Source organism: Haladaptatus halobius (assembly GCF_020618475.1).
Lineage (GTDB): Archaea > Halobacteriota > Halobacteria > Halobacteriales > Haladaptataceae > Haladaptatus > Haladaptatus halobius.
In genome coordinates this window covers 623,001-680,671 of the sequence record NZ_CP085336.1, presented here as the reverse complement: position 1 = coordinate 680,671, position 57,671 = coordinate 623,001, and the positions used below count along the sequence as shown (strand labels likewise).

The following is a 57,671-nucleotide window of genomic DNA, read 5'->3' as shown; positions in this document are numbered from 1 at the left end:
GAAGTATCGCTCGAGCGATTTCGGTGTCCGTGACGGTCACCACGTCGTCAACGTTTTGCTGGATGATACGCAACGTCGTTTCGGAGATGCCCCCGGTCGCGATACCGTCCGCGATGGTATCCACCTCGTCGAGCGTCACTGGCATTCCTTTATCCAAGCTTTTGTGAACCGTCTCGGCCCCGGTGGCCTGGACGCCGACCACGCGCGTCTCCGGCGAGAGATGCTTGATTGCCGTTGAGACGCCGCTGATGAGTCCACCGCCACCGATTGGCACAACGACCGTGTCGACATTGGGATTATCGTGGTACATCTCGATACCGAGCGTTCCCTGGCCAGCGATGATGTCCGTATCGTCGTAGGCGTGAACGAACTCGGCGTCGGTCTCCTTTACCACCGATTTGGCGTGAGTCATGGTCTCCTGAAAGTCCCTGCCGACGAGTTCGACGGTTGAGCCGTATTCCCGTGTCGCATCCACTTTCGCCTGTGGCGCATTCTCTGGCATGTAGATGGTCGAATTCGCCCCGCACTTCGTGGCGGCGAGCGCGACTCCCTGGGCGTGATTCCCCGCGCTCGCGGCGACGAACTCGTCGACGCCGCGCTCGACATCCTGTCGTATCTTATTGTACGCGCCTCTGGTTTTGAACGATCCGGTCCACTGAAGATGTTCCATCTTCAGATACACTTCCCCGCCGACGAATTCGTCCAAGGACGAACTTCGCTCGATCGGTGTTCGCTTGACGACGGTGTCGTCGCCGAGGCGTTCGCGGGCGCATTCGATATCCGCATACTGCACGGGAAGTTCGTCGGGTTCGCTTGTTGTCATTGGTTCGTAGTGAATTTAATTCGTGGTGGATCAGGGGTCATCCCTACGACGGTCATTGTGTGATACTTATACCGGGTTACTTACCTTAGTATCTTCCCCCGGCCGGGATCGAACAGTGGCTCGTCGCGAACTGTTGCGTCGTACAATCTTCCCTCACATTGTATCCGAACCGACGTTCCGGCCTTGGCGTATTCGCTCGGGACGTACGTGTAGACAATTGACTCATCGATTGAGTACCCGTAGTCGCCCGCTTGCACGTAGCCGATACTCTCTCCGTCTTTGAGTACGGGGCGGCCGCTCAGCATGATGTCCGTCGAGTCGTCGAGTGTAAGCGGAGCAATGCGTGCGTCGATTCCCTCCGCTTTTGCCTCTTCCAGTGCCTCCTTCCCGATGAAATCGGTATCCATGTCGACGGCGAACGGCAGGCCTGCCTCGAATGGATTCGCGTCGGTGTCGATATCCGTACCCCAGAGTCGGAAACCTTTCTCCAAGCGCATCGACTCGAGGGTGCCGCCACCCATCGGTCGAACGTCGAGATCGCGCCCGATCTCCCACAGTGTCTTCCAGAGCCGCTGGCCGTACTCGCTCGGGGCCCACAGCTCCCAGCCGAGCTCGCCGACGTAAGAGACACGCAGTGCGATGACGGGCACTTCTCCGACGTAGATTTGCTTGGCGCTGAAGTACGGGAAGCCGTTGTTGGTGACGTCGGAGTCGGTACACCGTTGAAGTAGGAGTCGGGAGTCTGGCCCCCACAACCCGATGGTGGACTTCGCACCCTCTTCGATGGTAACCGAAACCGTCGACGGGGCGTGATCCTCGAGCCAGTTACCATGGATTCCCGGCGAATTACCGCCGCCGGTGGTGACCATGTATTGGTTCTCGTCGAGACGGACGACGGTGACGTCCGCAAGGATGCCGCCCCCTTCGTTCAAGAGCAGAGAGTAGCGAATCTGGCCGATATCGATGTCAACATCGTTGCTGCAGACGCGCTGGAGGAACTCGCTGCTGCCCTCGCCTTCGACCATGATGGAACTGAACGTTGTCATGTCGAACATCGACACTTTATCACGAGTGTGGAGATGTTCGGCGCCCTCGATCGGCGAGCGGTTTACCGACTGCCAGCCGTTCTGTACAGGGATCTGATCCTGGTATCGCTCTACCAAATCCGCATTGTATTCATACCATTGCGGCGTTTCCCAGCCGCCGGCTTGATAGAACTCCGCGCCCAGTTCCTTCTGCTGATGGTAGAAGGGACTGGTGCGTAGGCCGCGATGGTTGTCTGGCTGCCAGCGTGGTTCGACAATACTGTAGACCTGTTCGTATCGCTTTGCCCCGCGGTCGACAAAGTAGTCTTTCTCACCGGTGTGGGGTGCGAACCGGCGGACGTGGATGCCGCCGGTGTCGACCGGCCCTGACGGGAGCCGCGGGACGCCGTTCTCCATCCACTCGGCGAGAATACGACCGTAGCCTCCGGAGTGAGTCCACCAGATGGCGAGCGCGGTCCAGAGTCCGTCGACCGCTGCCGTCTCACCGACGGCCGGCATCCCGTCCGGCGTAAAGACGAAAATGCCGTTTTCGGTGACGGCGTACTCTTTATCCCGGGTTGCCGGGAGGAGTTCGTCAAACGCCTGCTTGGCGGATTTATCGCGATTAGGATGGGTCGGGCGCTCCCAGTGTTTCCTCGAAAAGTCCCTGACCGATGCTTGGCGGCTCTCGCTATTCTTCCCCATCGTCTCGGGATCGACGGATAACGATTCGTGGTTGTACGATCCCATGCCGAGTGCGTCTCCGTGGGTTCGGAAGTACAGCGAGTAATCCTGGTCGCGGCCGACTGGACGATGTGGATCCTCGCTCATATACTCCTGAATGTCACGGTTACCCGGCACCTCGAGGCCGGTTGTATTGTCGCCGATGGTGGTTTCGGCGTCGGTTAGCTCGTCCATCGGTTCGGTGACGATGTATTGATGTTCGACAGGCGCAATCGGGAGATCGATTCCAGCGAACTGTCCAGTCTGGTACCCCCAGTTGTTCGTCGCGATGACACAGCGGTCGCATTCGATACGGCCTTTGTTGGTGATGACTGCCTGTATATCACCACCTGTCGTCTCTAAATCCGTCACCACTGTATCGCCGAAGAAGTCCGCCTGAGTATTCTCGATGTACCACCGAAGGGCCGCGATACCGTCGACGCGGCCGTCAGTTGGCGAGTAGTAGCCTCCAAGGATTTCATCCTCATTCACCAGCGGGAGGTACTCGGTCACTTCCTTAGGCGAGAGTAACTGCGGATTCGGTAGTCCGTAGGAGGTCGCCCACTCGACGCGTCGTCGGAGGAAGTCCATGCGCTCCTCGCTTCGGGCCACCTCGATGCCGCCCACTTCGTCGTATACCCCGGCGTCGGAGAACAACCGGCTCGTGTAGTAAGCCGCCTTCGCCTGGATCTTCGACGGGGACGTCTGAAACATGATGCCCGGTGCATGAACCGATGAACCGCCAGTCACCGGCAGTGGGCCTTGGTCGATAACGGTGACGTCGTCGCTGCCGAGTTCCGTCAGGTGGTACGCGACGCTACACCCGACGGCACCGGCTCCGATGATGACGGTAGCCGAGCGGGCTGGGAGATCCGTTGTACTCATACTTTCATGCTGGAGTGTAACTGTCACTATCTTAAATACACCGGTGAAGGTTCATCTGATGCGCCGATATCTGCTGCCATAAGGTTTCTATCCCTGGATGTCGTTCGTTTCGGTGTCTAACGGTTCGAACGACAAATCCGCGACTACTTGTTGACGCGAACCACAGTGTGACAAAAGAAGAATACGAATTGGTCTGCTCTCCGAGAGTCGATGACCGTCACTCGTGACCGTTAGGATACCAGTGGCTCTTCCCGGACGGTTGCGCCGTACCGGTCACCCTCGTAAAGTATCTCCACCTCAGTTCCGGGTTCAGCGTACTCGGGGGGAAGGTACGTGTACGCGACACAGGCTCCGACGGTGTAACCGTACTCGGCACTGTGGACGTAACCGATGGTCTCGTCGCCGTCGAGCACTGGTCTGTCGGTCAGTATCACTGCTTCCTCGTCGTCCATAGTCAGGCAGGCGATTTTGTGGTCGATATTGTCGCCTTCGCCAGCCGCGGCGACGGCCTCTTTGCCGATGAACTCGGTATCGAGGTCGACCGCCCAGTCGAGACTCGCCTCGGAGGGATTGTGCTCAGTGTGGAGATCCTCGCCCCACAGCCGGAATCCCTTTTCGATGCGCAGCGCGTTCAGAGCACCGTTTCCGTACGGTCGGATGTCGTACTCTTCGCCGGCGCCCAGAATGTGGTTCCAGAGCGTCTCGCCGTACTCAGAGGGCGTGTACAACTCCCAGCCGAGTTCTCCGGCGTAGGAGACACGCAATGCAGTTACGGGCACGTTCTTGATGAAGAACTGTTGGCTCGTGAAGAACGGGAAGGCGTCGTCCGAGAGGTCGACGGTGGCGACTTTCGAGAGAACACTGCGGGCGTTCGGCCCAGTACAGACCATCGCGGCCAGGCTGGAGGTGACATCGTTGACGACTACGTTCTCCGGAGCCTGATCGCGAACCCATGCGACGTGGTTGTTTCCGACCTCACGGCCGGTCGTGAGCAGGAGGTAGCGATTATCGTCCGTACGCGTGACGGTGATGTCCGCGCGGACGCCACCGCCCTCGTTGCACATCAGCGTGTACTTGACATCGCCGACATCGATGTTCATATTGTTCGTACAGAGACGCTGGATGAACTGGCCGGCATCGCTCCCGACGACCTCCATTTTGTTGAACGAGGTCATATCGTGGAGACCGACCTTATTGCGGACATGCAGTGCTTCTGCCCCCTCGATGGGCGACCAGTAAATGCTTTCCCAACCGTCACGCTCGGGGATTTGGTCACCGTATTCTGCTAGCAGGTCGGCGTTCGACTCGAACCACTGCGGTTCCTCCCAGCCGGCCTCGGCCCACAGTTCGGCATCGTACTTCTTGTGAGTGTGGTACATCGGCGTCCGGCGAATGTCCCGCTGTTTATCAGTCCACACCCACTTTGGGTGCATGATGTTGTAGACGATGCGATATTCCTCCCCGCCGATGTCGTGAGTGTAGTCCCAGCTTCCCTCGTGGGCATCGAACCGATTGACATCGGCGTGTGCGAGATCGATTGAACCGTCGGGCAGGCGTGGGATACCGTTCTCCATCCACTCGGCGAGGGCTTTCCCGGCACCGCCGGCGTGAGTGACCCAGATGGCCGCCGCAGCCCAGAGTCCATCGTACTCTTGGATTGGTCCCATCACAGGCAGGCCGTTCGGCGATTCGGCGAACATCCCATTGTACTTGAATTCGAGATCCTTGCCGGTCGTGGCGGGTATGAATTCGTCACTGGCTTGCCGTGGGGGTTTGTCCGGGCGATCTGGGTGAGTTGCGTTGTTCATGTGGTAGTCAGTGAATTCGTGAACCGACCCCTGCTCGCCATCCGAGTCGTTACCTCCCAACTCCTGAGGGTTCGGAACGATCGGCTCGTGATTGTATGAGCCGATGCCGTAGGTGTCACCGTGTGTCCGATAGTACATCGCGTTGTCTTGATCCCGCAGGATAGGCCGGTCGGGCCCGATAAGTAGGCGCTTTGCTTTCTCGCCGGAGACGTTGTGATAGTTCTCGAATAACGGGTGGTTGCTGACGTCAACCGCGCTGTCCGTCATTTCGTCAAGTGGTTCGGTTATTGTGTACTGGTGCTCGACGGGAGCGACCGGCAGGTGAACGCCGAGTTTCTCACCGAGCTGTCGGGCCCAGATGTTCGTTGCGATGACGACTTCATTGCACTCGATAGTGCCGTTCTCTGTGACGACTGCCTGCACCGAGTCGTTCTCGACCGTGACATCCTCAGTCCGGGTGTGCGGAACGAACTCTGCACCCCGATTCATCGCCGCCCGAGCTAGCGCATCACAGGCGATGACGCCGGAGACCTGACCGTCGGTGGGTGAGTAGTAGCCCCCGAGAATCACATCCTCGTTTACTAACGGGAGGTACTCGGTCACTTCCTCGGGCGAGAGGAGTTGCGGATCTTCGATACCCCAAGCTCTTCCCCATTCGACGCGACGTTGGAGGAAGTCCATGCGCTCCTCGCTTCGGGCCACCTCGATTCCACCGACCTCGTTGTAGGCCTGCTCACCGTCTTTTCCCTTGAGTGTGGAGTACAGCTTTCGGCTATAATTCGCGAATTTGGTGAGAATCTTCGAATCGGCGGTTTGGAACATGATGCCGGGTGCGTGAGACGAGGATCCACCGGTAGTCGGCATCGGTCCTTGGTCGACGACGACTACATCGTCTCGGCCGAGTTCTGTAAGCTGATACGCGATATTGCAGCCGACGATACCAGCACCGACGATGACGGTGTCGGCCTGGGTCGGCAAGCTGTCAGTCGTATTCATAAGTCTGATTCAAAAGTGGCTGTGGTGTGCAAATATAGTTACCGTCCAGTGTTGCTACGTCTCTTAAACAATTAGAAATTTAATAGTTTGAGTTTCTGGGGATTTCGGTGCGAGGCCGTCGTCTTAGCGAATCGAATATGGGTCTGATAGCACTCAAAGAATGATGGAACCATCACCTTGATTCTGTAGCGAATGGGTCGCTGGACGGCTGCTACCGCCTACGACTTAAACATGTTTTCAGTGACACCCACAGACAAAAGTACCTTCATCATCATCATCTGTGCGTAAGATATGTCCTTAGGACTGCGTGCCGATATGGAACAGAAGGGCGTTAAGGAACTCCTGACCGGCGCACGGTACGAATTGATGCCATTCGATAGTTTCCATGACGAAATGACCCACCTGCCCGACGACGCGACCATTGCTATCACCACGTCACCGCAACTCGGCATTGAACGGACGGTCGAACGCGCCGAGCAAGCGGCTAAACAGGGGTACGACATCGTTCCTCACATCGCTGCGCGCTACGTCAACAATCGGGAACACCTCGAAAATATCGCCCGACGGCTCACCTCCGCTGGTGTCACGGACATTTTCGTTCCAGGTGGCGACCGTGAAGAACCTGCCGGGGAGTTCGAGTCGGCCTACGACTTGCTCTCGACGCTCGATGACACGGAATATTCCTTCGACGAGGTCGGTATCACCGGCTATCCGGAGGGTCACGCTTTCCTCGACGAAAAGACGCTGACGGATTCGATGGCCAAAAAAGAGGCATACGCGACCTACATCGTCACACAACTCTGTTACGACCCGGAGACCGTGCTCGGGTGGATCGAAACTATCCGTGATCGGGATGTCGACCTCCCCGTCGAGATCGGCATCCCGGGCGTGATGAAGTATCAGCGATTGATTAATATTTCCCAGAAGGTCGGCGTCGGCGACTCGATAAAGTTCCTCAGCAAAACGACCGGCATCCTTGGGTTCATCCGCCAGCTCGTCAGTTCGCGAGGGAAGTACAAGCCAAACGAACTCGTCGACAGCCTCGCACCGTATGTTGACGACGAGATGTACAGAATCCGCGGTATTCACATCTACACCTTCAACCAGACGTCCGACACTGAATCGTGGCGTCGCGCTCGAATCCAGAAATAGTCAGAAGAAACGCGCGAAATGTGCGAGCAATAATTACGGTTCGCTGTCTCATCGATCGCTTTCACGAACAGTGGTGGGCCTGTCATACTGTGATACCGTGGAACACAGATGGTCGGTGACCTATCATCTTCTGTCGAAGGATAAATTATTCCGTATCCAAGCCGGTATGCTAATCATGACGTACGACACTATCCGCGAGACGGACTCGACCGTCGCCGAGTTCCTTGAAGCCGAACGGGCTCGACAGGACGAGACTCTGGCGATGATCGCGAGCGAGAACCATGTCTCGGAATCCGTCATGGAGGCTCAGAGTTCGGAACTGACCAACAACTACGCTGAAGGGTATCCAGGCGAGCGATACTATGGCGGCTGTGAATACGCTGACGCAATCGAACAGTTAGCCATCGACCGCGCCAAAGAACTGTGGGGAGCGGATCACGTCAACGTCCAACCGCACTCGGGCTCCCAGGCGAACATGGGGGTGTATCTGGCGATTCTCGAGCCAGGTGACAAGATTCTGTCCTTGGATCTGACCCACGGCGGCCACCTCTCACACGGCCACCCTGCGAACTTCGCAGGCCAGGTCTACGACATAGAGCAATACGAGGTAGATTCCGAGACGGGGTATGTCGACTACGAGGGTTTGGATGAGACGGCCAAGAAATTTGAGCCGGACGTTATCGTCTCCGGATACTCCGCGTATCCTCGGGAGGTCAACTTTGAGCGCATTCAGGCGACCGCAGACGCCGTCGATGCCTATCACGTAGCTGACATCGCCCACATCACCGGACTGGTCGCCGCGGGCGTTCACGAGTCGCCCGTCGGTGTGGCTGACTTCGTCACCGGGTCGACGCACAAGACCATTCGCGCCGGTCGCGGAGGTCTCATCATGTGCGGCGAAGAACACGCTGACGATGTTGATAGCGCAGTGTTCCCCGGTACCCAGGGTGGACCGGCAATGCACAACATCGCCGGGAAAGCGGTCGGGTTCGGCGAAGCTCTCGACCCCTCGTTCGACGAGTACGCCGAGCAGACCGTTGCCAACGCGAAGGCGCTCGGCCACCGCCTACGGGAACACGGCCTTGACCTCGTTTCGGGTGGCACGGACAACCACCTCGTGCTGGTGGATCTCAGGCCGTCCCATCCTAACACCACGGGAAAGGAAGTCGAATCGGCACTGGAGGATGCAGGTATCGTCTTGAATGCAAATACGGTTCCGGGTGAAACACGATCTCCATTTAATCCCTCGGGGATTCGCATTGGTACGCCTGCACTCACGACCCGTGGCTTCGGTGAGGGAGCATGCGGCGAAGTCGCTGACCTCATATACGAGGTCGTCGACGCCCCCCACGACGAAGCGGTCATTGCCGACGTTAGCGCCCGCGTCGACGAACTCACGGACGAGTACACGCTTTACGACTAACGGTTCCGTCCGGTGGCAACTCTGTTGTCACGCAAAATTCATCTTCGGCTTATCGCTGATCTATGTGTCGGATATCGATTCCATTTCTCACATAACGGTGAGGCGATACCTGTGATATCCTACTCGACATCGTCCCTAGTGGACAACGCTATTTAAAAATCTGCGAGGCGATTGTACGGCCCTGAGCGACCCGGGTCGATTAGTCGTCGTTGGCTTTTGCTTCCTTCTTGGCGCTCAGCTTGGCCTGTTCGCGAGCACTTGGATTGACCGACTCCTTGAACGGGACTCTAGCCACTGTGGCGTACACCGGCTCGTCCTCCTCTTCAGCGTATTCATCTGGTAGATGCACCTCAAACTCGATGTCGAGGTCGGCCTCATAGATTTCGTCGTTGAGCAGTACTTCGGCCTCCGACTGAAGTTTATCCGCCGGTACGAAGCCGAGTCCGATGTTCGTCTCCAAGTCGGGGTTCCACCATGGTGACGTCATATAACCGCACTCTTCGCCCGATTCAGGGTCGGAGATGAGCCAGAAGTCGGGGGCGTAGTCCCGAATTGGTTCGCCGGCCATCTTCAGACCGACAAGCTTGTGGTTGAACGGGAACTCACCGTCATCTACCAGTTCTTTCTGCCGTTCGAGTTCTTCTTTGCCGATGTAGTCGGCTTCCTTGTCGTCCGGCACCTGATATCCCAAGTTGACTTGGAACGGGGAGGTCTCGTGATCCATGTCCTGCCCCCACGAGAGGATGCCCGCCGCGATTCGACGGTGGTGTCCGGGTGCGATTTGCATCCCACCGTGATCCTTGACGGTTTGCATGACCGGTTCCCAGACCCGCTCGGCGTTTTCCATCGCGTCTTTCACGTAGATTTCGAAACCCTTCTCGCCGGAGAAGCCAGTTTGGCTCACCAACACCGGGCAGCCGTTGATTTCGGCATCCATGAGCCCGTAATACGGGATTTCGCTGACTTCCTCGCCGACGACATCGATCAGCACATCCTCGGACAGCGGACCCTGTATCTGCATCGGTGCGACGTCGATTTCGTCGATCTCGACGTCGAAATCTTTCCCGACGTTGACACCCTGTAACCACTGCATAAGCGTGGAGTCGGAGAGAGAGAACCAGAATTCATCCTCCGATACGCGTAATAGGACGGGATCGTTCAGGATGCCGCCATTCTCGTTACAGAGGATGACGTACTTCCCGCGCATTGGTTCGGTCTCGGTCGCGTCCCGAGTGATGACGTAGTTGGTGAGTGCCTCGGCGTCCGATCCCTTTACGCGAATCTGACGTTCGACGGCGACGTCCCACAACGTCACCTTCTCGGTCAGTGCCTCGTATTCGGCCATCGCGCCGCCGTCCTCCGGCTCGACGAGACCACGAGGGTGGTAGATTCGGTTGTACACCGTACATCGCCAGGCACCTTCCTCGTTGAAGGACTTGTCGAAGAAGGGGGATTTACGAACGCGCGTGGAGACCAACATCTCGATACCGGGGTCACCAGTCTGACGCAGGTTTCTCGGTAGTACGCGATCTGACTGATCGACACCAGGATGATTTGGATGGTCGTTGCTCTCTGGCATACCTGTAGATTAGGTTTACAGAAAGTAATAAAAGACAGTGTTAAAAACTCCTGCTATTTATATGCTATCACCCTCGTGGTCGTAGTAACAGAGCGCTGGTACGTCGGCGTCATCGTCGACGCCGTCCGCGCCCGACGCGGTCGTCACAGTCTCGTCGCTGACGGATTTCATCGCATCGATGATGGTCGACCCTGCTGGGACGGTCACCGGTTCACCGTTGACTGTTACCGTCGTCGATGTATCGCCATCGGTGCCGACGTCTGGGTCGTTCGCAGTGCCTGTCTCGAACTCAGCCGTAACCGGCGTGTTCGGACGCGGGTCAGCAATATCTGGTACGCTTGGGAGTGGGTCTTCGGTACTCATAGTTTCTCCATACAGGTGCCGCTATCACAGCGGCCGTCGGTGTGTGCGCGGAACTCCGGTTCGAACTCGTCGATAGCAGTCGTCACGGGCCGAGGGGCGTGAGCCCCAATCTGGCAGTTGCTCGACCGGCTCATCACTCGGCCTAGTTCCCGAATCTCGTCGGTTTCGAACGACCCTCGGTAGACGTCGCGTAGTAGTTCGACGAGTTGTTTCGTGCCTTCGCGGCCAGGAACACAGCGACCGCTGTTCTCCGTTGCGGCGAATTTAGCGCGTTCGCCGGCAGTCGCGACCGCACACCGCTTTTCATTTAGGAGTTCGACGACTCCATCGGTGCCGAGGTCGGCGGCACGCAGGGATTGTGCGGTCGGAGCGATGTCGAGATCACGGGTGATGCCACCGAGGATGCCGCCGACACAGGCCAATTTGAACGTGCCCGTCATCTCGACGGCGTCCAGCGTCGCCTCGAGACTGCCGCCCGACGCCAGTTCGATAGTCGCGGGACTTGCTACGTCGCCGGCGACGGTGACCAGTCGGGTTCCGGGGTCGGCACATTCCGCATCGAACGCGTCCGGCTCCCGGATAGCACGCTGAACCTGGGCAAACGTCCGGGGCGTGTGAACCACCGTCGGGCGGCCGTAGAGTCCGTATTCGGCGGGGGGTGGCGGCTGAAGCCGCGGTTCGATGCGGTCTGCGCCCTCGAGCGCTTCGAGTGCGGCCGTCGGCGCACCAGCGCGGTACACGTCGGGTGCAGCCACCAACTGTGGAACGACCGGTAGCTCCTCAGCGGCCGCGTTGACGGCCTTTTGAAGGAATCGATGCAATTCGACGTCCGTCTCGTTTAGGTAGAGAACGGCGTCATCGGCGCCGACGTACTCTGCGACGGCTGCCATCCCGTCGAGGACTGCCATGGGCGCACCGGCGAGCAACGTCCTGTCGGCCCGTGGCGTATCGCTGGACTCGTTCGCGTTGACGACGATAACCGGATCTCCGTCCGTCCTCCGAGCCGTCTCCCAGACGTCGGCGACTGGCTCGTCCACTGCGGAGTCACCCCGCCCGCGGCCGAGGAGTCCAATGTCGGTTACCGCTTCGGCTGACTGCTCGGTTGCAACGAACGCCCACTCAGTCGGGTTGAGCGGGTCGAGCCATCCGCATGGGCCGAGTACCAACCGCTGGCCAACCGAGAGCGGTCCCGTGTCCGGAACCGGGAGCAACGTGGTCTCCGGGTCATGGTCAATGATCGCGGCCGCACCGTCCATGGGAACCACACCACTCTCGAGCATGTCGACGAGGTTCCCGATTACGGTTGGCTTTGGATCCGGGAAGAACGCCGTCTGTCCCGCTCTAGTCGCCATGACGAGCGGCTCGATTTCCGCGATACCGGTCGGCCCTGTCCGAACCACCGGAACCGAGTCAGCCGCATCCCGGGCTACGCTGATGATCCGCTTGTAGTCGTTCGTCGCTGTGTCGGCCGCGACCCGAATAGCAGACGAGGGACCGACGACACCCGTACTTCGTATCATTGCTTCGTCTATGGAGCCGAGGGGATAAAAAATTCCGTCCTCACTCCGATGTCGACGGTGTACGTATCCCATACGACCACGCGGTCGTCACGGCGACCACAATCAGACGGTTTACGAACACGTTGAAGAGTGATATCATCGACGAGTTACCGACCTGGTCGCAGAGCCCACCAAAGAGGTTAGGATCCTCTAGCTCGGTGTCTGATGTGATGGCGAACTCACGATTCGAGGAAGTCAAGGCTGAGGCGGCGTCGGCAATCACCGACGAGAACCTCCGCTCAGCATACACTGGTCTCGTTCACGAAGACGGCCGTCACGAGTACTACTTCGGCAACGACACCGAAGAGGCTGCCAAACTCCGCGAGGCCGCAGCGATCCAACTCGGCATGCTGTTGCGGGTGCTCGCTGACCGCTCCGACAGCGACATCGAGGAGATAACCGAACTCGCCGTCGAGCGAGCCGAACGAATGGAATTGCAGTGATCCCATCCCCGGCGAGAATGGACGGTTCGGTTGTTACTCGGTCGTCGCGACGGCCTCGATCTCCACCGCTGCGCTCTTCGGCACCGCACCGACGCCGACGGCGCTCCGTGCCGGGGGATCGTCCCGGAAGAACTCGCTGTAAGCCTCGTTGAACTCGTCGAAGTCGTCGATGTCGTCGAGAAAGACGGTCGTCTTGAGAACGTCATCGAGCGCGAGCCCTTCCGATTCGAGAATCACTTCGACGTTTCTGAGACACTGCCGCGTCTGCTCGCCGACGGGTTCGTCGGCCAGTAGTTCCCCGTCGGTCGTCAGTGGCAGTTGTCCGGCCGTAATGAGGATGTCGTCGTTCGTCGTCGCCTGACTATACGCGCCGACCGCAGCTGGTGCATCATCAGTACTGATGGTGCGCTTTATGTCCACCCCTTTTTGCCCACGTTTCTTAAATCTCGGCCATCTCGATGCTTCTTCCACATTATGGCAGATCGATTACTGATTGAGGGCCATCCCTGTAACTCGCCCTCGTGAGGGCCAACCACGGCTTTAGTCGTGGGCTTTCTCACCTAAACTATATAATCCTGGAAAGAACGACACACCGAGACTCAACTCACTGGAGGAGACGAGAGCGGCGGTCGGTTGCCGGGTTCGCGTCGTAATCAGACGCTGGCGATGGACGTACAGAAGTTCTTCACGATGCGCTTTCCGGCATCGGTGAGGATGCTCTCGGGGTGGAACTGGACGCCGACGTGGGGGCGGTCGGCGTGCCGGACGCCCATCACGACGCCCTGCTCGTCGTTGGTGTGAGCTGTCTGTGTGAGTTCTGTCGGTAAATCGTCGTCGTCGATGGCGAGCGAGTGGTAGCGGCCGACTTCAAACGGATCGTCTACGCCGTCGTACAAACCGACTCCGTCGTGCCGGATCTCGGACGGCTTGCCGTGAACCACCTCGGGGGCGTGCCCGACCGATGCTCCGTGCGCTTCACACAGCGCTTGGTGACCGAGACAGACGCCGAGAGCTGGATATTCCGTTTCGGCGAAGACGTCGATCGAGACGCCGGCTGACGCCGGCGTCCCTGGTCCGGGAGAGACCACGATACCAGCGGGATTCAGGTCCTGAATCCCTGCTACGTCGATCTCGTCGTTGCGCCGCACGATGACATCGTCGAACTCCCCGACGTACTGGACGAGGTTGTACGCAAACGAGTCGTAGTTGTCGATGATGAGTATCATCGGGCTCCCTCCATCGCGTCGGTGCTCTGTTTGACGGCGAACGACCCCTGCTCGCCGAGCGCCTCGTCGACGGCCGTCACGAGTGCCCGTGCCTTATCCAGCGTCTCTTGATACTCTTTCTCAGGCACCGAATCGTGGACCACACCGCTTCCGACGCGCAGCCGATACTCACCCTCGTGGTGAATCAGTGTCCGGATGGTGATGTTCAACGTTGCTCGGTCGTCGAAGCCGAACACACCGATGCTCCCCGTATAGGGTCCGCGACGGGTCGTCTCGACCTCGTCGATGATCTCCATAGTTCGGGGCTTTGGTGCGCCGGTTATCGTCCCTCCCGGAAACATCGCGGCGACTGCGTCGGCCACACTCATACCGTCACGCAACTGCCCTTCGACCAGCGAGACGAGGTGCATCACCTCCGAATAGCGATCGACGCGGCGGTACTCCGCGACGTCGACGCTCCCGTACTCGCTTACCTTTCCGAGGTCGTTGCGCTCTAAATCGACGAGCATCGCATGTTCCGCGCGTTCTTTTTCGTCGGTGGTGAGATCACGTTCCAATTCTGCATCCTCGTCGGGCGTGTCTCCACGGGGCCGGGTCCCGGCGATGGGTTCGGTGAGCAGTCGATTCCCCTCGACATCCAGTAGTAGTTCCGGACTGGCGCTGACGAGGTCGATGTCTGGGAACTCTAGTAGTCCGGAATACGGCGCGGGATTCACTCGTCGTACCGCATCGAAGGTTTCGACCGGATTGACCGCCGCAGGTGCTACCAGCCTGTGCGAGACGTTCGTCTGGAACGTGTCGCCGTCCCGGATGTACCGCTTGATCGTCCGAACGCGGTCGGCGAACGCCGCCTCACCGCACTCGCTCTCGAACGTTGCCTGCCGGTTCGGAGTCAGGGATGACTGAACGTGCCGCTCCCCGTGCAGCGCTGCCTCGGCGAGTGCTGTTGCTTTCTCGCGGCCTTCTTCGTAGGCCGCCACTGGCGACTCTCCGACGGTGGGACACGCAGTGACGTGGATCTGGACGTCGCCGTCGTGTGGCTCCTCCCAGGCAGCAACACAGTCGAACATCCCGAGCTGGAGTCGCGGGAGTCCATCACAAACCGTCGTCGCCGGCAGATCTTCCAGTTCTCGCGCAATATCGTAGGACAACCACCCGAACGCACCACAAGGGTACGGAACGTCACAATCCCCGCGAACGAGCTGTTCACGCTCGAGCAACGAGTCGATGGCTTCAATACTGGAACTAGTATCGTCGAGAGATGTTGCGTTCGCGTTCACTTGTAGGCGCTCGACCGGCGCGACGCCAAAGTAGCCCCACCCCGACTGTCCGCCGGTGGTTTCGAGATAGAATCCGTCGGTGTCGGGGTCGCGGGCGCGGCGATACGCGTCGAATGGATCCGAGACGGTGATGCGAACTTCGAACGGTACCCGAGCATCGGGTGGTGCCGACGCTGCGGTCTCCACGAACGATTCTTCCTTCGTAATGACGTTGATCTCATTCATGCGATGGTCTTTGCGAGAACCGAAGTGCGGCCCTCGATACCGTTGTTTAGACCTTGTAGTAGTTCCGACAAAAGCTTTGCGAGGGTCGTCGATTCGGATGCAGTCGTGTTGGGTTTAACCACGAACAAACGACTACCTGGTGATGGCCATTCGTTCCACTTCAAGGGGTTAACTATTCCGCGTCCTGAACTATATCATTCGAATCCGAGATTGAAACCGAGAATGCGCTTGGTAGTTTACTGCCCGTAAAAAGGACATTGGCCCCTGATCTCACTCGAACAATGTCGAGGACAAACCCGGACAGCGCCACTCACAACAGCAATCACACCAACAATGACTACGATAATCGATGGTAACGAGATCGCAGATCAAATCAGAGCCGACGTGCGGGAATGTACACACCGATTGGACGATGAGGGTGTGACGCCAGGGCTGGCAACAGTGCTGATGAGTGACGACGGGGGGAGCGAGACGTATGTCTCGATGAAACAGCAGGCCTGCAAGGAGATCGGTATCGAGGGTATCCACCACGAGATTGATCCAGACGAGCCAGCGGACGTTCTGTTCGACCGAATCGACCAATTGAACGAGGATCCAGCAGTCCACGGTATTCTCGTCCAGATGCCCGTTCCCGACCATGTCGATAAACGAACCGTTCTAGAGCGCATCGACCCGATGAAGGATGTCGACGGCTTTCATCCAGAGAACGTCGGACGACTAGTTGCAGGGAATGCTCGTTATAAACCCTGTACTCCCCACGGTATACAGAAGATACTGGCGGCCTACGACATCGATACTGAGGGCAAAGATGCCATCGTTGTCGGTCGGTCTGACATCGTTGGCAAACCGATGGCGAACCTATTCATCCAGCGGGACGAGAGTGGCAATGCGACGACGACAGTCTGTCATTCCCGGACAGACGATCTCGCTGCAAAGACTCGCAGTGCCGACATCGTCGTCGCCGCCGCTGGAGTCCCCGAGATGATAGATGGCTCGATGCTCTCCGAAGATGTGACCATCATTGACGTCGGCATCACTCGCGTCGACGCTGACACGGAGAAAGGCTACGAACTCGTCGGTGACGTCGATTTCGAAAGTGCCAAGGAGAAGGCAAGTGCCATCACGCCCGTCCCAGGCGGCGTTGGACCACTCACTATTGCGATGCTCATGTACAATACGACCAAAGCGGCGAGTCTGCAGTCGGGGGTGCCCGTCGATCTCCCATAGAAACGGAACCACACTTCTACGACGCGCTGTAGCCGCGGTAACTGTAGTTCGCGGTACCGACAACAACGGGATACTCCACGGCCACATTGCCAGGGCGGATGTACTCGTACAGCAGGACAAACTCGAATACCACTGACGGACGGTGATTGTCAGCGCGTTTCGACGGCACCACATTCCGGACAAATTATCTCGACAGCATCCGTCGATCCAGTCCGTTCCTTGATGACGTTGTGACTCTTACCACACTGCTTGTGCATGTACACCGCGCGGTGCGAACGCGGGTCCGCAAGTGTGATCATCCAGTAAGCTCGCGGACGGGGACCTAGCCGATCGGGCCGACCCGACGAGGGCGCAAACCAAAACACATCCAGAACGTGATAATTTTTGTTTCATGGCTGCCCGAGATACGTCGCCGCGACAACCTCTGGAGAACCCCCGAACGACACCGCGGGACGACACCCCCGTGACAGCCGCGACTGGTGGCAATGAGGCCCCCGCAGTCGTGCAGTTATACCGGCGTCAGAAGCCGCCAGCAATCGCGTTTGTGACCGCTCGTGGTGGCCCGCTCACCCACTCTATGGAAATCGTTATATCTGCGCACTCGCACAGTCCCGGGTGTGTAACGATGAAGGTATCCAGACACGACGACTGCCCGAAAATCAAGTGCAGCCGTGCCGCCACTCCTGGCGCCACCACCCCACCGAGGACCGGAGGTGAGCGGTGATGGAGTTCGCTAAACGGGTGAACGCCGTCGAACCGGCGGCGCCGTTCGTCATCTCGAACTTGGTCTCCGAGCTGACCGAGGAAGGCCATGACATCATCGACCTGAGCGTCGGCCAGCCGGACGTCGAGACGCCCGAGTCCATCATCGAGGCCACCAAGGAGGCCCTCGACAAGGGGCACACGACATACACCCCCTCCGACGGCATCCCGAAGCTGCGTCGGGCCGCGGCGAGCTACCTGAACGAGCGCCACGGGCTGGACTACGAGCCCGAGCACATCATCGCTACCCCGGGTGGCAAGCACGCGCTGTACGAAACCGTCCAGGCACTGGTGAACGCCGGCGACGAGGTCGTCATCTTCGAACCGAAGTGGTCGTCCTACGAGCCGATGGTGGAGCTCGCCGGCGGCGAGACGGTGACCGTTGACCTCGCCCCCTACGACTTCCACCTCGAACCTGCGCTGGACGACCTTCAGGACGCCATTTCCAAGGATACCGCCCTCGTGATGTTGAACTCCCCGGTGAACCCGAGCGGCATGGTGTTCTCCGAGGAGGCATTTCGAGGGGTCCGGGACCTCGTGGTCGAGCACGACGTCCCCGTCGTGTCCGACGAGATCTACAAGGAGTTCATCTTCGAGGGCGACCAGCCCAGCCTCGCGAACTATGACGGCATGTTCGAGCGCACGGTCACCATCAACGGCGTCTCGAAGACGTTCTCGATGACCGGCTACCGGCTTGGGTTCATGGCCGCGCCTACGGACCACACCGACCAGGCCGGGAAGGTCCACAGCCACTCGGTCTCCTGTGCGTCGAACTTTGTCCAGCACGCCGCCGCCTACGCGCTGTCCAGTACCGACATCGACGCCATCGCAGGCGAGATGCGGAATACCTTCGAGCGCCGCCGTGACACCCTCGTCGAGCTGTTCGCCGAACGCGGGGTCGACATGCCCGAGCCGGAGGGCGCCTTCTACGCGATGGTGCCCATCGAAGCCGACGACGACATGCAGTGGTGCAAGGACGCAGTCCGGAAGGCTGGCGTCGGGCTGGTTCCGGGGCGCGCGTTCGGCACCCCGGGCTACGTCCGTGCTTCGCTGGTCGACACGGAGGAGTGCATCGAGGAAGCCATCGACCGGCTCGCGACGGAAGGGTTCATCTGAGATGAGCGCGCCACACCGGGGGACCACGGATCAATGACCGACCGACCGGTCGTCTATGTCACGCGCCCAATCCCGGAAGCCGGGCTCGAACTACTGGAGGAGGCGGAGGTCGAGTTCCACGTCCGGGACGAGAAGCTCCCACCGGGGAAAAACGAACTCGTCGACCGTCTCGTGGAGCTAGACCCGGAGGGGCTGCTGTGCCTGCTGACCGACCATATCGACGGCGAAGTGATGGACGCCGCCCGGAGCCTCGATGTCGTCAGTACGTTCTCTGTCGGTTACGACCACATCGACATGGACTCCGCCGAGGCTCGCGGGCTCGCTGTCGGGCACACGCCGGGCGTCCTCTCGGAGACCACCGCCGACTTCGCGTGGGCGCTCCTCATGACCGCGGCCCGTCGCACAGTTGAGGGCTCCGAGTACGTGATGGCCGACGAGTGGGAGACCTGGGGCCCGAAGCTGTTGACCGGCCCAGACGTCCACGGCGCGACGCTGGGCGTGGTCGGCTTCGGTAACATCGGCTCGGCGGTGGCCCGCCGGGCCGCCGGCTTCGACATGGAGGTGTTATACACCGACACTGGACGGCAGCCTGACGTCGAGGAGGAGCTTGCCGAGTACGGCGTCGACGCCCAGTTCGTCGCTGAGGACGAACTCCTCGAGCGCAGTGACTTCGTCACGCTGCACGTGCCGTTGACCCCCGAGACGGAGGGGTTCGTCGGCGAGCCGGAGGTCAGGGCGATGAAGGACAGTGCCGTCCTCGTCAACACGAGCCGGGGTCCAGTCGTCGACACGGACGCGCTGAACACCGCGCTCGAGGAGGACTGGATAGAGCGCGCCGCCTTGGACGTTACTGATCCTGAGCCGCTGCCGGCCGACCACGAGATAACCCGTCACGTCCCCGAGAAGCTCGTGCTCGCACCGCACATCGCGAGCGCCAGCATCGGGACCCGGGACAGGATGGCTCGCATGGCCGCGAAGAACCTGCTGGCCGGCCTCGCCGGCGAGGAGCTCCCGAATTCGGCGATCGAGGACCGGCGGTAGCACCCGTCGGCGCCGCCGCGCTCACTTCTACTCCAACACCAGCACCCGGAGGTCGGCCAGTCCGACGTCCTCCGTGGGGCGGCCATCAGCTCGCTGCCGCCGCCGGTGATAGGCGCGAGCACGGGCGATAACACGCTCGTGCTCGCGCCAATTCGAGAACCCGTCGTGCGCCCTCTACCCGGCGGGCGCGAAGGTCAAAATTGACGAGAATATCCCTAATTTGGGGAGATCAAACGACAATCATGTTGGGGAAGCAGCGGAACAAAGTACTGGCCATGAAACGAAGTCGTATCTCGGTGATGGGTCGGAGTCGCGGTAGAACGGTTTGGGGTGCCGACGACGAAACCCTTCACGATTGCTTCGCTCGACCAGCTGTACTCCTCCATCGGGAAAACTCGGATCCACTTCCGGGCGGTGATCATTGGCGTGTTTCGACGGCACCACACTCCGGACAAATTATCTCGACTGCGGCCGTCGAGCCCGTTCGTTCCTTGATGACATCGTGACTCTTTCCGCACTGTTTGTGCATGTACACGGAGTGATCCGCGTGATCATCCAGCAGGATGTCGTCGGCCTCGTTTGCGAGCACTATCCCTCGACAATAGTAACATTCGGTTTCCATAGGTTTGGTATCGCAACCTACCGTGAAATATGTGTCCCCGATCAAACGCGAACAACGAGAGTCACGCAGGTTTAGTGATCCACGTCGTTAATCAAGGAGGCGGTCTCCGACGATCCCGTTATGCCAACTCGGAAATCCGATTGTTGCACCACTCGTTAGCATTTACAACTCTTTGAGTCGATAGAATCGATCACAATGCAATACAATTACATCGGCAACGCACACGAACGCCTTGTACAATGACGATGTGAAGCCGTTTCCAACACAGACTCCGATCGAATTTCCGCGACGGAGGCATGGATGCGACGAGGTCAACATCTTGAAACGGCTGTTCTTTCCGGCGTGCTGGAACGGGATGAGTTTGGTTTGGAATGAGTTGGCGGTGTTAGATCGTCTCGACAACCTCGGAGAGTTGTTCTACGCAGGAATCCAACCGTACTCCGGCGGTGACCCCTCAGAAACGGTCACTAGAATCCTAGACCGAATACCAGAAATACGGACGACACTTAAGAAGGACGTCGAGGCTGCTTACAAGGGCGACCCCGCGGCGAAGTCGTACATGGAGGTAATTCGCTCGTATCCGGGGTTCCTTGCGAGACTAGTCCAGCGTAACAGTCCTAATGAGCGATAACGATGCGGTCAAGGCGTTCATGGATCGAAAGCACGAACTCTGCGAGGCGGCCGGAGTTCCGACCAAGCGAGTTGACATCCCACCGGACAAGCCAGCCGAGGAACTCTACCGGGCGGTCGAACGATTGGGCGCCGCCGCCGACGTAACGTCACTTTTCGTGCAGGTACCATTCCCTGACCACGTCAACGCTAACGCGATCAGAGACCGTGTGCCACCGGCGAAGGACATCGACTGCTTCGCTCCTGAGAATCTGGAACGCCTCGTCATCGGTGACCCAAGGGTGACGCCTGTTAGACCTGCTGCCGTCTTGCAGCTTCTTGCAGCCTACGATATCAATACAAGAGGGCAGGACGTAGTTGTGATCGGCCGAAACACCGCTATCTGCAAGTCGCTGGCGAACCTGTTGCTCGCCCACGGCCCAAGCAGGGATGCGACAGTCACGATATGTCACACAGCGACAACAGACCTTGCAGCGAAAACTCGCAATGCCGACATCCTCGTGACAGCTGCTGGTGTCCCGCAACTGGTCGACGGGTCGATGGTCTCGGGTGGTGCCCCGATAATTGACATCAGCGTTAATCGTGTGGACGCCGACACGGAGAAAGGGTACGAACTCGTCGGTGACGTCGATTTAGTGAGTGCCAAAGAAAAGGCAAGTGCCATCACGCCCGTCCCAGGCGGGGTGGGACCGCTTACACTCACACTAATTCTGCGCACCATCGTCGACGTTACGGCGAGACAGGCAGGCGTCAAGGCAGCGCTCTTGGTAAATGACAGATATCAGTCTAATTGGGCTTGGAGCTAGTGAAGGTATTTAAAAACAGTGCTATTTCCTCACATGCTATTAAGTTAATCCAGCGTCATCCGATAAGTGGGTTCCGTGTCTGCTTGGGCTCGTAGCTCATGTCCCATATCACACAACGGGGCCCTTTCCGGGCAGTAGTGGCCATGGATAGTGACCGAACGTGCGCGACAGCCTTGCTGATCGTGTTGACGGGCGCTGCACATACGACAAGGGCCTCACTGGCCGAGTGACGCCAGCTCTGCGAGTAGTCCGGGTGACGCCGAACCCAAGCGACCATCCAATAGAGGTACCAAACCTACGCCGAGGACTACAATCAAGATTTCACCGCTGACCTTGATCAAGTAGCGGTTGACGAGAAGCAGGTACAACTCGGCGAGAAACTCTTTCAGACGTATACTATACGACTCGAACAATGTCACGAAATTAAAAACGGCAGTAAGCCGGCACAGAACGCTGGCTTACTATCTACACCGCCTACTACAACCACCATCGGAATTACCAAGCTCTGGAGAACTAGCCGCCAATCGAAGCGCTTAGACGAGGAGATTTATTCTAGTAGTGTCTACTCATTCAATCCACTATGTATCCTATATAACGTGGGAACTGCTGTCGACGTAGATTGACTAAAACTCATTTTGTCTACTATCTTTTACGCTGTTTTCCCGAATACTGTGGTAGAAACGATGAAGGTGGTTGCTCATGATCAGAGGATTGAAATGCTATGGTTGGAATGAAATATATACCATTACACTACTATTCATGTAATGACCTTCGACCGCCTCGCATCTTACGTCCATTCTTGATTGCAATCCTGGATGAGGTTTTTGGTCATGAATGGCCGTCTCAGCTATACCAAGCTGATCGACCTTGGTATCGAACGACTTGTATATCCTCTATTATTCAAATTTCATAATGGACTCGGTGGTCATTTGAACACTCATCAATTATGATTCCTCCCACAATAAGTAGGATAAGTTACATAACGAGTTTCAAAGTTACAATAGAAGAAAACAGAGAGTGGAAGAACTATAATATGACATCTCATTAGTTGCTAATGTACAAATATGACCGATAATGTCATGAGGAGATTTCTCGTCCTTCGTGAGATGGACGACCCGATTTCAGAGACTGACCTTGTCGCAGCTATTGAAGCGTCTGGCAGAGCAATCACGGAACTCAGAACTGAAGGAGTCGATATCAGATGGAACTCCTTGGAGGTACTTCGGAATGAGGATAACAGTATTGTCGGCATATTCTGTCACTATCTGGCAGAAAGCGAGGATGTAATTGAAGACCATGCCGAACGAGCTAACTCGCCAATTTCAAAGATCATACCCCAAAGTGAATCAATGAGAGGCGAGTGAAACAATTCATCTCATGCCTACTTTCCGCGGAAACCCCAAAGGTCAAACTCAAAACTACAGTTGAAATGCGAGCTCCGTGTTCAGCAACACTTCCCGCACGCGTTCACATCGATACCTAGACTGTAGATTTTCGATTTGGGTCACAACTACCGTGCAGGAACCCATAATCTAATTGGACAGTGATTGGCTGTTCCTTCTTAAAAACTCACCGTATCGGCAAAAGGTAGTACTTTTCACCAGGCGTTGAGGAACAGCCGTAATATTTGGAGTATCCATATTTTACTTACGTCTCCAGTCTGAGATGCCTGTAATGTCATTACACGTTCGAGACGTCCGACAGGACGTTCGTGAACTCGGCGAACTACTGGGCGACATTCTCGCAGACCACGCGAGTACAGAGGCGTTCGAAGCAGTTGAAGCCGCTCGGACTGCGGCGATCGACTACCGGCGTGGCGAGAGTGAGAATCGTCACCTAATCGAAGCTGCCATCAGCTCCGGAGATGACCGTATTAACGAGGCTGTCGCACGTGCGTTCACCACTTACTTTGAACTCGTGAATCTCACCGAGGATCGTGAACGTGTCCGCGCTCTCAGACGCAGCGAACAGGCGGGGCAACTGAGCGATAGCCTCCGAGCTGCCATCGATACGCTCATCGAGGATGGTGCCGACCCAGCGACAGTCGCCAGCGTCCTTCAGGACGTTCGCGTCACTCCGACGTTCACCGCCCACCCCACAGAGGCTCGCCGGAAGACGGTGAAGGCGACTCTCCAGCGTGTCAGCGACTGCATCGAGGATCTCGATGAGCGTCGGTTGACCGATCAGGAGCGAGAGGCAGAGTTTGAAGAGCTTGAAGCCCTGGTCGAAAGCCTTTGGACGACTCGTCAGATCCGCGAACGACCCCCCAAACCGTTCGACGAAGCTCGCAACGTCCACTGGTATCTCGCGAACGTCATCTTCGATGTCGTCCCAGAGGTCTACGATGAACTCGAGAACGCTCTCTACGAGGCCTACGACGAACCGCCTGAGGTGCCCCAAATCCTCGACTTCCGTTCGTGGGCCGGCAGTGACCGCGACGGGAATCCATATGTAACCCCCGAAGTTACGACGAAAACACTTGACCGACAGCGTCGTCTCGTCCTGAACCGGTACCGTGACGCGCTCGCGAACGTGGCAGGCGTCCTGAGCCAAGATGCCGCACGTTTCGACGGTGACGGCCTCCGGGATGCTCTACAGACAGATGCCGAGGACGTCCCCAGCATGGTCGAGCGGGCAAACGAGCGCTATCCGAACGAGCCGTTCCGCCAGAAGGTAGCCGTCATGCGCGAACGAGTCACCCGAGTCGACGACGTCCGCCCTGGCGGTTACGAGAACGCTGAGGCATTTCGGGAGGAACTGGAACTGCTCGCGACGACGCTCCGAAACGCCGGGCTCAATGATATCGCGGGAGAGTTCATTGACCCGTTGATTCGGCAGGTCGAGACCTTCGGCTTCCATCTCGCCGCCCTCGATCTGCGCGACCACCAACAAATGCACACCGACGCCCTCGAACAGGCACTCGCGAGAGAAGACATCGACTACGCGGGTATGGACGAGGCCCAACGCGTGGAGTTCCTCACCGAGGCGGTCCTCCAGGATCAGCCCGTCCTCGACCTCACCGACAATCAAGACCTTGACGAGGACGCAAACCGCGTCCTTCGGCGGTTCGACGCCCTCGGTGACTGGCAGCGCGAATACGGACAGGAGGCCATCGACACGTATGCTATCAGCATGACGGAGGAGCCGAGCCACGTCCTCGAAGTTCTCTTTCTCGCTGACCAAGCTGGCGTTCTCGATCTCCCCGACCACTCCGGACTCGACATTGTCCCGCTTCTCGAAACCGAATCCGCGCTCTCCGGCGCTCGCCGCATCATGGGCACCCTATTCGAGAACGACGCCTACGCCGCCAACCTCGAGGCTCGCGACGGAATGCAAGAGGTCATGCTTGGGTACTCTGACTCGAACAAGGAGAATGGCTTCCTCGCTGCAAATTGGGAACTTGACCGCGCCCAGCGCCGCCTCGCGAAGATCACCGACGACTACGGCGTCGGTCTCAGATTCTTCCATGGTCGTGGCGGCTCAATCTCCCGTGGTGGCGGTCCGATGAATGAAGCCCTGCTCGCGCTCCCGAAGGAAACGGTCTCTGGCGAGGTGAAATTCACTCAGCAGGGTGAAGCTATCGCCGAGACGTACGGCAATGCTCGCGTGGCGGAACGCGAACTTGAACAGATGCTCAACGCGCAAATCCGTTCCCGTCATGCGGCCGTTACCCAGGATGACGAACCTCTCCCCAACCGATGGGAGGAAGCCATGGGTACCATGGCCAGCGCCGCACGGGACGCCTATCGCGACCTTCTCGAGACCGACGGGTTCGTATCGTACTTCGAGCAGGCGACTCCCATCACCGTCATTGAACAGCTCAATCTCGGGTCGCGCCCCGCCTCGCGAAGTGGCGAACGTAGCGTTGAGGATCTCCGTGCTATTCCGTGGGTATTCTCCTGGACGCAATCCAGATGTATCATTCCCGGTTGGTATGGCCTCGGTACCGGTATCGACGCCTACCTCGACCAGGGTGGTGATCCCGCTATTCTCGAGGAAATGTGTGAGGAGTGGTCGTTCTTCCAGACCACGCTCGACAACGCCGCGTTGAGTCTCGCCCGGACGGAAATGGAGATTGCAGCCCAGTATGCGGATCTCGCAGAAGACCCCCTCCGTGATGAGTTCTTCCCCCGCATCGAGGAGGAGCACGAGAGTGCGGCCAGCCACGTCCTCGACATTACCGAGCGTGACGATCTCGTCGATCGGTCGTGGCTCCGCGACAGTCTCGACCGGCGCAATCCGTACGTGGATCCCCTCAACTACCTCCAGGTCGATCTCCTCGACCGAACCCACCGAACCGATCAGGCCGAACGCACTCTCCGTCTCACGGTCAAGGGCATTGCCGCTGGCATGAAAAATACTGGCTGAGCCGAAGAGTAAATCGGTTCAACTTGTCTTGATTTTACCATCCAACTGTTTGCTGTTTTGTTTCAGTAACGAATCAATAGTAGATGCGTTGTCCATCACTCATTTGATTTCTACCAATTCACTAACTTCTTAGCAGTACGATCGCGAGAGAAAATGACGTAATTGCAATAACCCGACCGCATAGAACTCGAATCCTAACATAATCTATTAGATGCCTTTGTAGCTACCAACAACTATATTCCGGAGGTGGCTGACATGATTACTCGTATTCGTAGGTAGTACCTATCGACTCGGTCTCGGATCATATACGCTAACGACGGAGACAATGAAGATAGCTTTCGAGGCTAGCTACCGACACGTGGTTACTGCAGCCTGTATGGCAACGAAGCGGAAGTTTGTGACGCGCTTGACGCTGCGTCGGTCGTCCGCGAAGAGGTGTTTGTCGGAACGAAAATAGGCCACTTCGAGGAGTCAGAAAACCCCCGAATACATCAGAAACTGTGTCGAGGAAAGCAGAGAAAAGCTCGGAGTCGAAACTATCGATCTCCTCTACCACCACTGCCCCCGTCAGACTAAAGAAATCGACACCGTCCTTCCTGTGTTTGAGGAGCTCCACGGCGAAGGGATCGTCGAGCGAATCGGCGTGAGCAACTATCGTATCGAGGGTATTGAGCGAGCGCAGGAGTTGATCGACATTCCGCTGTACGTGAACCAGGTGGAATTGTATCTGCTATTGCAACAGCAGGAGCTGGTGGCGTTCCTTTGTGATCAAGACATATACACCGTTTGTACGCTCCGATTGAGCAGAGAAAGGTGTTCGACATTCCTGAACTGGTCGACATCACGGACAAACACGACACCACAGCAGCAGTCGTTAGCCTCGCGTGGCTGCTTTCACGTGACGGTGTCATCCCAATCCCTCGATTCAGCAGCGAAAACCACATCCGTGACAACTTGACCGCACAAAAACTCGAACTCGTCCGGAAGGATATCGACCGAATCCATCCAATCGAGGAAACCTACAGATGTGAAGTCCCAACTGGATGGGGTGGTAAAGAAGGACATGGCGGTAACCGGACGGCGATACCTTATGGATTAGATTGCGCTTGTGGGAGTCTATATGCTTCAACAATATTCCAACGTGGTCACCGATTTTGTCTTGCATCTAAAACCAGCGCGCTGTCCTACAGCAACAACCGAATTGAACGTCCTCGATCCCTCGAAACTGAACGAACTCAAATCGACGCACACACCTCTTGATCAGCGGTTTAGATGCCAAGGTACTTTTGACGGAGGGTATCATCCTCGTGGAGGCGCTCGGTCGTGACTTCTTCGACAATGCGCCCCTCGTCAAGAATGTAGTGACGGTCAGCGACCGCAAGCGCAACTGCAACGTTCTGTTCGACAAGTAGTACTGTGACGTTCTATTCAGCATTGATATTCTCAATAATGGATTCGATGCACCGGACGATGTACGGTGCAAGACCCTCACAGGGTTCGTCGAGAAACATCATCCGTGGGTTGGTGACGAGACTCCAGGCAATTGCGAGCATTTGCTGTCCCGACGGAGTTACGCTGCGTGAAACCCGGGAGCGGAAGCGTCGCGACGCCGCCGTCCTTCCCCGTCAGCGCGCCCATCGGCCGTCTTCCGCGGAACGATCGCCACGAGTGACGCTCGACGCTGATCGCGCACCTCGAGCATTTGTGTCCTCGGGACGGAGAAGAGACGAGAAATCGGCGGGCCGAGGGACGCTAAGCCCCCCGCGTTAGTCGAGCAGCGGTTCCTCGCGGACGGTGGCGTCGTAGCGCTCGCCCTCATACAGGATTTCGACGTCGGTCCCGGGCTCCGCGTACTCCGGGGGAAGATACGTGTAAACGACGCAAGCGCCGACGGTGTAGCCGTACTCGGCACTGTGAACGTATCCGATGGGTTCGTCGCCGTCCATCACCGGCCGGTCGGTTAGTACGACCGCCTCCTCGTCGTCGAGCGTCAGACAGGCGACCTTGTGCTCGATGTTGTCACCCTCGGCCGCCGCTTCGACGGCCTCCCTGCCGACGAAGTCAGTATCGAGATCGACGGCCCAGCCGAGATCCGCTTCGTAGGGGTTATGCTCGGTGTGGAGGTCCTCACCCCACAGCCGGAACCCCTTCTCGATGCGCAGAATGTCGAGCGCGCCGTTACCGTACGGCCGGATGTCGAACTCCTCGCCCGCCTTGAGCACGTGTTCCCAGAGCCGTTCGCCGTACTCCGACGGCGTGTACAGCTCCCAACCGAGTTCTCCGGCGTAGGAGACGCGCAGAGCGGTGACGGGCACGTTCTTCACGTAGAACTGTTGACTCGTGAAGAATGGGAACGCCTCGTCCGAGAGATCGACGTCGGCGATTTTCGAGAGCACCTTCCGGGCGTTCAGCCCGGTACAGACCATCGCGGCCAAACTGGAGGTAACGTCGTTGACGACGACATCCTCCGGAGATTGCTCGCGGACCCATGCGACGTGGTTGTTCCCGACCTCGCGGCCGGTCGTCAGCAACAGATACCGGTCCTCACTGACTCGAGTCACGGTGATGTCCGCACGCACGCCGCCGCCCTCGTTACACATGAGGGTGTAGCGCACATCACCGACATCGAGGTTCATGTCGTTGGTACAGAGGTGTTGGACGAACTCGCCGGCGTCGCTCCCGACGATCTCCATCTTGTTGAACGAGGTCATGTCGTGGAGGCCAACGTTTTCGCGGACGTTAAGCGCCTCTGCGCCCTCAATGGGCGACCAGTACTCCGCCTCCCATCCCTCGCGGTCGGGTATTCGATCGCCGTACTTCGCCAGCAGGTCGGCGTTCGACTCGAACCACTGCGGCTCTTCCCACCCCGCCTCGGCCCACAGCTCCGCGCCGAGTTCCTTGTGACTGTGGTACATCGGGGTCCGCCGGATGTCCCGCTGCTTGTCCGTCCACACCCACTTGGGGTGCATAATGTTGTAGACGATGCGATACTCCTCGCCGCCGATGTCACGCGCGAAGTCCCAGCTCCCCTCGTGGGCGTCGAACCGGTTGACGTCGGCATGTGCCAGGTCGATCGGCCCGTCATCAAGGCGGGGAACGCCACGTTCCATCCACTCGGCGAGCGCCTTCCCGGCGCCGCCGGCGTGGGTGACCCAGATGCCTGCGGCCGTCCAAAGTCCGTCGTACCCCTCGACCGGCCCCATCGCGGGCAAGCCGTTGGGCGTCTCCGAGAACATCCCGTTGTACTTGTGTTCGAGCTCCGTTCCGGCCGTGGCGGGGAGGAGTTCGTCACTGGCCCGCCGGGGGGGCTTGTCCGGCCGGTCCGGATGGGTCGCGTTCTCCATGTGGTACTCGGTGAACTCATGGACCGACCCCTGTTCACCGTCCGGGTCGTTGCCACCCAACTCCTCGGGATCCGGCACGATCGGTTCGTGGTTGTACGAACCGATGCCGTACGCGTCCCCGTGGGTCCGATAGTACATGGCGTTGTCCTGGTCCCGGAGGATGGGGCGGTCGGGGCCGACGAGGAGACGCTTCGCCTTTTCGCCGGAGATGTTGCGGTAGTTCTCGAACAGCGGGTGGTCGGTGATGTCGACCGCGCTGTCGGCGAGTTCGCCCAGCGGTTCGGTCATCGTGTACTGGTGCTCGACCGGCGTCACCGGTAGGTGGACGTCGATCTCCTCGCCCAGCTGTCGAGCCCAGATGTTAGTCGCGACTACAACATCGTTACAGTCTATGGTGCCGTTCTCGGTGACAACCGCCTGCACCGCGCCGTCCTCGAACTTGACGTCCTCGGTTCGAGTGTGTGGGACGAACTGGGCGCCCCGCTCCATCGCCTCCCGGGCCAGCGCGTCGCACGCGACGACGCCCGAGACCTGCCCGTCGGTCGGGGAGTAGTAGCCCCCAAGAACTTGGGTTTCGTCCACGAGCGGGAGATGCTCGCTCACCTCCTCCGGCGAGAGGATTTGCGGGTCATCGATCCCCCACGCAAGTCCGTTCTCGACGCGGCGTTCGAGGAAATCCATTCGTTCCTCGGAGCGGGCGACCTCGATGCCGCCGACCTCGTTGTACGCTTGTCGGCCGTCGGCACCCTCGAGGTCGGAGTACAGTCGCCGGCTGTAGTCCGCGAATTTGGTGAGGATCTTCTCCTCAGAGGTTTGGAACATGATTCCGGGCGCGTGGGACGAGGATCCACCGGTCGTCGGCATCGGTCCTTGGTCGACGACGACAACGTCCTCTCTACCAAGCTCTGTCAGCTGATACGCGATGTTGCAGCCGACGATGCCGGCACCGACGATGACAGTGTCGGCTTGGGTCGGCAAGTTGTCTGTCGGATTCATCAATCTGCGTTAACGGTGTCTGTGATGCGTAATATAACTAACGCCTTCGCCGACCTCGTTTGCAACCGATAACTCCCGTGTCACGTAGAGTTTCGCCACCTAGCAAGTTCGACAGAGGTTGAAGTAGCGTCGACGGTGTGGGCCGTGACGCGGCCCCCGACAGTGACAACGGAGCAGCCTCCCCGATCCGTCGCCGACCTATACCGTCACCGTCGCGGTGAACATGGGGTGTCGGAGTGCAGTCTCCACAGGCGGTGATTCGGAGTGAACCACTCCTACATCTTACAGACCGCGAGAAAGGACATTCCACGCCGCGTTCGCATCCCTATCTGCTTCGAACCCACACGAGGGACAGGAGTGTTCACGAACCCACAAAGGCTTCTCCGTCTCGACACCGCATGATGCGCATTCCTTGGTCGTCGCTCTCGTGTCAACCGTCACGAAGTGCGTCCCCTTGCGTTCGCACTTGTATTCAAGCAATCGGAGGAACATCCCCCACGAGGCTCTCGCTCGATTCTGAGAATTGCCGGGGAGTTCGACCAACCCTTTCGCGTCCAAGTCCTCGACCGCCAAGTCGTACTCGGTGGCATAGTAGTTCGAGAGTTTGTGTAGGAAGTCACGACGCTTCCGCCTCAGGTCAGCGTGGCGTTGAGCAACCACCGTCCGCTGTTTTTCCCAGTTCTTGGAGCCGTGTTCCTTCCGCGAGAGGTTGCGTTGGGCACGTTCGAGTCGGTCACGTTCTTCACTCAACTCAGTGCTTTCGATGGCATATCCATCGGTATCGTGGGCGTACTTCAGAATGCCCACGTCGATACCAATGACGCTTTCGGGCGTCTCTGGCTTCTCAAGCGGTTGTACATCAACATCAATTCCGTATCCCTTCCCTACTGCGCTACTCGGTCGCTTCGCTCTCTGCGTTGCTCCTTAAGGAAGGAGACTTAGCGCCTATTTCCAGTTAAAACCAAATCCGATTGAGAGTTGGGACAGGGAAAGCACCGCGAGTGCCCTGAGAGCGCTCGTGGTCTCTCGTCAGCTAGTATCCAAGAGGATTCGCCTCGAGAGTGACGATAAATGGTTCTTAGGTTTGCATGACACCCAATACCAAAACTGTTTGCTCGTTAGCTAGATACTGCCGTACTTCCTCACGACTCACTTGCGAGATCGGACTGGGGGCCGTGGTGACACGCCCTCAAGACATCGTCCACGGCCGTCGGCCGGATGCTCCAGCTCAGATCACTCGCGGTCGAAGCGATCGAGACTCATCACCTTGGCCCACGCGTCCACGAAGTCACGCACGAATTTCTCCTCTGCGTCGTCGCATCCATAGACCTCCGCAATGGCTCGAAGCCGGGAGTGCGACCCGAAGATGAGGTCCACGCGGGTCCCCGTCCACTTTACGTCGCCCGTGTCACGATCGCGTCCCTCGAACACGTTGTCGGAGCCTGGGGTCGGTTCCCACTCCGTATCCATGCCGAGCAGGTTCATGAAGAAGTCGTTGGTGAGCGTCCCCGGGTGGTCGGTGAAGATACCGTGGTCGTCGTCGCCGTAGGTGGTATCGAGCGCCCGCATACCGCCAACCAGGACCGTCATCTCATCGGCCGTCAGATTCAGCAGTTCCGCCTTGTCGACCAACAACTCTTCCGCTGGTCGGTCGACCCCGTCCTTGAGGTAGTTCCGGAACCCGTCTGCTTTCGGTTTGAGTGCGTCGAAAGAATCGACGTCGGTCTGTTCCTGCGAGGCGTCTGTACGTCCAGGTTCGAACGGCACTTCTACGTCGTACCCGGCGTCCTTCGCCGCCTGCTCGACGGCCGCGTTACCACCTAGCACGATAAGGTCGGCGAGCGAGACTTTCGTCCCGTCGCCCCGCGAGGCGTTGAACTCCGTCTGAATACCCTCGAGGGTCTCCAGCACGGTTGCCAGTTGCTCTGGCTCGTTGACCTCCCAACTTTTCTGCGGTTCGAGACGAATGCGGGCCCCGTTCGCGCCACCGCGCTTGTCGCTGTCGCGGTACGTCGATGCCGACGCCCAGGCGATCTTAACCAGTTCGGAAACGGACACCCCCGAATCGAGAATTTTCTCTTTGAGCGCGTCGATCTCTCCCTCACCGATCAAGCTGTGGTCGACATCGGGGATAGGGTCTTGCCACAGCATCTCCTCGTCGGGAACCTCTGGGCCGAGAAACCGAGACGGCGGACCCATGTCGCGGTGGGTCAGTTTGTACCAAGCCTTCGCGAAGGCGACCCCGAACGCCATTGGGTTTTCTTGGAAGCGCTCAGTGATCTCTCGGTAGTCCGGATCCTTCTTCAGGGCGATGTCTGTCGTGAGCATTATGGGAGTTTGTTTTTCCGACAGGTTGTGCGCGTCTAGCACGGTATCCACTAACTCCTCGCTTTTCGGCGTCCACTGCCAGGCACCGCCGGGACCCTTCTCCGGCTCCCATTCGTAGTCAAGCAGATTGTTGAGGTAACCAATGTCCCACTCAATCGGCGACGAAGTCCATGGACCCTCGATCCCGCTGGTGATCGTGTCGGGCCCTTTACCGGAGCCGTGTGTGTTTTCCCAGCCGAGACCCTGTTTCTCGATGGGGGCCGCTTCGGGCTCGGGGCCGAGGTTGTCGGTGTCGTCAGCACCGTGGACCTTCCCGAACGTGTGTCCGCCAGCGATGAGGGCGACCGTTTCCTCGTCGTTCATCGCCATGCGGCCGAACGACTCTCGGATATTCTTCGCCGACGCCTCCGGGTTGGGCTGGCCGTCCGGGCCCTCCGGATTCACGTAGATGAGCCCCATCACGGTAGCACCGAGCCCCTCTTCGAGCTCCCCGTCGTCGAAGCGCTCGGACGCTTCCCACTCCTCTTCGGGCCCCCAATCGACGGCATTGTCGGGCTCGTAGACGTCCTCGCGGCCCCCGGCGAAGCCGAACGTCTTGGCTCCCATCGACTCTATGGCAACGTTCCCGGCCAGGATGATCAGGTCGCCCCACGAGAGTTTGTGGCCGTACTTCTGCTTGACCGGCCAGAGCAACCGGCGCGCCTTGTCGAGGTTTGCATTGTCGGGCCAACTGTTGAGAGGCGCAAAGCGTTGAGTACCGCCGGACGCGCCGCCGCGGCCATCGCTAGTGCGATAGGTGCCGGCACTGTGCCACGCCATCCGAATGAAGAGCGGCCCGTAGTGGCCGTAGTCAGCCGGCCACCACTCCTGCGACGTCGTCATTACCTCTTCAATATCCGCTTTCACCTCGTCGAGGTCGAGTGACTCGAACTCCTCGGCATAGACGAAGTCCTCGTCCATCGGGTCGGTACTACGAGCGTTCTGGTCGAGAATATCCAAGCTCAGCTGTTCCGTCCACCAGTCGTGACTGGACTTACTCATCACCCGATAATCGTTGCTTGCGCATATTAAGAGTATCCAATTAGGTGGTTAAATACCTCCTGAAACACAAGAAATGTATTGGTTCCACGAACATCTGTCATTGGTGGGTTCGCATCCCGTGTTCAGCACAGGTTGTGTGCGCCACTACGATGTTCAATTCCACCCGGAGAGCATTCTCACCCCGCAGGCAAGCGCATCGTGGAGAACTTCTGTACGACGATCACCGAATGAGGCCAGGTCGCATTCCATAACCTATCGTTTGATTGTGAAGACGTGTCGGGCCCAAAAGCAGCAATCAATTTTAAAAGGGCCGAGCGGCTACGGATAAGCGTGAAGCGAACCATCAGTACCAGCGATGCACCGGAAGCGGTCGGTGCGTACAGTCAGGCGACCACAAATGGCGACCTCCTCATCACGGCCGGACAGCTGCCGCTGACGATAGACGGAGAGTTGCTCGACGACGAACCGGTCGACCGACAAACCGAGCAATGTCTAGATAACGTCGGGGCTATCCTTGAGTCCGAGGGGCTCTCGTTTGACGATGTTCTCAAGACAACGGTTTTTCTCGACGACATCGACGACTTCGACGCGTTTAACGACGCCTACAGCGAGTACTTCGAAGAGGAACCGCCTGCGAGGAGCGCCGTCGAGGCGGGCGCGGTGCCGAAAGGCGCGGCGGTCGAGATCGAGGCCATCGCGACCACAGAGTGAGAAGTCTGCTCCAATCCACGTCGACGACATCCGAGGAACACAGCTTCGTCTCGGACAGTTCTTTTTCCGGATCTCCTGAATTAGACAAGTAGGTCCGTAGAATCAGTAATTCGACCGCGGATGCGACGATGAGAGCGTCGTCTCACCGACCGGGATGAACGATTTCGACGAGGAGAAGGGGAGTGAGAGCACGCAACTCCTGCTTGAGGCGATTGACGGTGGCCCCGGCGGATGCGGCGTCTCCGGCACCTAAACGCGCTGCGTGCCGGCGATGCTGGAGACACTTACCGAGGGGCAGCGCCCGGAGGAGAAACCGACGATGTGGCCACTTAAGACTGAGGTGGACGGTCTCGGAGTAAAGACGGGTATCCCTCTCTACAGCCTCGGTGAACACCATCTTCGCCCGTTTCATGGTGTCGCCCACATCGCGTACCACCCCGAAGAGTCGATGGTCGACCTATCGAAGCTCGCTCGCTCCATGCGGTGACAGTCGCGACTGACCACGCAGGAGGCGCTGACAAGCGAGATCGCAACGGAGCTGGCCGACGAATCGACGCCGGCAGCGTCGCCGTCGAGGTTACCGCGACACATGAGTGAGGCGATGCGGGGCGTCGAGACGTCGACGACGACGCGCAAAAGCGTCAGCGAACTGTCGGCGACCAATCGCGAGTAGTTCCTCGAGTCGATTCGCCGCTCTCCTCCTCGTGGTGAGCGTCCTCGGGGTCGTCATCGATTTCCGGCTCGTCAACATGACCGAGTCTGGCGATTCCTGTCTCGGATTGGGCTTGTCGCTCCAAGAGCAACGGCGCTATCGTCTGACGCGGCGTAAACTCGGCCTCGGCGGACGGCCCAGTCGGGAATCGTGGTAGTCAGCGTTGGCGGACGGGCGGCCTCGAGGTAGCTGTACGCCGACGTCACGACGGTGAGACGTCGGGTATGGAAGCGAAGGTGTTCGGAGAATCGGCCGTGCGATGGTTCGTCCGCCTCCGACACGCCACCACGTCCCCCAGTCGGACGTAAAGGGATGGGCCTTGAGTGACCAGCTTTCAGTCGTCGTCGTTCGGAACCATCCGCTCCGACGACCCGGTGTCGTCAGTGGCGGCTGATTCGTCCCCTCCCGAGAGCAGCGGGTCGACGCGCTGAAACTCCAGAGCCATGCCGGCGATAGCGACGACCGAGATGACGGCGAACGGGAAGCCGGTGATGATCGCCGACGAGCGGAGAGCGTCGATGCCCCCGCCGACGATGAGCAGCGACGCGAGGCCGCCCATTAGCGCACCCCAGATGACGCGATTGACGGTCGATGGGTGTTGCTTACCGCCCGTCGTAAGCATTCCGAGCGCGAGCGTCGAGGAGTCCGCCGAGGTGATGAAGAACGTGACGACCAGCAGCATGAACACGGCGGAGAGTACTCCGCCGAATGGTAGCGCACCGAACAGTGGGAAGCCGGAGACGGAAACGCCGTACTCGGCGACCATCTCCAGCATTGGGGCGACGCCATTGCGTTCGAAGAAAATAGCGCTGCCACCCATCGTCAGGAACCACGGAGTGGTCGCCGCGGTCGCGCCAATGAGTGCCGTGGCGACCACCTGACGGATCGTCCGTCCTCGGGAGATACGAGCGACGAAGAGCCCCCCGAACGGCGCCCATGAAAACACCCAGGCCCAGTAGAAGACGGTCCAGTTGCCAACCCATTCGCCGGTCCCCGTAGCGTTGGTGTACAGTGCCATCCGGAGAAACTCGACGAAGTAGTTCCCGACCGCCTGCAACCCGGTGTTCATGACGTAGTTAGTCGGCCCTAGGAGGAAGGTCACTGCCGTCAGCACGGCGAAGACACCCATGTTGAACCGCGAGATTCTAGCGATCCCCTTCTTAACGCCGAGCGCAACGGAAACGGTGAAGGCGACCGTCAGCCCCGTGATCACGAGCACCGTTCCGCCGTCACCAATCGAGACGTCAAAGTTGTACCGAAGCCCGGTGAGGAACTGCTTCCCGACGAACCCGAGGGTCGTCGCGATGCCCCCAACTGTCGCGAACACTGCCATCACATCGATGGCCTTCGCCGGGAGCCCGTCGAGGTTGTCGACGCCGACGAACGGGGCGATGAGGGTTGAGACGCGCATTGGGGCGTCCCTGCGGAACGCGTAGTACGCGATGGGAAGAGCGACGACAAGGTACGGCACCCAGTACGATATTCCCCAATGGAAGAGGGTGTACTGAATCGCTCCGACCGCGGCCGCCGACGACTGCGGGTCGGCCCCGATTAGCGGCGGCACCGTCTGGTAGTGCTTCAGCGCCTCCGCGGGGCCCCAGAAGACGATGCCGGCCGCGATGCCGGCCGAGAACATCATGGCAAAAAACGACACTAGCCTGAACTCCGGATTCTCATCGGGCTTTCCCAGTTTGATTTTTCCCCAAGGGCCGACCATCAGCCAGAGGCTGAACATGACCATCAGGAACATCGTCCCGACGTACACCCACGTATACTCCGTCCAGAGAAACTCGTTGACCCGTCCCATCATCTCTGCTGACGCTTCCGGATTCAGGAAGAACACCGATATTGCGAGTAGCGACGCCGAAAATCCCACACCGAAGACGCCGAAGTCAAGTTCTTCGACGAATCGGTTGAATGCCGCTCGTATTTTGACCATATCATTGAAAACCATCCGTCGAAGGATGATAAAACCCTCACCTGCGGTTCGGACCGCGGACCACGATAGTGCGGTAATATCCGACCGAGAGGGCTAATACCCTCCTCAAGCCGTGATTCGACAACGGATCACTTGTGACGAGTCCCTCCGATCAATCATATTACTTAGTTTATGTGTTGTGTTCTTACCCCGTTGGAACGTGACGGCGGGTCCACGCCGCGCGTCGATTGAGTTCTGGGGAGGCAGAATAACCGTCGGCTGACATGCAGTAACGCTTTCTCCCCCTGTTTCGTGGGTTGGGTCTGAGGAATCTTCCGGCGACGGCCGCGGCCGCACTCGCGCCGTTGCTGCTCGCTGTTAGGGTAGTGTCGATGGTGAACAGCTGGTTCTAGTGGCCGAACCTACTCTTCCTGAGCGTGGTCCTCGTGACCTACTGGGCGGAGTTACCCAACCGATCCCCTTTCTCACTCCCGATTACGTCGTTCTCGTGATGTCACTGACAGGGTAACCGGCCGCCTCGACCGAAACGATGATCGACGCCGAGTGTTGCTCGCCGTTGGTCTCGACGTCGAATACGAGGTACGCCTCGTCGACTTCCAGATCCTCGACGGATCGGTCGTGGCGAACGTTGCGGATGTTGGTCCCTTGATCGGCGATACAGCCGGAGATCTCTCGCATCTCCCCTGGCTGGTCGTCGATGTGCACTCTAAGTTGGATAAGCTGTCGTCGGTCCGTCAATGCGTGGACTAACACCGTCTACAGCTGCGTCATGTCCAGATTCCCGCCGCAGAGCAGCGGCATCACCATCTCGCCGGCGATGTCGAGGTCGTCGCTCAGAAGCGCCGCGACCGACGCGGCGTCCGCTCCCTCGACGACCTGCTTGGCCCGTTCGAGGAGCACGAGGATGGCCCGGGCGATCTCGGTGTCCGGGACGGTGACCACCTCGTCGACGTTGCGCTGAATGATTTCAAGCGTTGTCTCAGAGATGCCGCCGGTCGCGATACCGTCTGCGATCGTATCCACCTGATCGAGCGTCACTGGCATCCCTTTGTCTAAGCTCTTGTGAACCGTCTTAGCCCCGGTGGCCTGAACATCGACAACGCGGGTTTCGGGAGAGAGGTGCTGATGGCCGTCGAGATCCCCGAGATAAGCCCGCCGCCGATGGGACGACGACGGTGTCGACCTCGGGACAGTCGTGATACATTTCGATGCCCAACGTCCCCTGGCCGGCGATGATGTCTGTGTCGTCGTAGGCATGTACAAACTCGGCGTCGGTCCCCTCAACCGCCGACTGGGCCTGCGACATGGTCTCCTGAAAGTCCTTCTCAACGAGTTCGACTGTGGCCCCGTATTCGCGCGTCGTGTCAACCTTCGTCTGCGGGGCGTTCTCTGGCATGTAGATTGTCGAGTCGGCCCTGCACTTCGTTGCGGCCAGCGCGACCCCCCGGGCGTGATTGCCAGCGCTCGCCGCGACGAAGCTGTCGACGTCACGGTCGACGTCCTGACTGATTTTGGTGTACGCTCCTCTGGTCTTGAACGAGCCAGTCCACTGGAGGTGTTCCATCTTCAGGTACACCTCGGCGTCGACGAACTCACCGAGCGAGGTGCTCCGCTCGACCGGCGTCCGCTTCACGACGCTGCCGTCGTCGAGACGTTTGGAGACCCGTTCGATATCTACGTACTAGACGGGGAGTCCGTCCGAGCTATTGTCAGTTATAGGTTCGTGGTGAACGTCATATTCGAGTGGCCGGTCACGACCTACCGCAGGATTTTCTCCCGGCCGGGGTCGAACAGCGGCTCGTCGCGCGCCGTCGCGTCGTACAGTTCACCCTCACAGCGGATCTTCACCGACGTCCCGGCTTCGGCGTACTCATTCGGCAGGTATGTGTAGGCGATCGACTCGCCGATCGAGTAGCCGTAGTCGCCGGCCTGAACGTACCCGATTGGCTCGCCGTCTTTGAGCACCGGCCGCCCGCTCAGGGCAATGTCGGTCGAGTCGTCGAGTGTGAGGGGGGTGATCCGGGAGTCGATCCCGTCCTCCTTCGCGCGTTCAAGCGCCTCTCTGCCGACGAAGTCGGTGTCCATATCAATGGCGAAGGGAAGACCAGCCTCGAACGGGTTCACATCGGTATCGATGTCAGTCCCCCAGAGCCGGAACCCCTTTTCCAGACGCATCGACTCCAGAGCGCCGCCGCCCATTGGTCGTACGTTGAGATCCTGCCCGGCCTCCCACAGCGTCTCCCAGAGGCGCCGACCGTACTCGATCGGCGCCCACAATTCCCACCCGAGCTCCCCGACGTACGAGACGCGAAGGGCGATGACAGGCACCTCGCCGACGTACATCCGCTTCGCGCTGAAGTACGGGAAGCCGTTATCGGTGACGTCGGCGTCGGTACAGCGCTGGAGCAAGAGTCTGGACTTTGGCCCCCAGAGACCGATGGTCGACTTCGCACCCTCCTCAATGTTGACCGAGACGGTCTCCGGGGCGTGCTCTTTGAGCCACGAGCCGTGGATACGAGGGGAATTGCCGCCTCCGGTCGTGACCATGTACTCGTCGTCGTCGAGACAAACGACGGTGACGTCCGCGAGGATGCCGCCCCCCTCATTCAACAGGAGCGAGTAGCGCACCTGACCCACCTCGAGATCCATATCGTTGCTGCACATTTGCTGAAGGTACTCGCCGCTCCTCTCGCCCGAGACCATGATCGAGCTGAAAGTAGTCATGTCGAATATCGACACGTGCTCTCGCGTATGGAGGTGTTCGGCTCCCTCAATCGGCGAGCGGTTAATCGCCTGCCAACCATCCTGTTCAGGAATACGGTCCTCGTACCGGTTGACGAGGTCGGCGTTCGTCTCGTACCACTGAGCCGACTCCCATCCACCGCTCTGCACAAACTCGGCGCCGAGGTCGCGCTGCTGCCCGTAGAAGGGGCTAGTGCGCAGTCCACGGTGGTCGTCAGGCTGCCAGCGCGGTTCGACGATGCTGTAGACCTGCTCGTACCGCTTTGCCCCGCGGTCGACAAAGAAGTCCTTCTCGCCGACATGCGGCTCGAAGCGCCGCACGTGGATGGCGCTGGAGTCGACAGGCCCCGAGGGGAGCCGCGGGACGCCGTTCTCCATCCATTCGGCGATGATGCGACCGTAGCCGGCAGAGTGAGTCCACCAGATAGCGAGCGCAGTCCAGAGCCCATCAACCTGGGCCGTCTCGCCGACTGCAGGCATGCCGTCGGGCGTGAACACAAAGATGCCGTTTTCGGTGACGGCATACTCCTGGTCCGTGCTGGCCGGCAGTAGCTCGTCGAACGCCTGCTTCGCGGACTTGTCCCGATTGGGATGGGTCGGGCGTTCCCAGTGTTTCTTCGTGAACCCCCGGACAGACGCCTGCCGATCCTCGGTGTTGGACCCCATCTCCTCGGGGTCAACAGACAGCGTCTCGTGATTGTATGACCCCATGCCAAGCGCATCGCCGTGGGTTCTAAAGTATAGTGAGTGATCCTGATCGCGGCCGACGGGATGGGTCGGCCCCTCGCTCATGTACTCCTGGATGTCCCGATTGCCGGGAACGTCGAGTCCGGCCGTGTTTTCGCCGACTGCGGCTTCAGCGTTTGCCAGTTCCTCCATCGGTTCCGTGACTACGTATTGATGCTCAACCGGCGCGATAGGTAGGTCGATCCCGGCCAGTTGCCCGGTCTGGTATCCCCAGTTGTTTGTCGCGATAACACACCGCTCGCAGTCAATCCGGCCCATATCGGTCACGACCGCCTCTATCTCACCGTCGGATACGTGCAGGTCGGTCACTTCGGTGTTTCCGACGAAGGTTGCGGGTGTATTCTGGATGTACCACTGGAGGGTCTCGATACCGTCGACACGACCATCGGTCGGCGAGTAGTAACCCCCCAGTACCTCGTCTTCGTTCACAAGCGGGAGCCGCTCGCCGACTTCTTCGGGCGAGAACAGTTCGGGGTCGGGTAACCCGTAGGAGGTCGCCCACTCGATGCGGCGCTGGAGGAAGTCCATGCGCTCCTCGCTCCGTGCCAGTTCAATGCCGCCGACCTCGTCGTACGTCCCGATATCGGAGAGAAAGCGGGTCGTATAGTGAGCCGCCTTTGTCTGTACCTTTGATGGCGACGTCTGGAAGACGATCCCCGGCGCGTGGACCGACGACCCGCCGGTGACCGGTAATGGGCCCTGATCGACGACGGTGACGTCCTCGGCTCCGAGCTCCGTTAGGTGGTATGCGACGCTACACCCCACGGCGCCGGCGCCGATGACGACGGTCGTCGACTGAGTAGGAATGTCTGTAGTTTGCATCTCTACCGCGATCAATTGCACTGTTGGTATGTTAAATACATCGGTACCCTCGGAGACCCCCCGCCTCAGATCGGTCTGGATTGGCGTTCTATCGCCGTCGTAGCCGGAATTCGTACAGCCTCGCGGGCGCCACACTCGCGGCCGCATAGCATGACAAACCACAATAAATCAGCCACGTGATGCATAACCTACGCGCGAGCTGCCGGTTGGTCACCGGTCACTAGCCGAGAGACGGCTTCTCGCGGGCAGCGGTGTCGTCGCACCCACCCTCGTACGAGATCTTGACGTGATTCCATGGCTCTGCGTACTCCGGCAGAACGTGAGCGTGACGCGGGTGTGACGGTGGAGCAGGACTCGGGGCGTGGATGTATCCGATGGACCCGTCGCCGTTCGTCGGGCGTTGGCCCGTCTGACCGCCTACTCGTCGTCGATACCGAGACCGACGATCTCGGGGACAGAGTGCATCTCCGGACTGCGGTTCATGAACCTAGCGCTGGCACGCCGCTCGCAGGCTTGAACGTGGGCATCACGCCCCGTTCCCCGGTCGAAGTTGACTGTCTCGCAATATAGAAGTAGGTGAGTGTGAGCGCCGCACGGTCTACTCTTTCCGTTCGGGTGTAACACGACCTAACAGATCAAGGATAACTAACCTTCTGCACTCCCGAGAAATGCCAATAGTATCGCCGTCATCCCCCTGTCCGTTTTTGAGCACCGCTCGGCAGCGATCATATCTCTTGATCGATAACCTTCCAGAGAACACAAAGTTTCAGAGAGGCAAAATATTTTGGCGATGGAGTGGCCGCGGAGGGTCAGTGTTCATTTCCTCGTCTTCACGCCACGATCCCCTCTTTACTCAACGTGGAAATCCGCTGACCGTCCGCAATTCAAAATAACCATTACAGCACCATGCATGTAACGATATGGTCCATACCACAAGTGATATTTCACTCAAATATGTAATGAGAGGTATTAGCGGAGGTTGCGAATCGAGGGCAGAAATGGGAATCCAGCGTCGAAGGACTTTCCAGAGCAAAAATAATAAAGTAAATGATGCTCACCCCGATCTTTACACATAAGGCTCTCTGGTTGCCAATGGCGAATCTACCATTACATGACTATGCGTGTAATGCTTCACTCCCAACTATTCCGGAGCGAGTTTTTCCCATATTGGGAAACTCCAACGAATGAGTGCCTTATCATTCTCTATCAAACTCTGGAGAACAAAGAACTCAAGTCCTCTTACGCGGATATTCCTACAAGTGGTGTATCTGAATATCACACCTCTGGCTTTCTCAAATATCCTGTTTCGACATATGGGGAACACTCCTTTTCGAGACGTTTTGTAACGATTCACTAACCCGAATCGAGATTGAGAAGACCAGCAGAAATGTCTGGCACAAAGCCGTTACTAAAATCGTGAATCAGGTCAGAAGCTAAATTCAGTTACGGAGTCCTTCGGCTATCTTGGAAGCGTCGACCGCGTTGGTCACATCATAGCGACCGCCGATACCGGCCTCGAGGATCGCGACGTCGACGTCTTCGACACCGAAGTGGTGGATAGCGAGCGCGGTGAGAACCTCGAAGTGTGTCGGCATATCATCGTCTATCTGAAGTTGCTCGAGACAGGGATCGATACGCTCAACGTACTCTGCGGTTCGCTCTTTCGGTATGGGTCGGCCATTGACACGGATCTGTTCACGAAAGTCCTACATCCAGACCAGCAGTCCGAAGCACGCTCTCTAGCATACACGTTGTACTCCCTTTGCCGTTAGAACCGGCGACTTGCACGAAATCGGCGTTGGCCTGCGGATTTTTGAAATGGGAAGGCATCTTGGCCGTCGTCTCCGTCTCGTGTTTGGGACGACGCCGTCGCAGGGACATCAGGTAGTCCGCCGTTTCATGATACTCCATGACTCATACCCACAGCGGCGACCTGATTAACTGAACGACGAGATTACAGCCAAATCGGCAACGGTGGTGACTGAATCACGCACAAGATGCGGTATCGCCCCGAATCGGAGGCCGTCAATTAGGCTTGCGATAGTCGGTGACTGGTTGGCTCGACTGTCCGGCTAGGTCGGTTGCGATGAACATCGAGCCCCTATTTATGATATAAATTATATTTTGTGTAACGTTACGCATCCGCTGGACGACCGCAAACACATCCTATCCCAATGTTAACAAATATGACAATATTCTCACCGTGATGCGATAAAACCTCTGAGCACAATGCTTGTATCCGACGAGAGCCAAGAGCCAATTCCAACGGACTACAAGAAAGCACAGTCGACCAATATGGAACCGATCTGGGAGTTAGTCGAATCGTAGGGCCTCGGTCTCAACGATCTCCAACGTTGCTCGGTCGTCGAATCCATCATCACGCCCGTCCCGGGTGGTATAGGGCCACTGACGCTCGTATTGATCCTCCGCAACGTCGTCGACGTTACAGCAAGTCAGGCGGGCATCGAGGTAGCGCTCGAAGGAAATTGACGGAAGACAATACAATAGGACTGGTAAACATCGAAGAGGTCTGAGAATCAGTGTATGACTGATTTCGATCAAAGCATAGTATAAAGTACCCGCACCGTCATCTATTGATTGGGTTCCGCAAATATGGGACTCGTAGCCCTAGTCCCATATCACATAGCGGGCCCCTTCCAGTCATACTGGAGGTCTTGCATCCCTACTACACCTACTTTTATTCCGCCCACCTACCGCAGGTACTGCATCCTTTCGATGCCCGGAGAATACCGTTTGAACTCCGCACGGGTTAGTCTCATCGGCAGATGAAACAGGTTCACTGCCTCGGGGAGTGACCCTGAGTCAGTTCACAGTCGAGCACGCGATGGAGGCAAGCGCCGGCCGTGGTCGAACAGCGCACCCGTAAACCGATCTTCAAAGCTGAGTGACTGAAGGAGGTTGTGCGAGTTCATTTGCACCGACCAGTATCCAGACGAGTGGGATGGAAACCGTGTCCCGAAGCGGTAAAAGGAGGCCGACCGCAAGACCGACTTGGCTGCCGCCGGCAGAGAACGCGACAAGGCCACTGAGCGCAAACAGGAAGTGTCGCTGGCCGGCCGTTGCGTCTGTGTCGATGTCCGATGCGACAGCTCGCGAACATCCTGTCGCTACCGTGAAACGAAGGCCATAAACAAACTCACTTCAGCGGCAACTACCAACGTTATCAGCGTACTTGTCCCAACCATGTTGTCTCACCCGTAATCAGTCGCTATACGGTGTTTAACTGTCGAATGCATTCATTCTCCCTATCTTGAACATGGGAATTTGTTTCTGCATATCGGTCATCGTGAAGACGTTGGACAACAAGACGCTGTCTCGGGCTCATCCCGAGTGTTAATATTGGTCATTGACTCTTTGGTGAGAAGATTGACAGGCGCAGCATCTACAGGTACCGCGACGACTTCCTCAAGTGACGCAAGCAACATTCGCGGCCCTGCCGCCGAGGGAAGTTGTTTATGAACACGCTTGATTGCTGACTGGCGGTACAGCGCATGCAATGGGTCGATTGTCCCGTCAGGGTGTCGAACCGCTAGCGCTGCAGGCGGCGTATTAGACGTGTGAACGCTGTCTTGGAGCTTGTTGACAAGCCATTGGATGACTGCCGGCGAAAGTAACGGCATATCACAGCCACAACTGAACACCCAGGATGTATCGACGGTATCTACTGCGCCGAACACACTAGCCAACAGACCTTCGAATGCCTCATCGTCAAACACGAATGTTATGTCACGGTCAGACAGTACGTCCGCATACGTCTTCCGTTGGTCGGCGGTTCGGATAGCGGCTACTAGTGGCTGATCCATGGCTTCTGTGACAATATCGACAACGCGACCGATCAGCGTATGATTATCGAACGTTGCAACGGCTTGGTTTACATCGGCGTCGCCGAAGCGGCTGCTCTGGCCGCCCGCGAGTACAAGACCAGTCACATCCAGAGCAGTTTCAATCGATTCCGTCACTATGGGTGTCCTCCTGTTGGACAACTACTCGGTTGATACGCGCGACAGTTCGAGTCGCCAAACGTTCGATAGCAGTACGGGTTCTACCACCTTCATCACGGACTGCGATCAGGGCGAGACTTGTGGTTCTCTCGCGTTCCTCGCGCAGCCGAGGGAGTTGCAGTTGACCAATGTATCGCGCAGATCTCCATCCGATTCGGATTCGTGGGATCAAACCGCCTCTATACACTTTATTTCCGCCTGCTCGGACTCGTAGTGTTTGAGTGCTTGAGAGAGCCACCCAAATGAAAGTGCGTCATAATAACACGATATATAAATAACCTCTTCAGAATAGAATTTACACGGCGGTGAACTCCGCATTCTACTCTTGGTAGCCGGAGGTATATCGATCGATACCAAACAAGGAAAATCGCGATCACTCATTGATATTGCTACACTGGGGCAGCAAGAAAGGGGAACATAGGGTGACCGTGAACGATCGTGATTGGGACAGATAAACATACTACACCATCCTTTTCTAATTCTTTGGTGCGGTACATTGCCACAGCATCAAACTGGCCATGTTCTACCCAGTGCAGGAACGAGTTCTTAGAATTGGCCATGGTTTAATCCTGTAGTTACATATTTTGATTAAAAATGCTCACTCAAGTGGCGTACAGGTAGTCAGTTGTGCTTTCACCGAAGCAGGATGTAGAGATGAAATACCAATTGAAGTATTGTCAGTCGGTGCTATCGGCGTCAGAACCTCCTTTCACACTGGTGACTATCCCATCACTAGCAGTGTTCACGCTGACGTCTTCCTTCGTGGATATATCCTCAATGCGTTCGGCGAATTGATCAGATTCGAGGATCTCATATTCTTTCTTAAGCCCGAGGTATATAGTGTAACACATCAGACAGAGAATGACCGCGAATGGCAGTCCAGTTGTGATCGACGCTGTTTGCAGTGCGCTCAGTCCACCACCCACAAGTAGGGTGGCTGCGACAACGCCTTCGGTAACTGCCCAGAAAACTCGTTGTATCTTCGACACATCATGCTTACCACCCGAGGTTAGGTGGTCAACGACCAACGACCCTGAGTCGGAGGATGTAACAAAGAACGTAATTACGAGGAGAGTGGCAAGTAAACCGGAGACACCGCCGAGCGGGAACTGTTTCAGCAAAGCGAACATTGCGACTGTCTGTCCTTGATTCGCGACAGCTGACGCGATACCGCTGCTTCCCACCAACTCGACCCAAAGAGCTGAGCCTCCGAAGGTGGCGAGCCAAAGGAACGAGAACAGAGCAGGGAGGAACAATACCCCTAGGACGAACTCCCGAATCGTGCGGCCTTTTGAAATGCGCGCAATGAACATACCGACGAACGGTGACCACGCGATCCACCAGCCCCAGTAGAAGATTGTCCAGTTCCCCATCCACTCTTTGACGGTATAACTGCCGAGTTTGGTTCCGCCACCGATTGTTCCTGTGAAGAAGCTTAGCTTGAAAAAGTTGCCCAAGTAGGTGCCGAATCCCTGAGTGAAGCTTCCGAAGATGTAGAGCGTCGGACCGACGATGATTAAGAACGCTAACATGGCGAACATCAGGTAGATATTTATCGTGCTTAGGCGCTTGATGCCGTTGTCGAGGCCTGCTGCGACCGAGGCCGTCGCAATAGCGGTAATCGCGGCGATGAGAATTATTTGTGGAATCGTCCCTGTGGGGACATTCACAATACCGAGGATGTTACCACCGACATATGAGAGTCCAGTGTTGATCTGTGCGACGCCGAGACCAAGCGAAGTTGAAAGACCAAACAATGTCGCGAACACCGTAATTAGATCGACAATATGTCCCGGCCATCCATAGATCCGCTCGCCGAGCAAGGGCCAGAAAATTGACCGAAACGTTAATGGCAGTCCACGGTTGAACGAGAAGAAGGCGAGTCCGAGACCGACTAATGCGTAGATGGCCCATGGGTGGAATCCCCAGTGGAAGAACGTTTGTACAATTGCCACAACGGCTGCCTCGGAGGTGCCACCTTTTGCGTTGAACGCGGGCGGAACAACCATGGAACTCGAAGCACTGCTGCCGAAGTGCCACATTGGTTCGGCGACGCTGAAGAACATAAGGCCGATCCCCATACCAGCGCTGAACAACATGGCCATCCAAGCGAAGTCACTGAACTCCTTTTCAGCTTCTACGCCGCCAATCCGTATCTTTCCATACTTGCTGAATGCAAAATACAGGAGGACGGCGATAAACAGATTCACAGCCAGGATGTAAAACCAGCCGAAGTTACCCGTTATAAAAGTAAAAATAGTACTATACACTTCCGACGCCTGGTTACCGAGAATGGTTGTCACCACAAGGAACGCGACAATGATAACCAGTGAAATCGGAAACACAACTGGATGGACATCGAATCCCCACTTTTCGATGTTTGTATCACCAGGCTCACGATCCGTTTCCGGGTGTAACAGATCCACTTGGAGACCGTTCGACAGCCCGTCCATTTCTTTATCACTATCTGACATAATTTATCGCTTTCTGTAATGTTGCAGCTTTCGATCGAATGTGCTCATGTTCTAAGGTTTTAATACTTCGAGATTAACTCGTACAGTACTTTTGGTTTTGGTATGTATCGACTCAAGGCTCTATTCCGGTATTAGAACCAAACGTAACCGAGTTGTGTGGTTCTACGTTATATGTTGGCGAGCCGCTTCACAGCACTGAACTTACGAATACTACGTTTGCCCGGATGCGTTATCTAACCTCACACAAAGGCATTCGTGCTTATGTTATAAACCCTGGGACTGAGATTAGAATGACACCGACAGTTTTAGGGTTTTGGTTGTGAAAATAAACCTTCTTTTTAGGATGAGTCGTCAAATAAATAGACGCAAGAGCCTGAATACTGACTAAGTTTGTTTGCTACTTGGAACCCCATTTATCTTCAATAATTTGTGAGGAAAAAGGCGTTTCGAGACTCTGATATAGGTGAACTAATGGTGTTCAGAATGATTATAAATCGAGTTTCATGGGCTGCTAGCCAAAGTATCAATCAACTCATTCTAAAAATGGTTGAGACAGACCTCTTCCTCACGTGAACCTGAATCTAATGCGACGACAGTCTGTCATTCCAGGATGGATGATCTCACCGCAAAAGACCTGCAGCGCCGACTCATCGTCACCACCGCTGGAATCCCCGAGATGATAGATGGCGAGATACTCTCCGAAGATGTAACCATCATTGACGTTGGTATCACTCGCGTCGACGCCGACACGGAGAAAGGGTACGAATTCGCCGGCCGCAACCATCCACACCGTGCACGTACCGACCGCGCGTCAGTGAACCCATCGAGGTTTGGAATCGGGAGAGACGACGTATCGTCGTGCACGACAGATGCATTCGCGTCCGGAAGCACACATGTCGGTTTATCGAGAGCGGCTGCAACATCCTCTGCCTCCTCGAGTGTCGCGTTCGCATAGAACGTGCTCTGACCCTCCGTGGTTGCAATGACGAGCGGCTCGACACTCGGCACACCTGTCGATCCGACTTCCACGATTGAGGCATCAGCCTTCTCTGGCGCAGCCGCTGCGACCTTCGTTGTATCACACCCGGCGATCCGTACTACTATCGGTTCCGCGAGTATACTGTCAGTCATTACAAGCTATTTATCTTTGCCGTCTCTCTGCTATCCAAAAACTCATCGGATTAAATCGTTATCATATGGTTTTTAACATGACTGAACACCCCATACTCCTTGGGATTTTGTTATCCGTTCTAAGCTAGAAGGAGCTTGCTTCTGTCGTCGTATAAATTCTTAGTAAAATAATCTGATCTTGAAAGGGGTGAATACGAGAGAAGCAACGGCATCGAGTGGTAATGTTTCACGATGGCTCGAAGAGTATGCACAAGATGTTTTGTATGTGTTGGCGGACTACTAACCCGAGAATATGATTTCGTACCAACCGAAAATATAAATGATACTTGAATGGTAGCGTTTGGCACGAACTATCGAAATCGAGAATCAGCTACGTGGGTACTTTTCTGCAAATAAGTGGACACGAGTGTAACACGCGAAGAAAAGCGCTTCGTTCAGGTCGTTCCGCAGAAACTACGAAAGAATGTGCCGCCTTAGGTGTCGAGACAAAGAGCCTTGATAAACGAGTACTCTCAGTTGTGGTTTGGGGAGAGTCCGTGAGCATATTCTCTTCCCAGATGGTCTACACCGACATCTTCGTCAACGGAGCGCAGTCTTTCGGGTTCTCTCCATAACCGAATATGGATGACACCCATATGAATATGCGGAGTACTCCTCGTTAACAGTCATTGTGAGACATAGCCACACATAGTGTATGAGTAGCGCCATAGACTCAGACTCCGATCGAACGACCACCACGATACGCGTCATCAAGGCGGTCGCGAACGTCCTGGGCGTCGAACCGATGGATCTCGACCCTCCCCTTGGGACCGTGCTCGATCCAGATGCGCTCGATATCCTCTGTCGAACAGATGGTCACTCCTCTGTTTCGGTGCAATTTCAGTACGTGGACTGCAATGTCACAGTCGAAGACGGCGATGTCGTTGTCGAAAATCCACTGACGCTGAACAGTGATCGGTAACAGCGACTTTATCCGAATCGCTCGGGGTCAAGCTCCGGGGCACTCGGCCAGTTCCGCCTGTAGAATGCAGGAGTGAAACCTCTCCCCTCGTTGCATCCGCGCTTTCTGCCAGCGTTCGCTGGTCGGTGATAGCCGAGACCGTCACTTGCCGTACCATGGATAAAAAGGGCTGAAGCGTGGATTAGTTCGGCAGTTCCTTTCGTCCATTTCTCACGCATGGCCAGCACGGGAAATCACCGAGGCCATCGCAGTCACAGTCTTCTGGTTCGGCATCGTCTTCGTCCTCCGAAGGGAACGCCTCGAGCGTCCCGTCGGCGATTGCGTTTTCGACTGCAGCCATGTGTTTGCAGTAAGCATTGCGGTGCACGTGATGCGGACACGTGCAGGCCATCAGTTCGTCGGTCACGTCGTCGATCGAGACGACGTGCTGGTTATCTGCGGGCGTCTCGTGACTCTCATTCGTAAATTCGATGAGTTCGGGGCATCATTAGGAGGGCAGCAAAACAGCTAATCCCATCCATCAATTGATTAAACGCACCCGGTAGGAAGTACTTACCATCAAAACCTTCGAATGGGCTTCTTGTTACCAAATTCAGGAAGTAAGTAGCTAAACTACTCACTATGGATGTTTGTATGCAACTAATGTCCGACGGGACTCCCCCAGAGGTCGATACGAAAAGTTTCCACTCCAACAATCGCGGCGCACTCTAGTTCAGCTCCTCGGGTCAACAATCATCATGGGGGCGATTTCCGGGTCTGTTGCTGGTGGTGACAACAACGATAGCAAATGCACGGTTGCTGGTCACGAAGACGAGCAGAGTGATTCCTTCGGTTTGAATGGTCTATCACTCACCGACTACGAGTTCCATCTCGAGCAGTTTCAGTTCACGCCAACTATCGATGGTGAAACAAAGGAGATGATCACCATTGAAGGATTTGAGGCGACTGTTAAGAACGATGTCGTCACCAAGATGGATGTCGATTCCATCAAGATACACGATGACCATGAGGAAATCATTATGGAATTGGTCAATTATCTCACAGATATCGACATTCCCGATGGATTCAATACCGCTCCAAATGCGGTCTACGAGTATCTCGATCAGATCAATACTCAGCAATTCGAGCGTCTTCAGGCAGCCATGGAAAACAAAGATAGTACGGACACACGCGAACACTGCCTCCAGAACAGCGTACCAATGGATGCAGAAACTGAGGGGTACGGTGCGGGATTCATACTGATCTTAATCCTTTTCATTCTGCTGGTCACTGCATAAAACAGTCTCAAAAACGTTGTGTTCGATATGTACTGCCGAGAGCGAGAGCTGGTGGCTCGATCAACCACGAGGCCGAAGAGATTGTTCGTCAGCCGCATATCTGTAATGACGACGTGGATACTATTCCACACCGTGATTCTCTCGGCGTTCTTCCAGGCATCGACATGCTTGATCGTGATTTCAGAACCGTTGGAGACGTGAACACCGTGATTCCAGCCTGTCGTTTTGACTGACCGAACGGTCACGTCGGTCACGCCCCGCGGGTGTGAGACGGAAACCGCTGTGGAATCGGTGGCGCTATTTCTACGAAGGGTATGCCTCCGTCCCTGCAGCGTGACGTGACTTTTATTGGTTTGAATACAGCTATCTGTTAGTTTCCCACCCTGAGTGTCCTGTGTTAGTTTGTACGCTTCCTCGTGTGAAATGATGGTACAGTGCAAGACTGGCTGGGGCTTTGCCTGTGTCAAGCTATCTATGGATGGAAGATGAACCGTGGAACTGGTTGCCGCAAGGAACACCCCAAGCGCTAAGACGACGATCACCCATCGTTTGAGAGACTGGCGGGGAAGGGTGGGAAAAGAACATTTCATTCCAGTGGCCAGCGAAGCTCAGTCGTTTGGTGAGTGCGAGAAAGCACTCAGAGACGAGAGCACGGATCACTTCCGTACTCTTGACTCTGTACGGCGAAAGTTGCCGCCTGAGGCTTTTCCACACCGGTTCAATTGCGTTCAGAAACTTCGTGGCGGTCAACCCGCGAGGGAACAACTAAGGAGTGTGTGGCATTTCGACGAACAAGCCGTTGTGGGTCCGTGAACAGTCCTCTCCCACCTGTAGGTTTGAGGCAGTTAGAGACGTGAACGCAGCGTGGAATGCTCTTTCTCGTTGTCTCGGCAATGTAGGAGTGGAATACTTTGAATCACCGTTCTTGGAGACTGCACTCCCTGTGAATACGCCTGTATCTGCAAAGCAGATCGTGGAAGTAGAAAGCCCTCCGCTCAGAGAGCGAACGGCGTCAACCGTGAATAGAATAGGGTAGTCCAGCACCCGGAATCTTCATAACGCCTTTCCTTGCTGTGCTCGCTTTCGATTCATTTCTTCGACAGCGTACCCTTCGGCTTGGATGGACTCGACTATCGACCGCGATTGTTCCATGCCACTGGTTTCGACCTCGAACACGAGATACGCTTCACCGATGGCCAAGTTATCTACCGACCGATCGTGCCGAACGGTGCGGATATTTGCACCGTGGCTAGCGATTACACCAGAGACTTTCTCCATTTTCCCCGCAGTATCTTCGATTCGTACACGCAGTTGCAAAAGTTGTTCGCGTTCGGTAAGTGCATGAATTAGGACCGTCTGAAGCATGGTCATGTCCAGATTGCCGCCACAAAGTAGTGGCATGACCGTCTCATCACGTACGTCAAGATCATCACTTAGAATGGCTGCGACAGACGCTGCCGCAGCACCCTCGACAACTTGCTTCGCTCGCTCTAGCAATAAGAGAATTGCACGCGATATTTCTGAATCGGTAACAGTAACAATCTCGTCAACGTGCTCCTTAATAAGGTTAAGTGTGAGCGACGAAATCCCACCGGTTGCGATACCATCGGCAATCGTGTCGACTTCGTCAAGCGTCACAGGAACGCCCTTATCGAGGCTTTCGTGGACGGTTTCAGCGCCAACCGCCTGAACGCCAACAATACGTGTGTCTGGCGACAGTTGTTTGATAGCTGTTGAGATACCACTGATGAGTCCACCGCCGCCGATGGGAACAACAACTGTATCGACGTCTGGACAGTCCTCATATATTTCAATACCTAAGGTACCCTGTCCAGCAACGATGTCGCAATCGTCGTACGCGTGGACGAACTCAGCAGCGGCGTTCTGGGCTGCTTGGTTCTGTGCGTATTCCATCGCATCTTGGAAGTCTTGTCCGACGAGTTCGACAGTTGCACCGTATTTACGAGTTGCATCTACTTTCGCCTGTGGTGCAGTCTTCGGCATCACAATTGTCGAATTTGCATCGCACTTTGTAGCTGCAAGCGCCACACCTTGTGCGTGGTTGCCTGCACTGGCAGCAATGAACTTATCGATGCCACGTTCGACGTCTTGCTTAATTTTGTTGTACGCTCCTCTTGTCTTGAACGACCCAGTCCATTGGAGATGCTCCATTTTCAGGTACACATCTCCGCCAACAAACTCACCAAGCGATGTACTCTGTTCGATTGGTGTTCGTTTGACTACTGTCTCATCGTCTAATCGTTCGTTTGCTCGTTTAATATCCTCGTATTCGATTAAGGTTTCTTGGGGTTCACTCATCTTATTTCCATTGTAGCTCTAGTTTAGTGGACGATACAACAATTGGTTATTACTTTATCATGGCATTGTCATACTAACGAACGTTACTTAAGAATCTTGTTGCGGCCCAGGTCGAACAGGAGCTCATCACGTACTGTCGTATCGTAGTATTCTCCTTCGCATTGAATCTGAAGAGAGGTTCCAGTCTCGGCCAATTCTGTTGGCAGGTACGTGTAAACAATCGATTCCCCGAGCCCCGATAATGACAGTGTCTGCTTGGTCCGGCAAGCTATTGTTTGCGTTCATAACGTGACATCGAGAGATGCTAACTGGCAGCAGATATAATTACCGTTTACACTAACGCAGACCAATTATAGTAAATATTTGGACATTTAGAGGTCGTAATTTGGAATCTACTTAACAGTGATAGAGGTGTTATTTTCTACTTGATCGTACGGGTTGGTGATCTGTAGCACAAGTTGTCTCTTCCAGAATGCTACAGCACATACAACACAAACTATGTAGACACGAATAAATAGGAAACAGAAAATGTCAATTGCACTGAATTCTGAGCGACTGCGAGTCTATATTGCTTCAGCACTCAGTCTCAGCCGTGAGTTCTGAGATAGCAATAAGTGGAGATTAGACGCCTACCTGCGCAATTTTCCTAGTTAAAGTTGATACAGTATACAGTCGATCGGGAGAGAATAATAATCTATTTAACACCGACATCGCTTGGTTGTCATGGAATGGTAGACTCAATTCCGCTACAGACAGCGACTAAGTTGATCGAAGCAGCAGAAGAGAAAGCGGAAGACATCGATAACCCGATGGTCATTACTGTTGTAAATAGCGAAGGAAATCTCATTGCCCAGCATCGGATGGATAGTGCTTGGCTAGCCTCTGTTAGCATCTCGCGGAACAAAGCTTACACGTCGGCTGCACTGGACATGCCGACCCACGAGCTGGCCGAGCCGTCTGAGCCGGGCAACTCGCTGTATGGCCTGCAAACGACTGACGAGGGTCGGATTGTTATATTCGGTGGGGGCTACCCACTTGAGCGAGATGGTGAAGTTGTCGGTGCAATCGGTGTTTCCGGTGGCGAAGTCAGTCAAGATCAAGAGGTTGCCGAAGCAGGTGTCGCACACTGGCAGGACCTTGACGAGGGGAAAACAGTCACAGCAGACGACTGATTGACGTCGGATAGACGTATAGATAGGGTGTCGCCCAGGGTAAGCGTTTAAACTGTCCCACACAAATTCCAACACACCATGGGTCGTGAGGTCACGCTACTCCCCAATCCCGCGACCCGACATTTTGTACTCGAATTGAGGGCATTTCAATACAAGAATCAGTTCGAGATTCATTTGATCCAGAAATAAGATTTATAGTAGTGTTACTCTGTTTGATCTGAGAAACCTTTTCGGCATCCTGGATGTTGATACAGTGTCAGTTTTGATATTTCAGACATAGCGTGCAGTCTTCATCTGCCTTGATTCGCCATACCCATAGAGCGTGAAAAGAATGTACCAGCAGTGTTCAAATCACGGCTACCCCAGAATCCATAGGCCAGATAACTGTGTTCTCGCATCTATGGTTGGGTTGTGTATTCACACCACAGTTCAAACATACATTCATCGTGTCTCTCAGGTTCAGTGAACTACGCGACAGTCGGAAACATCTGCCTTATAGTCCAGTATTCGAACGAACTTTCACCACGCCACAGATATCGTGCTCTGGCTATTCTATGGTCCTCGAACCTTCGGCAGAATAGTTAGTTTATAAAGAGCGTAAGGATGCTCGAGATATACTATTCCAAGCCGCGAAAGAAGACGAAGAAATACCGTGTGATGATCTCGTCCAATAAGCCTGAAAGTGAAAGAGTAAATTCTCCAGATCCCCGCTAGATTATAGCCATGTTCATTATTACGGGTTAACTGTTTTTTATAGCTGGTGTATTGGTACCGTTGTATGACTCAGTGGGATGATTCCCAAACCGAATCTGTAAGTGTAGATATCACAGAGAAATCAAACGCATTGCCAGCCAAGTACTTCACTGACCCAGAAATTTTTGAATTGGAGAAAGATAAGATATTCGGCCAGTATTGGGTTTATGCCGGTCACGCAAACTGCATCAAAGAAGCAGGGCAGTACTTCACTCGCACAGTTGGAGAGCGACAACTAATCATCGTACGTGGGCATGATGGAGAGGTCAAAGCATTTGATAACGTCTGTGCCCATCGTGGCTCAAAGATGGTTGACGACACCCCAATGACTGACCCCGGAAACGCTCGTCGGATTAAGTGTCCATATCATCTCTGGACGTACGATCTCGAAGGAGAGCTTAGAAGTACGCCTAAAAGCTTTGAGGAAGCTCATCTGAATCCTGATCTTAAAGATGAAAACGTCCAGAAATTTGATTCCAAGGAGAACGCCCTAAACGATGTACACGTGGACTCAATTGGACCACTCATCTTCGTCAATCTGAGCGACGATCCGATGCCACTTGACGAACAGGCTGGCGCGATGAAAGATCGTCTGGAAGCGCTTCCACTCGGCAAATACGAACACGCAAATCGCATCGTTTCGGAGGTTGAGTGCAACTGGAAGGTATTCAGCAGCAATTATTCAGAGTGTGACCACTGCCAAGCGAACCATCAGGACTGGGTAAAAGGGATCTCACTCAACGAGTCCGAGCTCGAGGTCAACGACTACCATTGGGTGCTTCACTATACTCACGATGAAGATGTGGAGGATGAACTACGAATTCACGACGAACACGAAGCCCAGTTCCACTACTTCTGGCCGAACTTCACGGTCAATATGTATGGTACCGCCGACGGCTACGGCACATATATCATCGACCCGATCGACACCAACCGATTCCAGCTCATCGCAGACTACTACTTCGAGAGTCCAGAGCTCTCCGAGGAAGAAGAGGAATTCATTCGAACAAGTCGTCAACTGCAAGAGGAGGACTTCGAGTTGGTTGAACGCCAGTGGGCAGGACTGCAAACAGGTGCACTTTCACAAGCACAGCTTGGGCCGAATGAACATACTGTCCACAGATTCCATCAGCTCGCACAGAATGCATATGACTCCTAACAGTGCCTCCTATGACCAGTGTTCCCCACCCTTCGACACGTGATCAATAAAGGAACAGATGTGGTACATTAACGCATTACAATACACAACATGAGTTCACAAGACCAGGCACCGTACGTCGCTGCTTGTCCAGAGTGTGACGCTACACAACAGACCGATAGTCCAAACGAAATCATCGACTTCTACCGGCGACATTACCGGGTAACAGGTCATGATATTAAGATAAAACATGCAGACACAGACCTAGACACCGGAATTACTGCGCAGGACCTCAAAGGCATCATTCGCCAACTCGAAGAACACCACCAAAATGGTGTTCCTGTCGGTATCATCGCGGCGGTGATGAACGAACGAGGCCTGTCAGTCAAAGAGACGTTGGATCAAATCCACGAGATAAGAATGGGTGGTGGACTATACGAACCACAGGACGACCACTTATGCGCATTTTAGACCGGCTTCAAAATCGATTTTCCCGGGTTATCGGATACGGGAGGTGAAGCTCGACACTCTGAGTAATATTCGCCTACTCCGGAATATCAGTAAGATCACTATCTCCGGCATGGATCAATCGTTCCGACGGAATATTTGACTTGCTGAGATTTACTACCTTATGAATCGCCTCAGATCAAGCTTTGAGCTTTCTGTTTCGACAACACGCTTTGTAGACACCGAATACATGTCCGTAGGAAGCGCCGTCTTCATCTTTGAGATTCCTGCTACCCTAGCAAACTACTGTTGACGCTGTAATTCTTCGGCTCCCCACAGATGGGGCTTCTGTGAAAAACCAGAATTAACAGACGGTACTCTGACGACGTGATCATCTTCCACCACGAGAAAATACGTCATCTGTTCAGCGTGCTGTGAACCCTCAAGAAAGACGGCTTTCGGGCGTCCTTCAGACGCTTACCCATGGTGGAATATATATCTCCTTGTACCTGA

General features: G+C 56.4%; 42 protein-coding genes and 6 pseudogenes (1 of these 48 only partly in view). 25 read left to right on the top strand and 23 right to left on the bottom strand.

Features of this window, described 5'->3' with window-relative positions; all coding sequences use genetic code 11:
* The 3 genes from ilvA (LIW51_RS20205) to LIW51_RS20195 all read right to left on the bottom strand — a co-directional run.
* A protein-coding gene (gene ilvA, locus LIW51_RS20205; RefSeq protein WP_227378228.1) for a threonine ammonia-lyase crosses the window boundary here: on the bottom strand, nt 1-823 show its 5' portion. Its footprint begins 425 nt before the window's first position; the window shows 823 of its 1,248 coding nt (coding positions 1-823); it begins with the start codon at nt 821-823; its stop codon lies off the left edge, out of view.
* Nucleotides 824-903: 80 nt separating this feature from the next.
* The gene (locus LIW51_RS20200; RefSeq protein ID WP_227378227.1) at nt 904-3,456 is read right to left on the bottom strand and encodes a GcvT family protein; all 2,553 of its coding nucleotides are present in this window, start codon (nt 3,454-3,456) and stop codon (nt 904-906) included.
* A gap of 230 nt (nt 3,457-3,686) precedes the next feature.
* Nucleotides 3,687-6,260: a GcvT family protein gene (locus LIW51_RS20195; protein ID WP_227378226.1), complete on the bottom strand. Its 2,574-nt coding sequence runs from the start codon at nt 6,258-6,260 to the stop codon at nt 3,687-3,689.
* Between the two features lie 291 nt (nt 6,261-6,551).
* Between LIW51_RS20195 and LIW51_RS20190 the strand changes: the two genes are divergently transcribed.
* On the top strand, nt 6,552-7,412 hold the full coding sequence (locus LIW51_RS20190) for a methylenetetrahydrofolate reductase (protein ID WP_368411829.1): 861 nt from the start codon (nt 6,552-6,554) through the stop codon (nt 7,410-7,412).
* Nucleotides 7,413-7,587: 175 nt separating this feature from the next.
* Nucleotides 7,588-8,835 (top strand): serine hydroxymethyltransferase, encoded by a 1,248-nt coding sequence (gene glyA / locus LIW51_RS20185; protein WP_227378224.1) that lies wholly within the window; start codon nt 7,588-7,590, stop codon nt 8,833-8,835.
* A 199-nt stretch (nt 8,836-9,034) separates the two neighbouring features.
* On the opposite strand, the gene LIW51_RS20180 is transcribed toward glyA, so the two are convergent.
* The 3 genes and pseudogenes from LIW51_RS20180 to LIW51_RS20170 all read right to left on the bottom strand — a co-directional run bounded on the left by LIW51_RS20180 (nt 9,035) and on the right by LIW51_RS20170 (nt 12,297).
* Entirely contained in the window at nt 9,035-10,414 is a 1,380-nt protein-coding gene (locus LIW51_RS20180) for an aminomethyltransferase family protein (RefSeq protein ID WP_227378223.1), read from the bottom strand.
* Nucleotides 10,415-10,480: 66 nt separating this feature from the next.
* Nucleotides 10,481-10,777 (bottom strand): annotated as a pseudogene (locus LIW51_RS20175) (2Fe-2S iron-sulfur cluster-binding protein); the annotation flags it as partial.
* Nucleotides 10,774-12,297, bottom strand: coding sequence for an NADH-ubiquinone oxidoreductase-F iron-sulfur binding region domain-containing protein (locus LIW51_RS20170; protein ID WP_227378221.1), 1,524 nt, complete (start codon nt 12,295-12,297; stop codon nt 10,774-10,776). The gene LIW51_RS20170 and the pseudogene LIW51_RS20175, both read right to left, overlap by 4 nt.
* 209 nt (nt 12,298-12,506) lie before the next feature.
* Here LIW51_RS20170 and LIW51_RS20165 point away from each other — a divergent pair, with 209 nt between their 5' ends.
* Nucleotides 12,507-12,779 (top strand): DUF8113 family protein, encoded by a 273-nt coding sequence (locus LIW51_RS20165; protein WP_227378220.1) that lies wholly within the window; start codon nt 12,507-12,509, stop codon nt 12,777-12,779.
* A 33-nt stretch (nt 12,780-12,812) separates the two neighbouring features.
* On the opposite strand, the gene LIW51_RS20160 is transcribed toward LIW51_RS20165, so the two are convergent.
* From LIW51_RS20160 to LIW51_RS20150, 3 genes are all read right to left on the bottom strand, one after another.
* Complete coding sequence (locus LIW51_RS20160; protein WP_227378296.1) at nt 12,813-13,193, bottom strand: Rid family detoxifying hydrolase; 381 nt, start codon at nt 13,191-13,193, stop codon at nt 12,813-12,815.
* Nucleotides 13,194-13,432: 239 nt separating this feature from the next.
* Complete coding sequence (locus LIW51_RS20155; RefSeq protein ID WP_227378219.1) at nt 13,433-14,005, bottom strand: anthranilate synthase component II; 573 nt, start codon at nt 14,003-14,005, stop codon at nt 13,433-13,435.
* Nucleotides 14,002-15,510 (bottom strand): anthranilate synthase component I family protein, encoded by a 1,509-nt coding sequence (locus LIW51_RS20150; protein WP_227378218.1) that lies wholly within the window; start codon nt 15,508-15,510, stop codon nt 14,002-14,004. Before LIW51_RS20150 ends, LIW51_RS20155 begins: the two co-directional genes overlap by 4 nt.
* 333 nt (nt 15,511-15,843) lie before the next feature.
* Here LIW51_RS20150 and LIW51_RS20145 point away from each other — a divergent pair, with 333 nt between their 5' ends.
* Nucleotides 15,844-16,737, top strand: coding sequence for a bifunctional methylenetetrahydrofolate dehydrogenase/methenyltetrahydrofolate cyclohydrolase (locus tag LIW51_RS20145; protein WP_227378217.1), 894 nt, complete (start codon nt 15,844-15,846; stop codon nt 16,735-16,737).
* 149 nt (nt 16,738-16,886) lie between these two features.
* Here the strand turns inward: LIW51_RS20145 and LIW51_RS20140 are convergent, their stop codons facing one another.
* The gene (locus tag LIW51_RS20140; protein ID WP_227378216.1) at nt 16,887-17,036 is read right to left on the bottom strand and encodes a hypothetical protein; all 150 of its coding nucleotides are present in this window, start codon (nt 17,034-17,036) and stop codon (nt 16,887-16,889) included.
* 424 nt (nt 17,037-17,460) lie between these two features.
* Here LIW51_RS20140 and LIW51_RS20135 point away from each other — a divergent pair, with 424 nt between their 5' ends.
* Nucleotides 17,461-18,615 (top strand): pyridoxal phosphate-dependent aminotransferase, encoded by a 1,155-nt coding sequence (locus LIW51_RS20135; protein ID WP_227378215.1) that lies wholly within the window; start codon nt 17,461-17,463, stop codon nt 18,613-18,615.
* A 33-nt stretch (nt 18,616-18,648) separates the two neighbouring features.
* A complete protein-coding gene (locus LIW51_RS20130; RefSeq protein WP_227378214.1) occupies nt 18,649-19,656 on the top strand; it encodes a 2-hydroxyacid dehydrogenase in 1,008 nt (335 codons plus the stop codon).
* Nucleotides 19,657-20,074: 418 nt separating this feature from the next.
* On the opposite strand, the gene LIW51_RS20125 is transcribed toward LIW51_RS20130, so the two are convergent.
* The gene (locus tag LIW51_RS20125) at nt 20,075-20,245 is read right to left on the bottom strand and encodes a hypothetical protein (protein WP_227378213.1); all 171 of its coding nucleotides are present in this window, start codon (nt 20,243-20,245) and stop codon (nt 20,075-20,077) included.
* Between the two features lie 352 nt (nt 20,246-20,597).
* Here LIW51_RS20125 and LIW51_RS20120 point away from each other — a divergent pair, with 352 nt between their 5' ends.
* From LIW51_RS20120 to LIW51_RS38640, 7 genes are all read left to right on the top strand, one after another.
* The gene (locus tag LIW51_RS20120; protein WP_227378212.1) at nt 20,598-20,909 is read left to right on the top strand and encodes a serine acetyltransferase domain-containing protein; all 312 of its coding nucleotides are present in this window, start codon (nt 20,598-20,600) and stop codon (nt 20,907-20,909) included.
* Complete coding sequence (locus LIW51_RS20115; RefSeq protein ID WP_227378211.1) at nt 20,899-21,714, top strand: tetrahydrofolate dehydrogenase/cyclohydrolase catalytic domain-containing protein; 816 nt, start codon at nt 20,899-20,901, stop codon at nt 21,712-21,714. Before LIW51_RS20120 ends, LIW51_RS20115 begins: the two co-directional genes overlap by 11 nt.
* A gap of 1,064 nt (nt 21,715-22,778) precedes the next feature.
* Nucleotides 22,779-23,078: a nickel-binding protein gene (locus LIW51_RS20110; protein ID WP_227378210.1), complete on the top strand. Its 300-nt coding sequence runs from the start codon at nt 22,779-22,781 to the stop codon at nt 23,076-23,078.
* A 310-nt stretch (nt 23,079-23,388) separates the two neighbouring features.
* Nucleotides 23,389-26,082, top strand: a complete 2,694-nt coding sequence (ppc, locus tag LIW51_RS20105) for a phosphoenolpyruvate carboxylase (protein ID WP_227378209.1) — start codon at nt 23,389-23,391, stop codon at nt 26,080-26,082.
* Between the two features lie 490 nt (nt 26,083-26,572).
* Nucleotides 26,573-27,040 (top strand): aldo/keto reductase, encoded by a 468-nt coding sequence (locus LIW51_RS39330; RefSeq protein WP_368411853.1) that lies wholly within the window; start codon nt 26,573-26,575, stop codon nt 27,038-27,040.
* The gene (locus LIW51_RS39325; RefSeq protein WP_368411852.1) at nt 26,923-27,342 is read left to right on the top strand and encodes an aldo/keto reductase; all 420 of its coding nucleotides are present in this window, start codon (nt 26,923-26,925) and stop codon (nt 27,340-27,342) included. Before LIW51_RS39330 ends, LIW51_RS39325 begins: the two co-directional genes overlap by 118 nt.
* Nucleotides 27,343-27,368: 26 nt before the next feature.
* Entirely contained in the window at nt 27,369-27,494 is a 126-nt protein-coding gene (locus tag LIW51_RS38640) for a hypothetical protein (RefSeq protein WP_255767547.1), read from the top strand.
* Between the two features lie 12 nt (nt 27,495-27,506).
* On the opposite strand, the gene LIW51_RS38635 is transcribed toward LIW51_RS38640, so the two are convergent.
* From LIW51_RS38635 to katG, 4 genes and pseudogenes are all read right to left on the bottom strand, one after another.
* Nucleotides 27,507-27,635 (bottom strand): hypothetical protein, encoded by a 129-nt coding sequence (locus LIW51_RS38635; RefSeq protein ID WP_255767546.1) that lies wholly within the window; start codon nt 27,633-27,635, stop codon nt 27,507-27,509.
* Between the two features lie 213 nt (nt 27,636-27,848).
* Nucleotides 27,849-30,422 (bottom strand): GcvT family protein, encoded by a 2,574-nt coding sequence (locus LIW51_RS20095; protein ID WP_227378208.1) that lies wholly within the window; start codon nt 30,420-30,422, stop codon nt 27,849-27,851.
* Between the two features lie 198 nt (nt 30,423-30,620).
* Nucleotides 30,621-31,298 (bottom strand): annotated as a pseudogene (locus tag LIW51_RS20090) (RNA-guided endonuclease InsQ/TnpB family protein); the annotation flags it as partial.
* 357 nt (nt 31,299-31,655) lie between these two features.
* On the bottom strand, nt 31,656-33,791 hold the full coding sequence (gene katG, locus LIW51_RS20085; RefSeq protein WP_227378207.1) for a catalase/peroxidase HPI: 2,136 nt from the start codon (nt 33,789-33,791) through the stop codon (nt 31,656-31,658).
* Between the two features lie 330 nt (nt 33,792-34,121).
* On the opposite strand from katG, the gene LIW51_RS20080 reads away from it, so the two are divergent.
* The 3 genes from LIW51_RS20080 (at nt 34,122) to LIW51_RS20065 (ending at nt 35,371) form a co-directional block, all read left to right on the top strand.
* Nucleotides 34,122-34,502 (top strand): Rid family detoxifying hydrolase, encoded by a 381-nt coding sequence (locus LIW51_RS20080; protein WP_227378206.1) that lies wholly within the window; start codon nt 34,122-34,124, stop codon nt 34,500-34,502.
* Between the two features lie 271 nt (nt 34,503-34,773).
* Nucleotides 34,774-34,989: a GTP cyclohydrolase I gene (locus LIW51_RS20075; RefSeq protein ID WP_227378205.1), complete on the top strand. Its 216-nt coding sequence runs from the start codon at nt 34,774-34,776 to the stop codon at nt 34,987-34,989.
* Between the two features lie 220 nt (nt 34,990-35,209).
* Nucleotides 35,210-35,371: a hypothetical protein gene (locus LIW51_RS20065; protein WP_227378204.1), complete on the top strand. Its 162-nt coding sequence runs from the start codon at nt 35,210-35,212 to the stop codon at nt 35,369-35,371.
* A 177-nt stretch (nt 35,372-35,548) separates the two neighbouring features.
* On the opposite strand, the gene LIW51_RS20060 is transcribed toward LIW51_RS20065, so the two are convergent.
* The 3 genes and pseudogenes from LIW51_RS20060 to LIW51_RS20050 form a co-directional block, all read right to left on the bottom strand.
* Complete coding sequence (locus LIW51_RS20060) at nt 35,549-37,153, bottom strand: BCCT family transporter (protein ID WP_227378203.1); 1,605 nt, start codon at nt 37,151-37,153, stop codon at nt 35,549-35,551.
* A gap of 474 nt (nt 37,154-37,627) precedes the next feature.
* A pseudogene (gene ilvA, locus LIW51_RS20055) lies at nt 37,628-38,825 on the bottom strand (threonine ammonia-lyase).
* A gap of 86 nt (nt 38,826-38,911) precedes the next feature.
* Entirely contained in the window at nt 38,912-41,464 is a 2,553-nt protein-coding gene (locus tag LIW51_RS20050; RefSeq protein WP_227378202.1) for a GcvT family protein, read from the bottom strand.
* Nucleotides 41,465-41,758: 294 nt separating this feature from the next.
* On the opposite strand from LIW51_RS20050, the gene LIW51_RS20045 reads away from it, so the two are divergent.
* Nucleotides 41,759-42,034, top strand: a complete 276-nt coding sequence (locus LIW51_RS20045) for a hypothetical protein (protein WP_227378201.1) — start codon at nt 41,759-41,761, stop codon at nt 42,032-42,034.
* 902 nt (nt 42,035-42,936) lie between these two features.
* Here the strand turns inward: LIW51_RS20045 and LIW51_RS39320 are convergent.
* Nucleotides 42,937-43,375, bottom strand: a pseudogene (locus LIW51_RS39320) (dihydropteroate synthase); the annotation flags it as partial.
* A 447-nt stretch (nt 43,376-43,822) separates the two neighbouring features.
* Between LIW51_RS39320 and LIW51_RS39315 the strand changes: the two are divergent.
* Nucleotides 43,823-43,954: pseudogene (locus tag LIW51_RS39315) on the top strand (hypothetical protein); the annotation flags it as partial.
* Between the two features lie 812 nt (nt 43,955-44,766).
* On the opposite strand, the gene mobA reads toward LIW51_RS39315, so the two are convergent.
* Both mobA and LIW51_RS20015 read right to left on the bottom strand, forming a co-directional pair.
* The gene (mobA, locus tag LIW51_RS20020; RefSeq protein ID WP_227378198.1) at nt 44,767-45,444 is read right to left on the bottom strand and encodes a molybdenum cofactor guanylyltransferase; all 678 of its coding nucleotides are present in this window, start codon (nt 45,442-45,444) and stop codon (nt 44,767-44,769) included.
* 719 nt (nt 45,445-46,163) lie between these two features.
* Nucleotides 46,164-47,960: a BCCT family transporter gene (locus LIW51_RS20015; protein WP_227378197.1), complete on the bottom strand. Its 1,797-nt coding sequence runs from the start codon at nt 47,958-47,960 to the stop codon at nt 46,164-46,166.
* A gap of 547 nt (nt 47,961-48,507) precedes the next feature.
* Between LIW51_RS20015 and LIW51_RS20010 the strand changes: the two genes are divergently transcribed.
* Nucleotides 48,508-48,915, top strand: coding sequence for a hypothetical protein (locus tag LIW51_RS20010; protein ID WP_438267401.1), 408 nt, complete (start codon nt 48,508-48,510; stop codon nt 48,913-48,915).
* Between the two features lie 870 nt (nt 48,916-49,785).
* Nucleotides 49,786-50,052 carry a HalOD1 output domain-containing protein gene (locus LIW51_RS20005; RefSeq protein ID WP_227378196.1) on the top strand — a complete coding sequence of 89 codons (267 nt, stop codon included), beginning with the start codon at nt 49,786-49,788 and terminating at the stop codon, nt 50,050-50,052.
* A gap of 181 nt (nt 50,053-50,233) precedes the next feature.
* Here LIW51_RS20005 and LIW51_RS20000 read toward each other — a convergent pair whose 3' ends face one another.
* A complete protein-coding gene (locus LIW51_RS20000; protein ID WP_227378195.1) occupies nt 50,234-50,458 on the bottom strand; it encodes an SWIM zinc finger family protein in 225 nt (74 codons plus the stop codon).
* 331 nt (nt 50,459-50,789) lie between these two features.
* On the opposite strand from LIW51_RS20000, the gene LIW51_RS19995 reads away from it, so the two are divergent.
* On the top strand, nt 50,790-51,329 hold the full coding sequence (locus LIW51_RS19995; protein ID WP_227378194.1) for a hypothetical protein: 540 nt from the start codon (nt 50,790-50,792) through the stop codon (nt 51,327-51,329).
* Between the two features lie 775 nt (nt 51,330-52,104).
* A pseudogene (locus LIW51_RS39310) lies at nt 52,105-52,365 on the top strand (RNA-guided endonuclease TnpB family protein); the annotation flags it as partial.
* A gap of 17 nt (nt 52,366-52,382) precedes the next feature.
* Here LIW51_RS39310 and ilvA (LIW51_RS19990) read toward each other — a convergent pair.
* Entirely contained in the window at nt 52,383-53,648 is a 1,266-nt protein-coding gene (ilvA, locus tag LIW51_RS19990) for a threonine ammonia-lyase (protein WP_227378193.1), read from the bottom strand.
* 728 nt (nt 53,649-54,376) lie between these two features.
* Between ilvA (LIW51_RS19990) and LIW51_RS19985 the strand changes: the two genes are divergently transcribed.
* From LIW51_RS19985 to LIW51_RS19975, 3 genes are all read left to right on the top strand, one after another.
* Entirely contained in the window at nt 54,377-54,820 is a 444-nt protein-coding gene (locus LIW51_RS19985) for a GlcG/HbpS family heme-binding protein (protein ID WP_227378192.1), read from the top strand.
* A gap of 778 nt (nt 54,821-55,598) precedes the next feature.
* Nucleotides 55,599-56,732 carry an aromatic ring-hydroxylating oxygenase subunit alpha gene (locus LIW51_RS19980; protein WP_227378191.1) on the top strand — a complete coding sequence of 378 codons (1,134 nt, stop codon included), beginning with the start codon at nt 55,599-55,601 and terminating at the stop codon, nt 56,730-56,732.
* Between the two features lie 90 nt (nt 56,733-56,822).
* The gene (locus LIW51_RS19975) at nt 56,823-57,182 is read left to right on the top strand and encodes a hypothetical protein (RefSeq protein ID WP_227378190.1); all 360 of its coding nucleotides are present in this window, start codon (nt 56,823-56,825) and stop codon (nt 57,180-57,182) included.
* Nucleotides 57,183-57,671: the final 489 nt, after the last annotated feature.

Coding starts and splice junctions, on each gene's coding strand:
- katG (WP_227378207.1), bottom strand. CDS start 33,791: ATGAGTAAGTCCAGTCACGACTGGTGGACGGAACAGCTGAGCTTGGAT.
- LIW51_RS20170 (WP_227378221.1), bottom strand. CDS start 12,297: ATGATACGAAGTACGGGTGTCGTCGGTCCCTCGTCTGCTATTCGGGTC.
- LIW51_RS20140 (WP_227378216.1), bottom strand. CDS start 17,036: ATGATCACACTTGCGGACCCGCGTTCGCACCGCGCGGTGTACATGCAC.
- LIW51_RS19995 (WP_227378194.1), top strand. CDS start 50,790: ATGGGGGCGATTTCCGGGTCTGTTGCTGGTGGTGACAACAACGATAGC.
- LIW51_RS20075 (WP_227378205.1), top strand. CDS start 34,774: ATGCTGGAGACACTTACCGAGGGGCAGCGCCCGGAGGAGAAACCGACG.
- LIW51_RS20200 (WP_227378227.1), bottom strand. CDS start 3,456: ATGAGTACAACGGATCTCCCAGCCCGCTCGGCTACCGTCATCATCGGA.
- LIW51_RS20015 (WP_227378197.1), bottom strand. CDS start 47,960: ATGTCAGATAGTGATAAAGAAATGGACGGGCTGTCGAACGGTCTCCAA.
- LIW51_RS20165 (WP_227378220.1), top strand. CDS start 12,507: ATGGCGAACTCACGATTCGAGGAAGTCAAGGCTGAGGCGGCGTCGGCA.
- LIW51_RS19985 (WP_227378192.1), top strand. CDS start 54,377: ATGGTAGACTCAATTCCGCTACAGACAGCGACTAAGTTGATCGAAGCA.
- LIW51_RS20110 (WP_227378210.1), top strand. CDS start 22,779: ATGACCGATAATGTCATGAGGAGATTTCTCGTCCTTCGTGAGATGGAC.
- LIW51_RS20155 (WP_227378219.1), bottom strand. CDS start 14,005: ATGATACTCATCATCGACAACTACGACTCGTTTGCGTACAACCTCGTC.
- LIW51_RS20060 (WP_227378203.1), bottom strand. CDS start 37,153: ATGGTCAAAATACGAGCGGCATTCAACCGATTCGTCGAAGAACTTGAC.
- LIW51_RS20180 (WP_227378223.1), bottom strand. CDS start 10,414: ATGCCAGAGAGCAACGACCATCCAAATCATCCTGGTGTCGATCAGTCA.
- LIW51_RS19980 (WP_227378191.1), top strand. CDS start 55,599: ATGACTCAGTGGGATGATTCCCAAACCGAATCTGTAAGTGTAGATATC.
- LIW51_RS19975 (WP_227378190.1), top strand. CDS start 56,823: ATGAGTTCACAAGACCAGGCACCGTACGTCGCTGCTTGTCCAGAGTGT.
- LIW51_RS38635 (WP_255767546.1), bottom strand. CDS start 27,635: ATGCTCGCAATTGCCTGGAGTCTCGTCACCAACCCACGGATGATGTTT.
- LIW51_RS20050 (WP_227378202.1), bottom strand. CDS start 41,464: ATGCAAACTACAGACATTCCTACTCAGTCGACGACCGTCGTCATCGGC.
- LIW51_RS20130 (WP_227378214.1), top strand. CDS start 18,649: ATGACCGACCGACCGGTCGTCTATGTCACGCGCCCAATCCCGGAAGCC.
- LIW51_RS20115 (WP_227378211.1), top strand. CDS start 20,899: ATGAGCGATAACGATGCGGTCAAGGCGTTCATGGATCGAAAGCACGAA.
- LIW51_RS20150 (WP_227378218.1), bottom strand. CDS start 15,510: ATGAATGAGATCAACGTCATTACGAAGGAAGAATCGTTCGTGGAGACC.
- LIW51_RS20145 (WP_227378217.1), top strand. CDS start 15,844: ATGACTACGATAATCGATGGTAACGAGATCGCAGATCAAATCAGAGCC.
- LIW51_RS20005 (WP_227378196.1), top strand. CDS start 49,786: ATGAGTAGCGCCATAGACTCAGACTCCGATCGAACGACCACCACGATA.
- LIW51_RS20195 (WP_227378226.1), bottom strand. CDS start 6,260: ATGAATACGACTGACAGCTTGCCGACCCAGGCCGACACCGTCATCGTC.
- ppc (WP_227378209.1), top strand. CDS start 23,389: ATGTCATTACACGTTCGAGACGTCCGACAGGACGTTCGTGAACTCGGC.
- glyA (WP_227378224.1), top strand. CDS start 7,588: ATGACGTACGACACTATCCGCGAGACGGACTCGACCGTCGCCGAGTTC.
- LIW51_RS20095 (WP_227378208.1), bottom strand. CDS start 30,422: ATGAATCCGACAGACAACTTGCCGACCCAAGCCGACACTGTCATCGTC.
- ilvA (WP_227378193.1), bottom strand. CDS start 53,648: ATGAGTGAACCCCAAGAAACCTTAATCGAATACGAGGATATTAAACGA.
- LIW51_RS20135 (WP_227378215.1), top strand. CDS start 17,461: ATGGAGTTCGCTAAACGGGTGAACGCCGTCGAACCGGCGGCGCCGTTC.
- LIW51_RS20045 (WP_227378201.1), top strand. CDS start 41,759: ATGGCTCTGCGTACTCCGGCAGAACGTGAGCGTGACGCGGGTGTGACG.
- LIW51_RS20190 (WP_368411829.1), top strand. CDS start 6,552: ATGTCCTTAGGACTGCGTGCCGATATGGAACAGAAGGGCGTTAAGGAA.